We start from the raw sequence: 57,671 nt of genomic DNA on the forward strand, positions 1-57,671 counted from the left end.
TCTTCCAGTCGTTCCAGTTGCTCGACAGCCTCAATGCGCTGGAAAACGTCATGCTGCCGCTCGAGCTCGATGGCCGCAAAGATGCCCGCGAGCGCGCCACGCAATTGCTCCAGCGCGTCGGCCTCGGCCAGCGCCTGACCCACTCGCCGCGCCAGCTCTCTGGCGGTGAACAGCAACGTGTAGCCATCGCCCGCGCCTTCGCCGCCGAACCGGACGTGCTGTTCGCCGACGAGCCGACCGGTAACCTCGACAGCCACACCGGCGAGCGCATCAGCGACTTGCTGTTCGAGTTGAACAAGGAACGCGGCACCACGCTGGTGCTGGTCACCCACGACGAACGCCTGGCCCATCGCTGCCGGCGTCTGATCCGTCTTGAAGCCGGGCTGCTGGTCGCCCCTCTGGAGCCTTGATGGCACGTCTGCCGCTGTTGCGTCTGTTCAGCCTTGCCCTGCGCCAGCTCATGCGCGATGCCCGCGCCGGCGAGTTGCGTGTGTTGTTCTTTGCGCTGGTGGTGGCCGTCGCGGCGAGCACCGCGATCGGCTACTTCGGCGCCCGCCTCAATGGCGCGATGATGCTGCGCGCTACCGAGTTTCTTGGCGCCGATCTGGTGCTGGAAGGCAGCTCGCCGGCCCGCGAGGAGCAAATCCGCAGCGGCACCGAACTGCGCCTGAATCATGCACAAGTGGTGGAGTTTTCCAGCGTCATTGCCACCGACAACGGCATTCAGTTATCCAGCATCAAAGCCGTCGACCGCGCCTATCCCTTGCGTGGCGAGCTGAAAAGCGCGCCCGCACCCTTTGCCCAGGAAGAAGTCGGCGGCGAACCGCAACCCGGAGAAGCCTGGGTCGAGGCGCGTCTGTTGACCGCGCTGGATCTGCAGATCGGCGACAGCATCGACGTCGGCATGAAGACCCTGAAACTGACGCGCGTGCTGACCTATGAGCCGGATCGCGCCGGCAACTTCTACAGCCTGACGCCACGGGTGCTGATCAATCTTGACGACCTCGCTGCCACCGGCGTGGTGCAACCCGGCAGCCGGGTGAGTTATCGCGAACTCTGGCGCGGCGAACCGCAGGCGCTGGAAACCTATCGCGAGCTGATCAAACCGGGCCTCGCCGCAAACCAGCGAATCCAGGACGCCCGTGACGGTAACCGGCAGATTGGCGGCGCGCTGGGCAAGGCCGAGCGCTATCTGAACATGGCCAGTCTGGTCGCGGTGTTGCTGGCCGGGGTGGCGGTGGCTTTGTCGGCCAACCGTTTCGCCAGCCGGCGTTTCGATGCCAGTGCCTTGCTGCGCTGCCTCGGCTTATCGCGCCGGGAAACCATGGTGCTGTTCAGTCTGCAACTGACCGTGCTTGGGCTGGTTGCCGCCATCAGTGGTGCCCTGCTCGGCTGGCTGGCGCAACTGGGGCTGTTCGCGCTGCTGCATGATTTGTTGCCGAGTGACGTGCCGCCGGGTGGCCTGTTTCCGGCGATTGCCGGGATCGGCACCGGGCTGGTGGCGCTGGCCGGTTTTGCCTTGCCGCCGCTCGCAGCTCTGGGTCGCGTGCCACCGCTGCGGGTATTGCGTCGCGACATGCTGCCGATCCCGTCGAGCACATGGATGGTCTACGGCGCGGCGCTGGGTGCGCTGGGCCTGATCATGTGGCGCCTGAGTCTCGACCTGCTGTTGACCTTTGCCCTGCTCGGTGGTGGCGTGGTCGCCGCGCTGGTGCTGGGTGGCCTGCTGCTGCTGTTGCTGCAAAGCTTGCGCCGGATGCTCGCCCGCGCCTCGTTGCCGTGGCGGTTGGGCCTTGGCCAATTGTTGCGTCATCCGCTAGCCGCGGCTGGGCAGTCGCTGGCGTTCGGCCTGATCCTGCTGTCGATGGCGCTGATCGCGCTGCTGCGCGGTGAACTGCTCGATACCTGGCAAAACCAGTTGCCGAAAAACGCCCCGAACTACTTCGCGCTGAACATCCTGCCGGCTGACAAACAGGCTTTCGCCGATCATCTGATCAAGGTCTCCGCGCAAGCGGCACCGCTGTATCCGGTCGTGCCGGGACGACTGATCAGCATCAATGGCGAGGCGGTGCAGCAAATCGTCAGCAAGGACTCGGCGGGGGATCGCGCCATTCAACGCGACCTGAGCCTGACCTGGGCGGCTGATCTGCCTCCCGGCAACAAGCTCACCGCCGGCTCATGGTGGAGCGGTCAGCCGTCCGACGATGTGCCGGGGGTTTCGGTGGAAGGCAAGGTGGCCGAAAGCCTTAAACTCAAACTCGGCGATCACATGGTGTTCAGTGTCGGCGGGGTCAATCGCGAAGCGAAGGTCACCAGCCTGCGCGAGATCAATTGGGACAACTTCCAGCCGAACTTCTTCATGATCTTTCAGCCCGGTACCTTGAAGGATCTGCCCGCGACCTACCTGACCAGTTTCTATCTGGCGCCGGGGCATGATCAGCAGATCGTCGAGCTGTCGCGGACCTTCCCGGCGGTGACCATCCTGCAGGTCGAAGCGTTGCTTGAACAGCTGCGCAGCATCCTCGCCCAGGTCACTCTGGCGGTGGAATACGTGTTGTTGTTTGTTCTGGCTGCGGGAATGGCGGTGCTGTTTTCGGGGCTGCAAGCGACGCTGGATGAACGCATCCGCCAGGGCGCACTGTTGCGTGCGTTGGGCGCCGAGCGGCGGTTGTTGATCAAGGCGCGGCGAATCGAGTTCGGTTTGTTGGGTGCGGTCAGCGGTCTGCTCGCGGCGATCGGCTCGGAAGTGGTCAGCCTGGTGCTGTACCGCTTCGCCTTCGACCTGCCATGGCATCCGCATCCATGGCTGCTGGTGCTGCCGTTGATTGGCGCCGCGCTGATTGGTGGCGCTGGCGTGTTTGGCACTCGCCGGGCTCTGAACGCCAGCCCGCTGACAGTGTTGCGCGAGGGTTGATAGACTCGCCCCTTGAACATGCATGACTTATCCAAAGGAAGCCGTCTTGGCCACAAATATCATCACTCGCGGCGGCTACGACACCCTCAAGGCTGAGCTTGATCATTTGTGGCGGGTCTACCGGCCCGAGATCACTCAGAAAGTGGCGTGGGCGGCGTCACTTGGTGACCGTAGCGAAAACGCCGATTACCAGTACAACAAAAAGCTGCTACGAGAAATTGATCGACGGATCAGATATTTGCGCAAGCGCCTGGAGGACGTCCGGGTCGTCGATTATTCCCCCGAGCAGGAAGGAAAGGTATTTTTCGGCGCCTGGGTCGAGGTTGAAAATGACGAAGGAGAGCTGAAAAAATTCCGAGTGGTGGGTTACGACGAAATTTACGGACGCAACGATTACATTTCGATCGACTCGCCGATGGCCCGGGCGCTGCTCAAGAAGGGGCAAGGTGACGAAGCCGTCGTGCAGACCCCGACCGGCGAGGCGATCTGGTACATCAACCGGATTTCATACGACAACTCCCCAGACAGCGCGAACACCTCACCCTGACAAAGGGTGCGCGCGAAGGTGCACGACACCGTTTCCCGATAAACCGGAACACTTGGTGTATCAAATCGGCACGCAATCGCGATGTCCACCGATCACCTGATAATTTAAGCTGGCGCGCTTACAGGGAACACGGCGCAGCTATCAACCTCGTGTCATGCAGCCAGCCCCGCCGCCTGAAACCCCTGTCCTTTTTTGATCACATCAGGAGCAATGGATGCTGGCGTTGAACACCGAGCAGTTGCATTTGCGGACCATGGTCGAGTCCGATTGGCCGTTGTTTGTCAGGCTGCACACCGAACCCCTGACCATGCAATTCGTATTCGGCGAGCTGGCCGAGGAACAGATTCGCAAAGGTTTCGACCATCGCCTGCCCGCGTGGACGCCGCAGTCCGAGCACTGGCTATGTCTGGTGGTGATCGACAAGGCCAGCAAGCAGGAACTCGGCGTCAGCGGGATGCGCATTCTGTCGCCTGGCCATGCCGAGGTTGGCACGCTGCTGCTACCGGAGTTCCAAGGAAAGGGCTTCGGCACAGAGGCCCGCAAGGCGATCATCGACTACGCGGCGGCCATCGGCCTGGAGTCGCTGGAGTCGACCGTCACCGACGGCAATATCGCCTCGTGCAAGGTGTTGGAGAAATGCGGTTTCACATTTGAACGCCGCGTGCCCCAGGCCTATCGGATTGGTGATCAATGGTTTGACGACCTGATCTATCAGCTTCGGCTGGGCTGATGGACCAGCGCCCCGCCACCGGCACACTGGCCTCGTTACGCGCCCTGCCCGCTCCGACGCGCTGGCTGTTGCTGGGCATCGGCCTGGCTCGCGTCGCTTCGTTCATGATCTGGCCATTCATTGCGGTGGCGATGAACCAACGCTTCGGTACGCCGATCACTGAAATAGGCGCGCAACTGGCTCTCGGCGCGGTGATATCGATTGCCTTGTCGCCACTCAGTGGCCTGCTGGGGGACCGCTTCAATACGCGCAATCTGATGTTATTGGGGTGCGCACTGAGTGCCAGCTGTTACCTGGTTATGGGCCTGTTACCCGGGCAAACCAGCTATTTCGTGGCGATCATCGGCATGGCGGTGTCCCAGAGCATTCTCGAACCTCTGCTGCGCATGCTGTTGAGTGATACCGCGGTCGATGCCGCTCAGCGCACCTTCCTGTTCCACATCCGTTATTACGTGGTCAATTGCGCGGCGGCAATCGGCCCGCTGATCGGCCTGTGGTTTGCCAACCATCAAAGCGACGGCGTGTTCTGCATTGCCATAGGCGCCTGCGCCATGCTGGCCCTGACGATCATCCACGCGGATCGTGCACGGTTGCATAACCCGCACCTGACGCAAACCACTTCCCCCCCGCTGCGGCAGATCTTCGGAGCGATGCTGCGCAGCCAGTTGTTTTTATCAATCATCGTCGCCAACTTTTTCCTGGTGCTGCTCTACGCACAAATGGACGAACCTCTGACCTTCTACCTGCTGCAACTGAGCGTCGATGACATCAACCACATCATCGCCATGATGAGTTTCACCAACGCCGCCGTGGTGCTGGTGGTGCACTTGTTGCTGATGAACTGGTTGATTGCCCTGGCCGACAAAACCGCCTATCTGGTGGCGCTGGGCTGCCTGATGATTGCCCACGCCCTGATAGCACTGAACACCGAGGCGTGGTGGGCGGGTTGGCTGTTCGCCGTGGTCTTCGCAACCTTTGCCGAGATCATTGTGATGCCGCTGTTCGGTACCTTGATCGATCGCCTGGCGCCGCCGGGGATGCGCGGCAGTTTTATCGGGATTTCGATGTTGGCGGGGTTTGGTTCAGCGCTGGCGCCGTTACTCGGTGCGGTGGTGATAGCACAGTACGGTGGTGCGGTATTGTTCTGGGGATTGGCGCTGACCTGCATTCCGATCGGGTTGTTGGGGTATTGGGTATTGCGCGCCAGCCAGCCTGAGTTGGTGCAAGCGTCCCCCCCGGCTTGATGACTGTCCTTGGCGGAGCGATCCATCTCGCTGGCGCCAAGGACCATAGCGGGGTCACGCGCGGGGTTGTTTGCCAAGGATCGTCACACGTTCGCCATAGCGCGAATGCGGGAAGTAATCCCAGACCGCGTGGTGCTGGGTGCAGCGGTTGTCCCAGAACACCAGAGTGTTCGGCGCCCAGCGCACCCGGCAACTAAGGATCGGTTCCCGCGCAACCAGGTCGAACAGCATGCTCAACAGCGTCTGGCTCTCGCCGCCAGACAGCTGGACGATGTGCGAGGTGAAACCGGAGTTCACGAACAGTGACTTGCGGCCGGTTTCCGGGTGGCGAACCACCACCGGGTGTTCTGTCCTGGGCAGATTGGCAGGCGGCTGAAAGCCTTTCCATGGAATCGCGCCGTCGTGGATCGCAGTCAACTCCCCGAGGAACAGCTGCATGGCCGGCGACAGCATTTCCAGCGCCAGGTGCATATTGGCAAACAACGTATCGCCGCCCGTACCAATGGCCGGGGTTTCCTTGACGTAGAGCATCGAGCCCATGGACGGTTCCAGATCCGCCGTGCCGTCGGAGTGCCAGGTTTCCCCGGCGACGAACCGCGATTTCGCGCTGGCGCGGATGACGACCAGCTCAGGGTCATCGCCGTCGATGTCCTCCACCGGCAAGGCCCGCAATTGGCCAAACAGTCGGCCGAAAGCCTTGTGCTGTTCGACGGTCAGGTGCTGATCGCGAAAGACCAGCACGTGATTTTCCAGCAGGGCCCTGCGCACTTCCGTGAGTTGCTCTTCACTCAATGGTTGTGACAGATCGATCCCGCCTACTTCGGCGCCGATGATCGGCGTGAGACGGTCCAGGGTGATGCTGCGGTAAGGCGCGCGGGATTGCCCCGCGATGCCCTCGATAGCTTTCAATGCCAATTGATCCATGTTCCCTCACCTTTTTTATTTGGATGGCCAGGCACCAGACCCTGTGGGTCAACAGTGCTCAGTCCTGAAGCGAAAGCGGCCGCATGTCGGTCCAGTGTGCTGCGATGTAATCCAGGCAAGCCTGTCGTTCGCCGCGTTGCCCCACCTGCGTCCAGCCATTGGCGCTCGGCTTGCCCACCGGCCAGAGGGAATACTGGCCTTCGTCGTTGCGAACCACCTCGAATTGCGGATTGCTGTCACTCATGCTGATTGCCCTCTTCGGGTTGCGTATCGGTGCTGATAATGTCGGCAATCACCTGCGCCCATGGGCCTGCAACGATGCCGTAGTGATCGGTGTCCAGCCGCTGCCAGCTGAGCAACTGCGGGAGCAAGTCCTGCCAGGCCTGTTTCAGGTCTGCGGCGTTCCAGGCCTCGCCCACGCTGTAGGGGTTGGCTTGAGCGGCGCTGAAGATGCGCACGCAGGTGTTCGCCAACGCCGGTGGCTGAAAGGTCTGCATGCTGGCGATGTTGTGCTGGCAGCAACGGGTCAGGTGTTGCAAATAGGCTTGCCGGTCTTCGGGCAATGCCCGGTCGAGGGAATCGGGCCAGCGCTGGGCAAACTCGCGCTGGAAAACCTGCTCGATCGCCTGCGCACCGATGCTCGCCAGTTCCGCTCCGGCGTCCGGCGCGGGCGGGTCGATCAGGTACAGCAGCGGCTGCCTGAATCCGCAGGGCGCTACGAGACTGCACATCGCCTGCGCCACCCAGGCGCCAAACGACCACCCAGCCAGGCGCCAGGCACCGCGGTTGGCTTCCCGGGCCTCGATGGCCTTCAAGTACAGTGCCGCGCGCTCAGTCACGCCGATGTTCGGCAAATCCGGAAGACGCAACGCCGGGTCGGCAATCACACGCACGCCCAGATCAGGGTGCAGCGCCGACACCAGCGCTCGGTACGCCTGGACATCACCGCCCACCGGGTGAATCAGGTACAGCCACTCGCGCCCCGCACCGGCGTGCCATTGATCAATCTGCACCGCATCGGCCCAGGTTGCCGGCGCCCCCGACGTCAAACCGACTGCAGCCGCGTCCGCCAACGCCAGGATCTCTCGCAGGCTGACCTTGTGACTGAATTGCGACAGCTGGAACACCACGCCAGTGGCCGCTTGCAACTCATCGATCAGGTCCAGCAGTGTCAACGAATCCGCCCCCAGCTCGTACAGCGAATCGTCTTCATCGAGGCTGCTGACCCCTAGCCATCGGCACAGGCACTCGTGCAGATGGCTGGGCAGATCTGGCACCTTTGGTGCAGCCACCGGCGCAATGGCGGCGCCATGGCGAACCGGATAGAAACGCCGTGCAGCAACGATGCCGGTGGTCGAGATCAACAGTTGTGGCAGTTGCGTCGCCATGGCCAGATCGAATACCCGACAGCCCTCTTGCGCCGTCATGCCGACCGCCAGGTGCCCCTGATGCGCGGCATCGCCAGTGCCCGCGCCGGTGGCCACGCCGATGTCGCGCCAGACGTCCCAGTTGATGCTCAGCCGCACGCAGTCGCCGGCGGCGTTCGGACGGTAATGGGCGAAGCCGTCGAGCACGCCACTGGCGGCCGCGTAATCCAGGTGCCCCGCGCCGCCGAACAGCGCGGACATCGATGAGCAATACAGCACAAACCCGGGGCTCATCGCTTCGATCAGCGCCTCGACCGCGAGCATGCCGCGGGTCTTGGACGCCATGGCTTCACCCAACTGCCGGGCATCACGCTGGCGGATCAGGCTTCCCGCACCGACACCTGCAGCGTGAACCACTCCCGCCATGCGGCCGTAGCGACAGGTCAGTTGATCGAGCACCGCAGGCCAGCGCGTCAGGTCGGCGATGTCAGCCCGGACGTGCTCGACCCGGCCGCCATAGGCCGCCAGCGCCGCTGGCATTTCACCCCCGCGTGACAGCACGACGATGCGTCGTTGCGGCGCCTGCAGCAGGTGCTCAACCAACGTGCGACCGATACCGCCCGTGCCGCCCAATATCAGAAACGTGCCGTCCATGGGCAGCCTGTTCGCCAGCACAGCGCTGGCCGGTAACGGACTGGCAAGCAGCCGTGGTTGCCACAGGTAACCGTCGCGAATCGCCATGCGCCGTGGCAGGGACGCCGAAGCCGCGAGCAACGCCATCAGCTGCTGCGTATCCATGCGCGGCGTCGGCCAATCCAGCCAATGACAGCGTACCGGGTATTCCTGGGGTACCACTTCGGTGATGCCGGCCAGCGCCGCCAGTTCGGGACGCAGCACCTCACCCGCAACCGGGCAGGCCTGCCACGACATCAGCCACAGGCGCAACGCCGTGGTTCGCGAGGTCTGTCCCCAGGCCTGCATCAAGGCGCTGACGGTGTCCAGACCGGCCCATTGCGCTGCCACCAGGCTTTGCTCATTGACCGGCCCGGTCACCGACAGCGGTAACGCGTGCACCCAGTCGAGTTCGCCCAAGGCAGGCACGGCCAGCTCATCGAGCAGGCGAGTCAGCGTCGGGGTATCCAGCGGGTCGAGCTCGAAATGATCCGGCGTGTGCCGTTTGAAACCATTACCGGCGCGCACCTGAACCACTCGCTGATAGACGTTGTTCAGGTGCTCCAGCACGGCCGTGTCGAGCGCGTCGTTGCTGCAAATGACCAACGTTTCGCGTCGTTCCGTGACCGCCTCAGCGTGCAAACGCTGCACGCGGGACCACTGCCGTTGGTAGAACCAATCGGCCAAGGGCTTTCGCTCAACGGCTATTGCGTTTTCAGTTTCAACGGCGCTCTGGAAGCGGAAGGTCTCCAGATCGAAAGACGCTGGCGGCAGATCCCACGGCGGCGGCGCCGAGTGCTGCGGCCAGTCGATGGTTGCACCGTCATACCAGGCGTCGATCAGCGCCTGGGGCGATTGCCCGGTAGCGTTCAATCTGACACCGGATGCGCTCACTTGCTTGATCAAGGAGGTGTGCAGTTCTTCCCCCGGCCGATACACCATTGCCAAGCGCCAAGGCAGTTGCCGACGTCCGGATTGCAGGTGACGCAGCACCGCCTCGTGACGCTCGGGAAAGGCGTTCAGATACCCTGCAATCGCCGCGACATCGCACAGCAAAGCCGAACGGCTGTGAGCCGAGATCATCAGGCAGGGCAACACGCCCTCAGCCAGCACTCGCTCCTGCTGCGCGGCCCCCACGATCACATGCGCATTCGTGCCACCGATGCCAAAGCTGCTGACCCCCGCCAAACGCCGCCGCCCTGCTGGCCATGGCCGCGCTGCGGTCGGGATGTAAAACGGCGAATTGGCGAGGTCGATCTGCGGATTGATCCGGGCAAAACCAAGGTTCGGCGGCACCACGCCGTGGAATACCGCCAGGCTTGCGCGGATCAGCCCGACGACCCCGGCGGCCGCGCCCAAATGGCCGATCTGGCTTTTCACCGAGGCCAACGCGCAACTGCCGGCCGCATCACCGAACGCCTTGCTCAACGCCGCCACCTCGACCGGGTCGCCGAGTAACGTGCCGGTGCCGTGGGCTTCGATGTAACCGATATCGGCACCGGTCAGCCCGGCCCTGGCCAACGCTTCGCCAATTACCGCACTCTGCCCCGCTACCGAAGGCGCGGTGTAGCTCATCTTGTTGCGGCCGTCGTTGTTCAGTGCAGAGGCTTCGATCAGCGCATAAATACGGTCGCCATCGGCGCGGGCGCGGGCCAGCGGCTTGAGCACCACCACGCCATAACCACTGGCGCCGATGGTGCCGCTGGCATCGTCGCTGAACGGCCGACACAGGCCATCACTGGAAAAAATGTGCTGCGAACGATGGCGATAGCCGTCGGTCAGTGTCGGGTCGATCAGCACCCCGGCCGCGAGCATCACGTCACTGTCGCCCTGGCGCAGCAGCGCACTGGCCAGGTGCACGCCAATCAGCGAGCTGCCGCAGGCCGCCTGCACGCTCATGGCAGGGCCGGTGAGGTTGAGGTGGTAGGCGGCTTTGGTCGCCAGGAAGTCCTTGTCGTGGTGCAGCGCCATCTGGAAACCGTCCGGCAAATCCCCGTCGGCGGTCTCGCGCAGCATCTGTTGGAAGTAGGTGGTTTCGCCACAACTGGCAACCAGACCGATGCGCGGGCCTTCGGCAGACGGCGTGATCGCCGCGTGTTGCAACGCCTGCACACACGCCATCAACAGATGCCGCTGTTGCGGATCCATCAGCCGTGCTTCCTGACGGCTGATGCCGAAATACTCGGGGTCGAAATCAAGCATTCCGGCCAGTTGACTGCGGGCACCCACGCGCCCCTGAGCCGCCTCGAAATGCTCGATCCCCAACTCGGCGCCCAGCACCATCGCCCAGAACTCTTCGAGGTTCTGCGCCCCGGCCACATTGACCGCCATGCCGATGATCGCCATCGGTTGCTGGCCGACATCGGCATGGCGTATCCGCTCGGTCGGGTTCGATGGCGTGCTCGACAAGTGCGCCGCCAGGCTGCGCACCGTCACCTGTTCAAACAGATCGGCCATCGCCACCTTGTGCGTCAGTTCCTGGTTGTAACGGGCATGCAGGCGCATCAGGCCAAGGCTGGTGGCGCCCGCTTCGAAGAAGGTTTGATCGGGCTCGATGTCCCGGCCGATCTCGGCGCTGAACAGCGCACTCAATTGCTGCTCCAGCGGGCTCAACGCAGTGGCCGGTGTGACCGAACGACGGCGTTGCAGCGCCTCGCCCAACCCCGTCAACGCCTTGCGATCAATTTTGCCGCTGGGCGTACGTGGCCAGGCGTCGATCCGTCGATACTCGTCAATACGCACATGGGCCGGCAGCTGCTTGGCGACTTGACGATCCAGCGTCTGCGCCATCGCCGGCTCGCCGTCCAGTTGCAGATAAGCGATCAGGCCCGGTGGCTCAGCCTGAACCGTCACCACCGCGTTGATCACCGGCGGCAGCTGCATCAGCGCCGCTTCGATCTGCCCCAGTTCCAGGCGATGACCGCTGAGTTTGATTTGCTGGTCGTCGCGCCCCAGGTAGTGCAGGCAACCATCAGCGTCGGCCCAGGCAAGATCGCCGGTGCGATAGCACAAACGAGCATCGCCTTCAGCCTGCGGCAACACGACAAACCGCGTCGCGTTGAGCGCTGGGTCGCCGAGGTAGCAGCGTGACACCATCGGTCCGGCCACCAACAGGTAACCACGGCTACCGCTCGGTACCGGACGGTCGTGCTCGTCCACCAGCAGTAAACGGGCATTGCCGACGGCGTGGCCGATCGGTGCGCGCAGCGGCCAGTCAGCAGTAGTCGGCGGCAAGCGGTAAGCGCTGACCACGTGGGTTTCGGTGGGGCCGTAGTGGTTGAACAGCGTCGCCAGCGGCAGACCACCAAACCAGGTTTTCAACGCGTCGGTGCAGAGTAATTGCTCCCCCGCCGCGACCACTTCGCGCAACGCCGGCGGGTATGTTCCTTGAGCCATAGCGGTTTGCGCCAGATGCTGCAACGCAACGCAAGGCAGGTACAGGCGCTCGATCCTCGCCTCAATCAGATACGCCAGCAACGCCTGTGCATCCTGGCGCCAGCGCGGCGTGATCAGGTGATAGGTGCCGCCGCCGCACAAGGTTGCGAAAATCTCCTGAAACGACACGTCGAACGACAACATCGAAAACTGCAAGGTCACCGATCTGGCCGGCAATTGGCCCTCGGTGCGCTGCCAGTGCAGCAGGTTGCACAGGGTCCGATCCGACACTTGCACACCCTTCGGCGTACCCGTGGAGCCGGAGGTAAACAGCGTGTACAGCGCGCGCTCGCCGACATGATGGGCGCGTGCGAACGCTCGGCGTTCGCACTTCAGGTCTACCCGATACCGGGCAAAACGCTCGGCATCAAGGTGACCCAGTGCCGCTTCGGTCGCGGCGCTGAACAACAGGCAATGCGGGTTCGCCTGTTCCAGCACCTGACGCTGCACGGCCAGCGGATATCCGGGATCGAGCGGTACGGCGGTCAGATTGAGTTTTGCCAGGGCCAGCAAAGCAACGATGTGCTCGACCGAAGCCTCAAGAAACAGCACCACATGCAGCGGCGTGTTGTCTGGATTCGGCAGCGGATGGCGTTCGATCAAGGCCCCGGCCAGGGTGTTGGACAATTCATCCAGTTCGCCATAGCTCAACTGCTGCTGGCCAGCGACCAGCGCAATCGCGTGGGGTGTGCAATGCACTTGATGACCGAACCAGTCGGCCACGGTGTTGAACGGCGGTTCGTCGCGCGAACCTTCACTGGCCACCGGCAGGTGACGCCGATAAGGGGTGAGGAGATCATCCAGGGTGGCGGCCGGTGATTCCAGCAGCAGGTCGAGGCTGCGGCAAAGCAGTTCATGCACGGTGTGCATCTGCGCTTGATCAAAGTAGCTGCACTGATATTCCCACCAGCATTCGGCCCCCACGACCAGCAAGGTCAACGGACATTTGGCCTGCAAGTGCTCGCTGAACTCCAGGGTCGCTTGCAAACCGGACCGCGCCAGTACGGCGTAATCGGTGTTTTCCAGCACGAACATGAAATCGAACAACTGGCTGTCCGACGACAACCGCAGGTCTTCCACCACATCCGCCAACGCGACGTCCTGTAACGCCAGCACCTCGCGCACCGTGTCGGTCTGACGGCGCAATTGCTCGCTCAGCGCCAAGGTGTCATCGATGCTTGTCGGAATCAGCACGGTGTTGGCCAACATCCCCAGCATCGGTTCAAACTGCGCCAGCGGCCGGTTCGCCACTGGACTGGCGATACGTGGCCGCTCCCGCCCGGTCAGCGCGTAGAGGCTCCAGGCGAAGACACTGAGCAGCACTTCGAAACGGGTCAGGCGCTGCTGGCTGCAAAAACGGTCAAGGGCCGCGTTGCGCAGTTCGCCCAAGGGTGCGCGATGCAGTCTGGCTGGCGGGCTGACAGCCCGCATCGGCATCAGCGCGGATGACGGCGCCTCTTGCTGGCGGTGCAAACGTGCCAACGCTTCGCGCTGGCCGAGGTAATGCGGGTCGACGCTCCACTGCCGCTGCCATTGGCCGAATTCCAGCGTGGTCAGTTGTGGTGTCGGTTGAGGGCTGACGCGCCTACGCACGGCGTCTTCATACAGCTGCGTCAGGTCGTCGAACAACAGATTCATCGACCAGCCATCGACGATGATGTGGTGCAGGTTGAGCAGCAACCGGCAACTTCCATCGGCAAACGGCAGCAGCCAGGCCTGGAACAGCGTCGGCATCGCCAGATCGAAAGGCGTGCCGAACACCAATGCTGCAAAGGCTCGCCAGGTCTCTTCGGTGAAATGCCCTGTCTCGAAGGTGCGACACACCGGTCCTCGTTCGGCAATCACTTGATCGAGGCCATCGGCGCCAGACACGAATGCCGTGCGCAAGGCCGGATGGCGCTCCACCAGTTGCTCCACGGCACGCGCCAGCGACGACACATCAACACCGGTAGCCAGATGGAGAATCAGCGGCACGTTATAAGCGGTCGAAGTCGGCGTTCGTTGCTGCATCAGCCACAGGCGGCGTTGTTCGGCAGTGGCCGGCAGACGCAGTGCATGGCTGATGGCTGGCGCGGGAGGATAGATAACGTCCGCCTGTTGCCCGTTCAGCTGTTCGGCCAGTGCCACGAACGGCTCGCTCAACAGCGTTGCGACGGCAATCTCGCGCTGCCAGTGTGTACGGATTGCTGAACGCAGACGCATGGCCTTGAGTGAATCGCCGCCACTGCCGAGCCAGTCATCGTGCGCATTGAGCGCCGGTTGCCCGAGCAGCAAACGAACCTGTGCAAGCAACCAGTCCAGCGCCGGAGAACCCTCGACATCGCTCGGCTCGACGGGGGGCCGCCAAGGGCTCAACGGCTGTGCCAGCAAGGCGTCGCGGTCGATCTTGCCGTTAGCGGTCAACGGCAGTCGCTCGAGCAGAAACACCTGGTGCGCAAGCATGTAGAACGCCAGTCGGGCCTGCAGATGGGCCTCGAATTCACGGTACTGCAAACCCTCGCGAGGGACGATGAATGCCAGCAACTGATGGTCTTCGGCCTCCCGACGTCGGGTGCAGACATAGGCCTGCAGCACCTGCGGATGTTCCAGGATCTGTTGCTCCACCTCCCCCGGTTCGATGCGAAACCCACGAACCTTGACCTGCCGATCAGCGCGGCCAATGTATTCGACCAGCCCTTCGACATTGATCCGCACCCGATCACCGGTGCGGTAGTGAATCTGGGCGCCACCGTCCAGCTCGGCCAGGCGCACGAAGCTGCGAGCGGTGTCTTCGGCACGGTTGCGATAGCCACGGGCGACACCGCTGCCGCTGAGGTACAACTCGCCGACTTCACCGGCCGCCACCGGCCGTTGCTGCTCGTCCAGCACCTGCACGCCGGTGTCCGGCAATGGCCGGCCAATCGGCACCGACAAGCCGCCGAAGTCACGGGCAATCGGGTAGCACAAGGCAAACGTCGTGCATTCCGTAGGCCCGTAGACATTGAAGATCTGGCACTGACTGCGGGGATTCGCCGCGTACCAGGCGCGCACGGCGGCGGCACTGATCTGCTCGCCACCGATCAGCAACTGACGCAGGCCGGCAAAACACGCGGGCCAGTCCGCGCTCAAGGTGTTGAACAGCGAAACGGTCATGAACAGGTTGTCGATCCGCTCCTCTTCCAGAACCTGGGCCAGACGTTGCGCGTCCAGCACATCGTGATCGGCAATCATCACGCAGCAGCCACCGTTGAGCAGCGGCGCCCACAGTTCAAAACTGCACGCATCGAAGGCCGGATTGGACAGGCAGGCAAAGCGATCCGTCGGACGGATTTCGATATAGCCTGCGGTCTGCGTCAGGCGCAGCACGCCCTTTTCACCGACTTCCACGGCTTTCGGTGTGCCGGTGGTGCCCGAGGTGTAGAACAGGAAACTCACCTCGGCAAACGTGTCGGCCAAGGGTTGCAGCGGTTGCTGCGGGTAATCCAGCAGCGTGTCGACATTCGCCGTCCAACACGCGGTTGCTGGCGCCCACGACTCATCCGCGGCGATCAGCCCCACGCAGGCGGCATCGGCGAGGATCAAATCGCGGCGTTTGGCCGGGCTGGCCCTGTCCAGCGGCACCACCACGGCACCGACTTTCAGCGCGCCGAGGATCGCGGCCAGCCATTGCCAGCCCCGGGGCATGCACAGCGCCACGGACTCGCCGGGTTGCACGCCCCGTGCCTGCAAACCCCGGGCGATGCGCTCGCTGGCGCTGGCCAGTTCGCTGTAACTCAGGCGCACCTGCTGATCGACGACTGCCAGGGCTTGGGGATCGCGGCGTACTTGTGCGGCAAATTGTGCGAGCAATGTCAGCATCTGTGGATTCATGATTTCGCCTCCTGCGCGTCAAAGCGTTGCAGCTCCTGCTTGAGGGTCTGTGAGACCCGATGCACTTCAGCGGTTTCGAGCATGTCCCAGTGACCGCCATTCACCAGTTTCGCCAGGAAGTCGTCGGCACGCCGACGCCAGAAGCTGCGTAGCGGATGCAATTGCTGGCGACTGAAGCCTTCCCGGGCCTGGATCAACACCACGCGACCGGCACGCGGCTCGCACTCGTAGCCAGCCATGGCCAGGCGGTTGTGGTTGTAGAGGTTGAAATAACGTTCGACTTGCGCGTCTTCGATGCCGGGGTACATGCCATTGAACCGCACCAGTTTGTCGCGGAACTCGGCCATATCCACGGTGCCGATCTGCTGGCGGAAACCCGGATCATCCGAGCCTTGGGTATCGAGCAATACCACGGTTACCCGGCGATGGCCGGCGGCTGTCAGGCGCCGGGCCATTTCGTAAGCCACCAGGCCACCGAAGGACAACCCGGTGAGCACCAGCGGCTGCGTCGCCAAGGGTTCGATCAGGCGCAAATAGGCTTGGGCCATGGCTTCGACCGTCGGCTCGGTGGCCTCACCTGGGTTCAGCCCCGGTGACTGCACGCCGTATACGCCGACCTCTTCCGGTAGCACTTTGGCCAGGGACAAATAGCAAAACGCAGTGCCGCCCGCCGGATGAATGCACACCACATTGCGCTGACCTGCGCCGCGACGGAATTCGATCAGGTTGCTTTGCCCCGCTGCTGGACTGGCGCCGGCGCGCAACCAGCCGCCCAGGGCTTCGATGGTCGGGTAGCCGAGCACCACGCGCACCGGCACTTCGACGCCGAACGTCTGGCCGATCTGGTGGGCCATTTTGATCGCCGCGATGGACGTTCCGCCGACATTGAAGAAGTTGTCGCGAATGCCGATCTGGGTCGCCAGCAACAGACCTTTCCAGATTTGGTAGAGCGTCAATTCAATATGATCGCGCGGGCTGCTGAGGTTGACCTGACGGTTGGCCAGGTCTTGATCGGCGAGGGTCGTCAGGGCCACGCGATCGACTTTGCCATTGGCGGTCAGCGGCAGCGCGTCGAGCCACAGATAAGCGCTCGGCAACACGGCACGCGGCAGGGTCGCCGCCAAATGGGCGTGCAGCGCTGACTCATCCGGGGTTTCCATCACCGCACAACAGGCAACCAGCCGCTGGTTCTGCGCCGTATCGCCGACCATCAGCACCACGGCGGCCCGGATATCGGCGAAGGCCTCCAGCCGCGCTTCAATCTCGCCGAGCTCCAGGCGCACGCCACGCAGCTTGACCTGGAAATCATTGCGACCGAGAAATTCCAACTGGCCGTCCGGGCGATAACGCGCCAGATCGCCGCTGCGATACAACCGGTCTCCCGGCACAAACGGGTTGTCGATAAAGCGTTCGGCGGTGAGCTGCGCCAGGCCCAGATAACCGCGCGCGACACCCACGCCGCCGACGTGCAATTGACCGGTCACCCCGACCGGCACCGGCGCATCGCGCTCATCCAGCACGTAAAAACGGTTGTTGGGGATCGGCCGTCCGATCGGCACTTGCAGAGCCGGGACTTCGCCGCCGGGCTCCAGGGTCCAGACACTGTTGATCACCGTGGTTTCGGTCGGGCCATAGACGTTGTGCAAACGGGCATGGGGCAGTCGCTGCTGAAAACGCCGGGCCAGGGCTGGCGACAGCTCACCGCCGCCGCTGAAGACATCGGTCAGTTCGGTGCACAGGCTGACTTCATCGACTTCGAGGAACAGCTGCAGCATTGCCGGCACGAACACCAGCGCCGTGACCCGCTGCTCGCGCACCGTTTTCGCCATGTAACCGGGCTCCAGATGGCCGCCAGGACGCGCGATAACCAAGCGTCCGCCGGTGGCCAGCGGCCAGAAAGTCTCCCAGGCCGAGGCGTCGAAACCGAACGGAATCTTGTGCAGCATGACCCCGCGTTCGCCGCAGATCTGCGAGCACCACAACAGCAGATTGGCGAGGCCGCGATGCGCGACCATCGCGCCTTTGGGCAGCCCGGTGGTGCCTGAGGTGTAAATCACATAGGCGAGGTGATCCGGCGTGACACCAACGCTGCGCGGGTCGGGGTTTGCCGGCGACAAATCGGCCCAGAGCGCGGTCTGCGCCTGGAGGTCGAGCACCGGCGCTTCCCAGCTTGAACCTTGCTGCGCCTGACGCAATATCGCGTGCGCCGAGCCGAGCGTCAGCAGCACTGCCGGGGTGCTGTCACTGAGCATGTGGCTCAGGCGTCCGACCGGATAATCAGGGTCCAGCGGTACATACGCGCCGCCGGCCTTGAGCACCGCGAGCAAGGCCACCGGCAGCTCCAGCGAACGCTCGACGCACACTGCCACGCGCACGTCCGGGCCGACACCGAGGCTGCGCAAATACGCCGCCAGACGATTGGCCCGGGTGTTCAACTCGTCGTAGCTCAGGGTTTGCGCTTCGAAGGTCACCGCACAGGCTTGCGGGTTGCGCGCAACCTGGGCTTCAAACAATCGGTGCACGCAGTCCACCGGTTGTGCCAGCGGTGCGCAACGGTTCCAGTCCACGAGGATCTGTTCGCGCTCGGCTTCAGCCAGCAGCGACAAGGCGCCAATCGGCTGCTTGGGGTCTTCGACGATGTGCTGGAGCAACTGTCGGTAATGCCCGCTCAAGCGTTCGATCGTCGCCGCGTCGAACAGGTCGGTGTTGTACTCCACCAACAGGTTCAGCCGCCCTTCCCGTTCAACCCATTCGAACGCCAGATCGAACTTGGCCGTGGCGCTGCTGGTGCTGTACGGCGACAGGCTCAAACCGGGCATGTCCAGATCGCCCCCGGGCGTGTTCTGCAGTACCAGCATGACCTGGAACAACGGCGAATGAGCGGTATCGCGTTGCGGGTTGACGGCCTCGACCACCTGATCGAACGGCACGTCCTGATGAGCGTGCACGTCGAGCATTTGCCCGCGCACGTCCCGCAGCAATTCGGCGAAAGTGTGCTGAGGATCAAGGCGCTGGCGAACGACGACAGTGTTGACGAAGTGCCCGATCAGCGGCTCGATTTCCGGGCGGCTGCGGTTGGCGAATGGCGTACCGATGCACACATCCCGCTGACCGCTGTGCCGCCACAGCAGCACGGCCAATGCGCCCATCAACACGTTGAACAACGTGCCCTGGGTTTGTCGGGCCAGCCCCTGGAGTTCGCGCAGGGTGTTGGCGTCGAGCGATGAGCTGAACGTAGCGCCAGCGTAACGCTGCACCAGTGGCCGTGGCCGGTCGGTGGGAACAGTCGACAGTGCCGGCGCGTCAGCCAGGGTGCGCCGCCAGTAATCGAGTTGCGCAGTCAATGCATCCCCACCCAGGCGTCGTTGCTGCCAACGGGCGTAGTCGGCGTACTGCACGGGCAATGGCGCCAGACTCGACGCATCGCCGCGCAGATAATCGCCGTACAGGGTCGCGACTTCGTGCAGGATCACGCCCATCGACCAGCCGTCGGCGATGATGTGGTGCACGCTGTACAGCCACAGATATTCATCCTCAGCCAGGCGCAGCAACGAGGCGCGCAACAGTGGGCCGGCGGCCAGATCGAATGGCGCGCGGGCGTCTTGATCGACTGCCGCCCGCACGTGCTGCTCGCGTTCGGTGCCCGGCAGGTTGCTCAGATCGGTCACCTGCAAGGCCAGCGGCATCGCGCGATGGACAATTTGCCGGGGTTCGCCATCGACCATGCAAAACGTCGTGCGCAGCATTTCGTGGCGCTGGATCAGCGCGTTCAGCGCCCGCTCCAGCAGTTGCACGCGCAGCGGCCCTTTGAGCGTCACCGCTGTGGGCACGTTGTAGAACGCGTTGCCCGGTTCCAGTTGATCGAGAAACCACAGTTGGCGCTGCGAAAAAGACAGCGGCCAGTCCACTTCATCGCCCGCCCTGGAGGGAATCACCGCGCCATCATGGCCGCCGAGTAACGCGATCAGTTCAGACTTGTGCAGCTTGAGCGCTTGCATCATCTCGTCTGTAAGAAACCCGCGAGGCGCCTTGCAGCGCAGCTTGTCGCCGTCCACTTCAAGGGCTACGCCATGACGCGTGAACAGCTCCAGCAATTGATAGGCGTTCATACCTCAAATTCCTCCATGTCGCTGTCATCACTGGGCCGGTCGGGCGCAAAGGCCTCAACCGCGGCGCGGTGTTGCTCATCCGTGGTACGCAGGCCACCGACCATCGAGTAGATCAATTGATGGCTCGGCCCGAGGTTGAACAGCGCCGGTAATTGCTGTTCATCAATCGAGCCCATGCCGCAAAGGCCCAACCCTTGCTCGATGGACGTCATGCTCAGCAATTGCGCGATGGCGCCGGTTTCGATGTGGCAGAAGTCGCGACTGCGCTCGCCGTACAGCGGACGGATTGCAGCCATGTCGGCGATGAAAAACAGCGAAAACGCGGCGTTTTCGAAGACCGGCCGATTGACGAAGTAGTCGTAGGTGTCCGGGTCGAGCACGCCACTGTCGAGCGCCACCAAGCGGTGTTCGCACGGGTCGTAGTAATACGCGCCACCGGGGATGCCGAGCACCCGTTCCGGCTTGACGTACAGGTACGCCTGGATCGGGTACAAACCGCCGGCCGACGGAAACTGGTATTTGACCTCGCCGTCGAGTTGTCCCTGGGCAAGTGCAGCCAACAGCTCGGCAAAGGCGCGGGTCTGGATCGGTTGCGTGGCGTATTGGCGCACCGAGCGGTAATCGCTGAATCGCTTGGCGAATGCCGGGGTCTGCGGCAATGTCAGCGCCACACTCGGCGACGTCTGGGCAAAGGTGCGACGCCCGCGCTGATCTGCCTTGAACTGCGCGCGCAGTTGCGGATCCTCGATCACGTCCTCGGTGCTGCTCACACGCTGCTGCGCATTGCTGACCAATGCCTGGTGCTGCAGGCTTTGGCGGTACATGCCGATCAGGTGCAGCAACGTCGGTTGCGCCAACAGTTGCGCCACGTGCGGGCGAAAATGCAGTTCGCTGGACAGCGCATTACTGATGCGCACGATGTCGATCGATGTTGCGCCGAGGTTCAACAGGTTGGCGTTGCCAGCGATGGCATCACGCTTGAGCACGCCTTGCACAATCTCCACCAGCCGCTGTTCCTGCGCACCGTCGACTTCCAGCGCTGCGCCGGACGGCTCTTGCTGCGACGGCTCCGGGAGGCGCTTCTTGTCGACCTTGCCGTTGGACGACAGCGGCCAGGCGTCGACGAACGTGAACGACGACGGCACCATGTACGCCGGCAGTTTGTCCGCCAGGTACTGGGCGAAGTCGCTGGCTTGCAACGCCGGATCGGCCTTGAGCACATAGCAGGCCAGACGTTTTTCTCCGAGCGTGCTGCCAAGGATTTGCACCACCGCACCTTGCACGCCCGGGTGACGATTGAGCGCGGCTTCGATTTCGCCCAACTCGATGCGATAACCTTGGACCTTGACCTGATTGTCCTCGCGGCCAAGGAATTCGATGTTGCCATCCGGCAGCCAACGCCCGAGATCGCCGGTCCGGTACAGGCGCTCGCCGGTCAGCGGGTGCGGGAAGAAGCTGGCGGAGCTGAGCGTTTCATCGCGCCAGTAACCCTGGGCAAGGCCGATCCCGCCGATGTAGAGCTGCCCGGCGACCCAGGTCGGGCGCACTTGCAGCGCTTCGTCCAGCACGTAGAAGCGCTGGTGATCGAGGGCTTTGCCGTAAGGGATGCTGCGCCATGCCGGGTCGACGTGCTGCACCGGATAGCAGATCGACCAGATCGAAGCTTCGGTCGCGCCGCCGAGACTGAACAGTTGCGCCGCCGGCTGCAACGCCCACAGCCGTTGCGGCAGGGTCAGGGGAATCCAGTCGCCAGAAAGCATCGCCACCCGCAGGCTGGCGGGCAGTGTGCCGCGCTCGCCCTCGACGTATTCAAGCAACATGCCGAGCAACGCCGGCACCGAGTTCCACAAACTTACCTGGTGACGTTCGATCAAGTCCCGCCAGTGCGCCGGATCGAGGGCCAGTTGCGGTTCAAGCACCACCACCGCCGCGCCGGCGGCCAGGGTGCCGAAGAAGTCATAGACCGAAAGGTCGAAACTCAGCGACGAAATCGCCAGCACCCGATCCGTCGGGCCAACGGCAAAGCGTCGGTTGATGTCGAGCAAGGTGTTGACCGCGCCGCGATGATCGATGACTACGCCTTTGGGCATGCCGGTGGAACCGGAGGTGTAGATCACGTAGGCCAGATCGGTGGGTGCAACGTTGACCGGTTGCAACGGCGCGCGTTCGACCATGACCTCATCGGTCACGGCGATGGCGCTGACCTGCCCAGGCCACTCGATCACGCCAAGCAGTGCCGGTTGGGTCAGCACCAGGCTGACTTCGGCGCGCTCAAGGATATGCCGCACGCGTTCTGCCGGCAGGGTCGGGTCAATCGGCAGATAAGCGCCACCGGCGTACTGAATCGCCAGGGTCGCCACCACTTGTTCCCAGCCGCGCTCCATCATCACGGCGACCAGGCGATTGGGCACCACGCCCTCGGCCTGAAGCTGCGCCCCCAGAGACCGCGCCGCCGTGCGCAATTGCCCGTAGGTGAATTGCCGTTGCGCAGCAATCACGGCCACAGCGGCCGGCGTCATGAGAGCCTGACGCTCGAACAACTCGTTCATCAACGGCAACGTGCCTTGAGTGTCGGGCGGTGCCGGCAAACGCGCCACTGGCAACAGTTGTGGCGTACTCGCCGCCCAGGCCGCCGGCTCCAGCAGGCAATCGAGCAGTGTGTTATAGGCGACGAACATGTCCTCAATCATGCCCGCCGGAAACAGCTCATCGATGCTGTCCCAGTTGAACAGCAGACGTCCGTCGAGCTCCAGCAACGTGTGGTCGAGCCAGACTTGCGGCGTCTGAGTGATGCTGTGCATGGGTTGAGCGTTCAACGCGTCCGCGAGGTTGAATTCCGCCAGTTCCGGTGCGGCCTCAGAGAGCGTGCTGTTGAACACGATCGGCATTGCCGTCTGCTGCACGCCATGCGCCTGGGACAATTCGCGCAATACCCGCACGCCGCTGACCACCGAGTGATCAATGTCTTGCCACAATTGCGCCTGCAACGCCCGAGCCTTGTCGGTGAAGCTCATGCCCCCCTCGACGTGAACTTCCAGCAGTACCAGGGAAGTGAAGTCGCCGATGATTTCATCGACGTCCGGGTGCAACGGCAAACGGTTGAACAGCGGCAGGCTCAGGGTGAATCGCGGCTGGCGGCTCCACAGCGCCAGCACTTCGCTGAACGCCGTGAGGAGCATCACCGACGGCGTCACCGCGAACTGTTTGGCCACGGCTTTGAGCTGCGACCACTGCGCCGCCGGCATATCGCGGTCGCGTCGCGTGAAGTGCGGATTGCCGATGCTGTCCGGCTGGCGAACCAGCGGCAGGTCTGGCGCCGGTGCCAGGCGGGTGACCCGTTCGCGCCAGTAGCTCAGCGCTTGTTCATAACGAATGCCGCTGCGCAGTTGATGTTCGGCCAGCACGTAATCACGAAAGGTCAGCCCCGGCTCGGGCAGGCTCAGGTGAGGGTCAGCATAAAACGCCATGAGCTCGCGGGCGAGAATCTGTGTGCTCGCGGCATCGACGATCAACGCATCCAGGCTGATGTGCAAATGGGTGATGCCATCATCGAGCAACGACAGGCCGAACTCGAACAGTGGCCAGCGACTGGCGTCCAGCACCTGGTGCGACTGGCGCTCGCGGGTCGCTTGCAGCGCCTGTTGCGCGACCTCCGCAGGCAAACCGCGCAAATCGCTGCGAGGCATGCAATAGGTCGGCACCTGCTCCAGCACCTGTTGCGTACCGTCGGTGAGAAACACCACGCGCAGCATGTCGTGGCGCTGAATCATGCGATTGAGCGCCTGCTCGAAACGTGCGGCGTCGAAGTCCGGGATGCGCAGTTCTTCGTAGCCGTGAGCACTGACCCCGCCGAGACTGACCGTGGCTTCGCGACCGAACCAGTAGGCTTGCTGGATATCGGTGAGCGGGAACGGCGCATGCCGCGCGACACGATCTGCCTCGATCTCAAGGAAGGCCGGGACGATTTGAGCATCATTGCTGCGCCCGGCCTGCACCTGCGCCGCCAGATCCATCAGCACCGGCGTCTTGAACAGATTGCTCAAGGACAGCTGCGCGCCCATGCGCTGGTTGATCGCGTAGATCATCCGGGTCGCCAGCAGCGAGTGGCCGCCCAATTCAAAGAAGTTGTCGTGAACCCCGACTCGTTCGCACTTGAGCACCTCGGCCCAGATCTCGGCCATTTGCTCTTCAATGTCGTCGCGCGGCGCCACGTAAGCAGCCCCGGCGGTGCGCTCCGGCGCCGGTAATGCCAGACGGTCGAGCTTGCCATTGCGGGTCAACGGCAACTGCGCCAGCGAGACCCATGCAGTGGGAATCATGTGCTCAGGCAAGTGCCGTTGAAGTGCGGCACGCAGGGTTTCGCTGGACGCCGGGCCGACCACGTAGGCCACCAGACGCTTGTCACCTGCCATATCTTCACGCAGCAACACCGCCGCTTCCTGCACGCCGGGCTGCTGTTGCAGCAAGCTCTCGATCTCGCCGAGTTCGACCCGGAAACCGCGCAACTTGACCTGCTGATCGATGCGTCCCAAGTACAGCACGTTGCCGTCGGCCTGGAATTTCGCCAAGTCACCGCTGCGGTACATGCGCGCGCCGGGTTCGCCACTGAACGGGTCCGGCACGAAGCGTTCGGCGGTCAGGTCGGGGCGGTTCAGGTAACCGCGCGCCACGCAGGCGCCGGCGATGTACAACTCCCCTGCCACGCCAACCGCCACCGGGTTCATATCGTCATCGAGCACGTACAGCCGCGCGTTGGCGATCGGTCGGCCAATCGGCGGCGCGTCCGGCCAGTCGGCGGCGGCGCTGCACGACAGGCTGAACTGGCTGACCACATGGGTTTCGGTCGGGCCGTACTGGTTGTGCAAGTGCGCACCGCCGAGGTCGCGCACAAAGCGGCGCAGTTCATCGTTGATTTGCAGGGCTTCGCCGGCCGTGACGATTTCGCAGCCGCCGGCCGGCATCGGCGCATCGGCCTCGGTCAGCCCGGCGAGTTGTTGCAACACGGCAAACGGCAGGAACGCCCGCTGCACGCCCTCGGCCACCAGGGTCGGACGCAGCGCGGCGAGGTCTTTGCGACTGTCTTCGGTCATCAGCAACAGGCTGCCTCCCGAGCACAACGTGCTGCAGATCTCCTGGAACGACACGTCGAAATTCAGTGAAGCGAATTGCAGGACCCGGCCCGGTGCCGGTACTTGATCAAGCTGCCAGGCAATCAGGTTATCCAGCGCGCGGCGATTGTGCGCCACGCCTTTCGGGCGGCCGGTGGAGCCGGATGTGTAGAGCACGTAGCCGAGATTATCCGGGCTGACCTTCACCTGCGGATCGGTGTCCGGACAATGCGCCCAGCGCTGCATATCTGTATCCAGGCAGCAGGTGTCGATGTCGGTCGGCAGCGCATTTGGCAAGGCGCTCTGAGTCAGCAGCAAGGCTGGCGCCGCGTCGCTGAACATGAACGCCAGACGCTCCATCGGGTAAGCCGGATCGAAAGGCACATACGCCGCGCCCGCCTTGAGGATTGCCAGCAAACCGATGACCATTTCCGGCGAGCGTTCCAGGCACAGACCGACCCGGTGCTCGGGCCGCACGCCTTGCTCGATCAGGTAATGCGCGAGGCGATTGGCGGCCTGATTGAGTGCGCGATAACTCAGTTGCCGGTCATTTGCGATCAACGCCACTGCCTCTGGCGTGCACCGGGCCACGGCTTCAAAGCGCGCGACCGTGTCAGGCATGGCCGAGGTGTCGCGCTCGGTACGGTTCCAGTCGTGGACGATCTGTTGATGTTGTTCCGTGCTCAGCAGGCTGACGCTCGATAACGCTTGTTCCGGCTGCTCGACCATCTGCGTCAGTACCCGGCGCAGGTATTCGGCAAACTGCGCCACCGTGCCCGGCTCGAACAACCCGCAAGCGTATTCCAGACCGCCGACGATCTGCCCGTCACGCTCATGCAGCGCCAATTGCAGATCGAACTTGGCCACATGATGGCTGCTCTGCACCGGGCTGACCTCAAGGCCGGACAACAGCAGATCCGAGTCTTGATCCTGTTCCCAGGCAAACAGCACCTGGAACAGCGGGCTGTGCGCCAGGCTGCGAGGCGGGTTGAGCAACTCGACGACCTGTTCGAACGGCAGGTCCTGATGTTCCTGGGCACCCAGCGAAACGCGGCGCGCTTGCTGCAGCCATTGCGCGACCGTCGGCGAACCCGCGCGGGTCATGCGCAGCGCCAAGGTGTTGACGAAGAAGCCGATCAGACCTTCCAGTTCCTGCTGCGTACGGTTGGCCGACGGCACGCCGATCACCACATCGGCTTGCCCGGACAGTCGCGACAGCACCAGCGACCAGGCCGCGAGCAATATCATGAACAGCGTGGTGCCCTGCTGCCGGCACAAGGCTTTCAACCGGTCAGTCAGGGCCCGATCCAATACCAACGGCACGAAACCGCCGAGATAGTCCTGCACCGCTGGGCGTTTGTGATCGGCCGGCAATTCCAGCAATACCGGCGCGCCGCTGAGGGTGTCGCGCCAATAGCGGCACTGCTCGGCCAGCACATCGCCGGTCAGCCATTGGCGTTGCCATACGGCGTAATCGACATACTGCACAGGCAGCGGGGGCAAGGAATTGTCGCGCTCATGAATCGCCGCTTCGTACAGCAGGCCCAGTTCACGGGTGAGCACGCCCATCGACCAGCCATCGGAGATGATGTGGTGCTGGGTCAGCAGCATCACGTGGTCATCCTCAGCCAGGCGCAACAGGCTGACGCGCATCAGCGGTCCGCGGCTCAGGTCAAAAGGCTTTGCGCCTTCTTCGTCGATCAATTGCGCCAGACGCGCCTCGGGTTGACCTTGCAAGTCAGTTATCGCCAGCTTGATGAAAGCCCCCACCTCACCGATCAGTTGCTGCCCTTCCCCCTCGACGGTGATGAAGGTGGTGCGCAACGCGGCATGTCGTTCCACCAGTTGATTGAGGCTGCGTTCAAGGGCTGCGATGTGCAACGGACCGCGCAAGCGCAGGTTCAACGGCATGTGATACGCCGCGTTGCCACCCTCCATTTGTGCGAGGAACCACAGGCGCTGCTGCGCAGACGACAACGTTTGCGCGCCCGAGCGCTCAACAGCCGCTATCGCCACGCGAGCCGTGTCCTGGTTGCGTTTGAGCCGTTCGGCAAATTGTTCCAGCACCGGCGCAGCAAACAGCGCCGAGGGGGCCACTTCCAGGCCGAGTTGCTGGCGCACTTGAGCCAGTACGCGCATCACCAGCAGCGAGTGGCCACCGAGCGCAAAAAACTGATCCTGGCGGCCAACCTGCTCGACGCCGAGCACGTCGGCCCAGATTTGAGCCAGCGCGATTTCCAGTGGACCTTGCGCCGGCTGATAGTCGCGCTGATCGAAGGCCTGAGCGTCCGGCGCTGGCAATTGCGTGCGATCGAGTTTGCCGTTGGCCGTCAGCGGCAGCGCATCCAGGCGCACGAACGCTGTGGGCACCATGTAATCCGGCAGGCTGAGGTTGAGTTGCTTACGCAGCGAACGCGGCTTGAGCGCCGCGCCTCGGCTTTCGCAGTAGTAAGCGACCAGTCGCGATTCGCCAGCCGTGTCCTGGCGCAACAGCACCACGCTTTCACGCACGCCGGCAATGTCCGCCAGACGCGCTTCGATTTCTCCCAGCTCCAGGCGCAGGCCACGCAGCTTGGCCTGAAAGTCATTGCGTCCTAAAAACTCCAACTCGCCGTCCGCCCGATAACGTGCCAGGTCACCACTGCGATACAGGCGCTCGCCTGCCACGAAGGGACTGTCGATGAAACGTTCGGCGGTCAGTTGCGGCAGATTCAGATAACCCCGGGCGACACCGATGCCTGCGATGTGCAAGTGCCCGGCGACACCCGCCGGCACCGGGGCGCCCAAGGCATCGAGCAGATAAATCCGCGTATTGGCCAGCGCACGCCCGATAGGCAACACGCCGTCGGCCACGCTGCCTTTGTGCAATTCAAAACACGTGCTGTCGATGCTCGCTTCGGTCACGCCGTACGCCTGGACGATCTGCACGTGGTCGCCAGCCAGTCGGCGCAATTGTCGGGCGCTGTGGGCAGTCCAGACGTCCGACCCACAGACCACGGTGCGCATGAACGACAGGTCGTGGCCGCTTTCTTCAACCCAGGCCAGCAACGGATTGAGCACAGCCGGCACGAAGTCGGCGAAACCGATCTCAGCATCGCTCAGCAGACGATACAGCGCGGGCGGGTCCATCAACGATTCACGCGGGCACAGCACCAGCGTGCCCCCAAAACCGAGGGCGCGGATCAGATCGGCGCTGAACACGTCGAAAGAAAAACCAGCCATTTGCAGGTGATTGAGGGACGCGTCGAGGTTGTAGAGTTTTTCCCAGGCTGCACTCACGGCGATCAGCCCACGGTGCTCGACCATGACGCCTTTCGGGACGCCGGTGGAGCCGGATGTGTAGATCACGTAGGCCAGGTGCCGAGGCGTCAGCCCAACTTCATTGGGGTCGGGGTTGTCCTCCGGTTGCGCGTCCCATGGGCGAGTGTCGGCGATGTCCAGCACGGTGGAATGTGCAAGGCTGGCAGCGACAGAACCGTGGCTCAGCACCACGGCGGGGGCACTGTCGGCGAGCATATGCGCCAGCCGCGCGGCAGGATAAGCCGGATCCAGCGGCACATACGCACCGCCTGCCTTCAGCACCGCCAGCAGGCCGACCAGCATGTCCAGCGAGCGCTCCAGGCACAGCCCGACGCGCACGTCCGGCCCGACACCCAGGCTGCGCAGGTGATGGGCCAGGCGGTTCGAACGAGTGTTCAGTGCGCCATAACTCAGCGCCTCGTCGTGCCAGCGGGCGGCGATGGCGTCCGGGTTGCGCCGCACCTGGGCTTCGAACAAACCGTGTACGACTTGGGTGGTGTCGAAGGATTGCTCGGCGCTGTTGCAGTCGTGGAGCAGGTACTGGCGTTCGGCTGCGCCAAGCATTTGCAGCGCCATCACCGAAGCCGAGGGTTGCGCCACCATCTGCTGCAGCACCGTGTTCAGGTAACCGGCAAAACGCTCGATGGTCGCGGCGTCGAACAGCGCTGGGGCGTAATGCAAATGGCCGCTGATGCGCCCATGCGATTCAGCCAGCACCAGGCTCAGGTCGAACCCGGCAGGCAGCGGTTGCGAATTTTCCCAGGCGAATAACACCTGCATCAGCGGATGGTAGGCGGGGCTTTGTTCGTGGTTGAGGCACGCGAGCAGTTGCTCGAACGCCACGTCTTGATGCTGCTCGGCACCGTGCAGCGCAGCGCGGATGCGCATCAGTAGCTGGCTTGTGGAAGTGGCCTCTGCAAGTGACACGCGCATTGGCAGAATGCTGCCCGACTTACCCGTGCATGCGCCGATGATCACCTCGTGCTGACCCGACAACCGCGCCAGCACCACCGCCCACCCGGCGAGCAGCGTCATGCACAAAGCGTTGGCGTCACGTTGGCTCAAACTTTTCAGGCCTGCGGTCAGCGAGGCATCCAGTTCCACCCCGTACGCAGCAGTTTGCAGATTCTGCACCGCCGGTCGTGGCCGGTCGGTGGGCAATTCCAGCAACGCCGGGGCACCGTCCAGCCGCTCGCGCCAGTAGGCGAGTGACGCAGTGTCGGATGGATTTTCGGATGTAGTGCTGGGCTGCGCGGGGGTCGCCCCGCGCAAGGAGGATTTGTCGAACATCAGGCTACCGTCCATGACTGGATTATTTTTGTGTGTGCTTGGCTGGGACGTTCATAGCCCGCCGGTCAGGCCCGACACGTTGTGCCGGATCGGTGATGCGCAATTCAGGGGGATGGTGCGGCGCGTGCCTGCGGACCAGCGTCATGAGCGGGCGCAATGGCGTACACGAATTTGCGGGGGAATTGGCTGGCGAACAGCGCAAGGAATGAGTGACGAACAGCGAGGAAACTGGTGGGAGCGATGGCGACTCGTGTCGTTTTTCCCACCACACCAACCCATGCAGACCATTTGACCAATTAACACCTCACCTTTCCTTTGAGGGTCAGCGACGGGCATCGGCCTGCGCAGGGGTGTCAGCGCCAGGTTGGACCCGTTCGGATGAGATTGCCGGGCTTATAACCCATCGACAATCCTTTGACGCCGGGATATTGACCCTTGGCGTTGCCGAATAATAACCACGATTGCCCGGGATGAGGTAAACAAAAAGTTTTAAACATGTTACTAGTCATTCCTCCGCGTTATTACGGGGAGAACGCTCGCATTCGTCGACGCTGTACGGGGCAAATTCTGTCTGTTCGCCAGTGGCCGCCATAAGAGATTTTCAACCAGCGGCCACTGGCAAGGGGCGGGCGATTGCGGGCTGACCCTGCCCCGTCGCCTCAGCGCCGAGTGATCAGACCCTGCCGCGCGACGCGGATCAGTTGCTTGATCATTTGCGGCGCATCTTCTGCGCTCGGCGCCTGAATCACGGCCAGATCAAAACTGTCAGTGGCGAAACGCGCCAGCGACTCGCCGTCGTCGACGAACTGAATCAGGAACGCGGCAGGACCGCCGCTGCGACGCGGCCAGCCATCGAGATAACGCAAGAGCGTCGGCTGATGTTTGCCGCCAAGAAGGATTTTCGGGTTGCGCTGGGTGACGTGAGCCGTGATCGGCGCGGGACGTGCAGGAGGGCGTAGTGCGTTCATCGTGTCGTGTCTCTGCCTCAAAAGTCTGCATGGCAGGTGAGAGGCAACACCGAACCAGCGCTTTAGCGGTATTTCGAAGCCCTGTTCCGGCTTCTGACGGTAACTGTAGAAGTCACCTGGCGCCCCGCAAGTAGCTGTTTAAATCGGCGCATGAGCAACATCCTAGAGAACGTGACCAACCAGTGTCAAGAATCAACCGCAACAAAAAAGGCCCGCACAATGCGGGCCTTTCCCTTGAGCCAGAGCCTTCAACCGGCGATGGCGCGATCCGCCGAAAGCTTGCCGGCACCTTCGATCAGTACCGCGATGCTACCGGCCAGCAGCGCCAGGGCGAATTCATAACCGTTGTTGGCCATGAACAGACCGTTGCCGATGTGCACCGAGAAGATTGCCACCAGCGAGAGGAACGCCAGACCGAGTGCCGCCGGGCGTACCAGCAGGCCGATAATCAGTGCCAGACCGGCGAAGAATTCCGTACCGCCGGCCAGCGAGGCCATCAGATAACCCGGGGTCAGGCCGATGCTTTCCATCCATTGCGCAGTGCCGGCCAGGCCGTAGCCACCGAACAGACCAAAGAGTTTCTGCGAACCGTGGGCGGCGAAGATCACGCCGACAGCAATGCGCAGGACAGTCAGGCCGTAACCGGCGCGGGTGAACAGAACCTTGTTGATCAGAGAGCTCATGGGGCATTCCTTGTTGTGCAGAAGTGTTTGTGTGTTTGGGTTGGTCGCTATATTAATCAGTTTATTTCATGTTTAAAGCGCAAAAAATGCGCCATAACAATCGGATTATTAGATTATTTCCGAGTGACCACTTTCTGCTGCCGGGGCTCGAGCGACTCGCGCTCCCGATCGAATGCCAAGTAATACTTGTTCACGCTATTAACATAGCTGACGGCGCCCATTCCCACCTGCTCCATGGCAATGCGTTCAACCTGGAAAAACCACTGATTGGGATTCAAGCCTCGGCGTCGGGCTTCGGCGCGCATGCCCTGCACGCGCTCGGGGCCGATGTTATAAGCGGCGAGGGTGAAAGCCATGCGCTCACGCTCGTTGAGTTTCGGGCTGCTGAAAAACTTGCGGCGGATCATCGCCAGGTACTTGGCGCCGGCCTGAACATTCGCATCGAGATTCTGGATATTGCTCACGCCGACCCGTTGCGCGGCAGACGGGGTGATCTGCATCAGGCCGGTCGGGCCGCTGCCACTGCGGGCGTTGGGCTGCAGGCGCGACTCCTTGAACGCCAGCGCCGCCAGGTTGAGCCAGTCCATGTTCTGCGCGTCGGCGTGCTTTTGCAGGGTCGGACGAAGTTTTTCCAGTCGCTGGCGATCACCTTTGGCCAGCGGATTGTGCACTTGATAGAGACGGCGATAGATGCGCAGGAACGCGGCGTCTTCGTCCGACGGCTTCTTGTAGCCGGTAAGAAAGCGATCGATGCTCGCGCGCAACATCGACGCATCGCGGCGCACGAACCAATGCTCCTCGCCCGGCTCGCCCAGGCTCAATTGCCGATCAAGGCGCAGCTTCGGCAGGATCTTGCCCCAGCGCTCGGCAATCGGTTGCTCGACGATGGTCAGGTGGAAAATCCCGCCCTGGACCATTTCCAGCACGTCCTCGACGGCCAGCGTCGGATCAACCCATTCGATGTTGATCGGCGCAAGTTTGTGCAACGCCAGTTTCTGGTTGAGCTGGCTGACCACCTCCCCCGCCGCACTGCCGGTGGGCAGCGCCAGGGTTTTGCCGGAGAGTTGCTCAACCTTGGTATAGCGGCGCTGGCCCTTGATGCCGACCAGCACCAGCGGCACGTTGCTGGCAATCGGTTCACTGCTGGCGACCGCATAGCCCGAGGGCAGATCGAGCAATTCGCCGGGCGCGACCATATCGCCTTCGCCACGCTGCAAGGCGCCGAGCAGTTGATCCTTGGCTTTGGGAATGATTTTGAGGGTGACTTCCTGGCCGTCGCGGGCATGGCCGTTAAGGTATTGCTCGAAGGCGCGCAGGCGATGGTATTCGACACCAATCGCCTGGCCCTGGACTTCGCCGGAGCTGTTACGGCTCTGATTGACCAGCACCCGCAACACGCGGCTGCCGCGAATTTCGGAGAGATCGCGGACCTTGCTTGCCGGCACGGCTTGCAGCGGCCCGGGCAGGCGCGCGACCGCCGTCATCGGCAGCAGCAACGCAGCACACAACAGCAGCAGAACCGAGGGACGATGCATCCACTCTCCGAAAAGAATACGGGGCGATTGCGTCGCAAAGAGACGACATCACCGACGAAAACAGAGCGCTTTGTGCGCTGGTAAAGTGCGAGAGACTGGCACAGTGATGGCATTGTCGCCACCCCGGAGTCTTTCGCGGCCTCAACAGACAGCCTTAAGTCGTTGTAGTTCTTGGCTTTTCTTATAAATCTACAGCTCTGATATGCTTTCCGGCCTTCGGCCCGAGGTAGCACCATGCAACTCATCGATATCGGCGTCAACCTGACCAACCCCAGTTTCGCTGACAAACACCAGGCCGTGCTCGACCGCGCTTACGCCGCCGGCGTCTGCCAACTGGTGCTGACCGGCACCAGCGTCGAGGGCAGCGAGCAGGCGCTGGAACTGTGCCGGCAACTGGATGGAAGCGGCAAACAGCTGTTCGCCACCGCCGGTATTCACCCCCATTCGGCCAGCGACTGGAACGCCGACAGCGCGCGCCGCCTGCGTAGTCTGTTGAACGAATCCAACGTTGTCGCGGTAGGTGAATGCGGTCTGGATTTCAACCGCGATTTCTCCCCGCGCCCGCAACAGGAAAAGGTCCTCGAAGAACATCTGGCGCTGGCCGTCGAGCTGCAATTGCCGGTGTTCCTGCACGAGCGCGATGCCAGCCAGCGCCTGCTGGAGATCCTCAAGGACTTCCGCGATCAACTGCCGGCCGCAGTGGTGCACTGCTTCACTGGCGAGCAGAAAGCCTTGTTCAGCTACCTCGATCTGGATCTGCACATCGGTATAACCGGGTGGATCTGCGACGAACGCCGGGGCACGCATCTGCATCCGCTGGTGAAAGAGATCAAGCCGGGACGGCTGATGCTGGAAAGCGACGCGCCGTATCTGTTGCCGCGCACGCTGCGGCCGAAGCCGAAAAACGGCCGTAACGAGCCGGCGTACCTGACCGAAGTGCTGCGCGAGGTGGCGGTGCATCGCGGCGAGACCGAGGAAGCGCTGGCCGCGCATACCACCGCGTGTGCCCGGGCGTTTTTTAATCTTCCGATGTTGGTGTAACCGCAAAAGATCGCAGCCTTCGGCAGCTCCTACAGAATGTACGCCGTGCCAATGCAAGAGCTGCCGAAGGCTGCGATCTGTTGATCTTTGATCTGTTGATCCGCATCAAAAAATGGTTTTCTGAATAGCGGCACAATAATGGCACCTTGCCAAAACTGTTTCCGCTATCAGAGAAGACCTCCATGGGTGCCTGGCTTAGCAATATCTCGCTGAAATACAAATTCTGGGCGGTCAACGCGGTCGCCTTTGTCACCACCCTGCTGTTGGTTTTGTACGCCGTACACCTCGAACAACAGGCCCGCAGCCACGCCGCGCAGGCATCCGCCCAGGCGCAGGCGCAGTTGCTCAAGGCCTGGCCGTCCGGGCAACCGTTGCCCAAGTCCGCTCAGGTGCTGACCTTCAAGCGCGGTGAAGCGCCGCGTCTGAACGATCAACCGCTGCTGGAAATCAGCGGCAGCATCGGCTGGAACACCATCAATCCTCTGCCACTGCTCGGCGAAAATCCGTTGATCGGCGCCGAGGTATTCAGCCGTGCCGATGGCGAACAAGTGGCGGTCATTGCCTATGCGCCGAGCCTGAGCCAAGTATTCAGCGAACGCTTCGCCAACTATGCGCTGGCGGTCTTGATTCTGATGCTGGCAATGCTCGGCGCTTCGCAACTGTTGATCCGCTTTCTGCTCAGCCAGCTCAACACCTTGAAAGACGTGATGCTGCACGTTGAAAAAACCGGCGATCTGTCAGCTCGCGTACCACTGGTGGGCAAAGATGAAGTCGGGCAGATGGCCAATGCCTTCAATGCCATGCAGGCCGGTTATCAACGCGTCGTGAACACTGTTGCCAACACCGCGAGGCAACTGGATGTCGGTGCCGCGCGGCTGGCCTCAAGCATGAACGATGTGCGTCACGGCATGCTCGGTCAGCAAAGCGAAACCGATCAGGCTGCCACCGCGATCAACGAAATGACCGCCACCGTTTATCACATCGCTCAACATGCGGGCGCCACGCGCGATCTGTCGAAAACCGCCGACGGCCTCGCCGGCAGTGGTCAGCAGGTGGTGGCGCGGGTACAGCAATCGATTGCCGGGTTGTCCAGCGGCGTGCAGCAAACGGCGGAAATGATTCAACGCCTGGCCGAGGACAGCCAGAAGATCAGCGGCGTGGTCAGCGTGATTCACAGCATCGCCGAACAGACCAATCTGCTCGCGCTCAATGCGGCGATCGAAGCCGCCCGCGCCGGGGAGATGGGTCGCGGCTTTGCCGTGGTCGCCGATGAGGTGCGCAACCTCGCCAAGCGCGTGCAGGCGTCCACTGACGAGATCACCGGCATGATCGCCGCGTTGCAGGCCGGCACCCGCGATGCGGTGGATTTCATGCAGGAGAGCTCGTACAAGGCAGATGATTGCGTACAGCAAGCGCAGGAAGCTGGCGCGGCGCTGGCGCAAATCACCGGCGCAGTCGCGCAGATGCGCGAAAGCAATACGCAGATTGCCGTCGCGGCGGAACAGCAGAGCCAGGTTGCCGAGGAGATGAACCGGGCGGTGGTGAGTATTCGTGATGTGACCGAAAACACCGTGCAGCAGACAGTGGAGTCGGCGACGACCAGTAATGAGTTGGCGACGATGGCCGGGGAATTGAACAAGGCGATAGGCCAGTTGAAGCTTTAAGATCAAAAATCAAGATCAAAAGATCGCAGCCTTCGGCAGCTCCTACAGGGGGAACGCATTTCAAAATGTAGGAGCTGCCGAAGGCTGCGATCTTTTTTGTCCATCGTGGCTATGATGCCAATAGCCAACCTTGATTCGCCGCCCTCCGCGCCCGGGCCTATTCTTCAACCATGCAGTTCAACATGGATCGAGGAGTAGTAAACATGGGCAAACGTCACCCCAACCTTCCCGCGTGGCAATGGCGCGCCTACCCGGGCAATCATCAGCACCCGACCAATCTGGTCCTGCACCTGATTGCCGTGCCGCTGTTCATCGTGGCGTTTCTGCTGATCGTGTCGGGGGTGTTCAGCCTGAGTCTGGCCAGCGTCGCCATCGGTGTGATCGGGATTGTCGCGGCGCTGGGGCTGCAGCGCCACGGCCATAGCCTGGAGGCGCAAGCCTCCGAGCCGTTCAGTGATCGCCAGGATGCAGTTTCACGTTTGCTGGTCGAACAATTCCTGACCTTTCCGCGGTTCTTTCTCAGCGGCGGCTGGTGGCGCGCCTGGCGTGAGCGCCATCGTCGGCATTGATTCAGGCAAAGATCGTCACAGTCTGGCGACTCATCGCAATCAACTCTCCCTTCGCGCTCCACAGTTTGGCGGCCACATGACCGTAACCGTCGGCCGCGTATTCGATATCGGCCAGATATTGGCACCAATCCAGCGTGCTCAAGTCGTGTAACGGCTGCACGAATTCGATGGTCCAGGTCAGCGTGCTACCCGGTGCAGGCTTTTTCAGATACGGCAACAGCGCCGGCGGCCAGGCATCCACCAGCGCCAGCAGATGCGCCTCGTTGGCCGGCTCCTCTTTGACATCCCCACGCAACCGCACCCAACCGCCCATCAAGCGCGATGCCGTGCCGGAGAATGGAATGCCGCCGACGCTCCAGCGCATGGCCAGATGGCGCATGAATTCCGGGGTCACGCCTTTGATGTACGGCAGCTCCTGGCACTCGTCCCAGTGTTTCATGGTGGGCGCTGGATAGGCCTGGACGGCGACTTCCGAGGGCCGCGAGGCACCGAAGCTGCCCTGAATGATCGTCACCACTTGGCCATTTTGCATGGCACGGCCCAACACCTGGCTGACCGCTTTGCCTTCGCGCAACACGTCGACTTCGAAACTCACCGGCACTCCCGGCTCGACCGGGCCGACAAACGTGATCGCCAGCGAACGCACCGGGCGCTCCGTCGGCACTCTGGCACGCATGGCTTCAAATTGCAGCGCGGCCACCAGCCCGCCAAAACTGGCCCGCCCCTGACCCCATTCGGCGGGGATGGTCACTTCAGGTTGTTGGCGGACAGCATCGAGCAAATCGCAAAAGCGCATGGCAACCTCGGAAAGCGAGAAAGGGATGCGCGGATCTTACCCAGCCCGCAGCCGCGGCGCAGCGTCTATTCCGGTCAAATGGGCTGACAGATAGGCCTTGGCACTTTTCAGATGGATCTGGGGAATCCCTGTAGGAGCTGCCGAAGGCTGCGATCTTTTGATTCAAAAACAAGATCAAAAGATCGCAGCCTTCGGCAGCTCCTACAGGGGATGCGCAAGCTTCAGGATTTGAAACACGTAGCGCTGAGTTTTTCCAGCACTTGATCGGCCTTCAGCTCTGCCTTGATCAGCCCGGCCTGCCAGGTTGCCACACACGGTTGCAGGTCGGCCTCCTGCTCGGCGCGCGCCAGCCATTGCCAGCAATCGTGCCAGTCGCCCAATGCGCCTTGCGCCGATTTCAGGCGTTTGTATGCCGGTTTCGGCAGGCGATCCAGCTCGGGATAAGCTTCGATGCCATAGCGTACGCGCTTGATCAACAAACGCAGACGATGGCGGTCATGGGCGGGATCGTACAGCGCCGCATAGAGTTTCTGCCATTGTTTGCCCAGACGTTTTTCGATGCGTTTATCCAGATTCTTGAGCAGCCCCTGACGCTCGGACGCGCGCAGAAACCGTGGAAAGGCGTCGAGAATCATCAGCAACGACGCCACTTGCGCACTCGCCGCCAGTGCCGGATACGCCTCGGCCATTTGCGCCAGACGCCGCTGCGCAGCCTCGGGTTGACCATGCTCGAGCAGATACGCCGCCAGCACTTCGCGATCACGCCACGGCGTGGTCAGCTCGCCCACTGCCGAAGCCGCCGCCTCCAGTTGCTCGACACCCGGCAAGCCGCGCAACGGCCGCAACAGACTGCGCAAGCGTCGCACCGTGGTGCGCAAATCATGCAACGCCTCGGGATCGGTACGTGCAGTCAAACGCGCCTGACACGCCAGCAGCCGCACATCCAGGCTCAACACATGAGCCACCAAGCGATCGATCATGGGGGTCTACTCCGTAGACAGCTGCAAGTTGCAAGCTACAAGCTTCAAGTTGAATGCGTTTGCTTCAAAGCTTGCCGCCTGCCGCTTGAAACTTGCAGCTGCTTTTTATCTTCCTGCGCGGGATTCGCGAATGTAGAAGCGAGCTTTCTCGGCTTTCTTGCTGCAGCCTTCGAAGCCTTCAAATTGCTGCTGGGTCTTGGCGGCGGTCAGCAACGACAGTGCTTTGGAATAGCTGACGGTGCCGGCGAAGCCTTCAGCCTTGGCCAGGTCCAGTTCGTGCCAGGCCGCGTCGAGTTGGCTGCCGCAGCTGTCGCGGTAGGCGGTTTTGCCGGCGCAACCGGCCAGAACCAACGCCATCAACGGTACACAGATCCAGGCTTTCATCACTCACACCTCAAGGTAGGTCAACAGTCGTGCAGGTAAGACGGTCAAGCGGCGAAAAAGTGCCTCGCACGCCAACGAAACCAGCGTGGCGCAGAGCATAGCGCGCAAGCTTGAAGCGCGAGTGAAAAACGACGTCACAGCTTCGCGCAACGACCTTGGCGATTGAGCCGCCTGGCCGATGCGTGCATTGTGCAGGCTTGTCCGGAGGAAGTTTGATGAAAAAGCGTGTCGCACTGGTGCTGGGCTCCGGTGGCGCCCGGGGTTATGCCCATATCGGCGTCATTGAAGAAATTGAGAAACGCGGTTATGAAATCGCCTGCATCGCCGGCTGTTCGATGGGTGCAGTGGTCGGCGGGATCTATGCCGCCGGCAAACTGGATGACTACCGGCGCTGGATCGAAAGCCTTGATTACCTCGACGTGCTGCGCCTGGTCGATGTGAGTTTCCGTCTCGGTGCGATCCGCGGTGAAAAAGTCTTCGGACAGATCCGCAAGATCGTTGGCGAGATCAACATCGAAGACTTGCGCATTCCCTACACCGCCGTCGCCGCCGACCTGACCAATCAGCAAGAAATCTGGTTTCAGGAAGGCTGCCTGCATCAGGCCATGCGCGCCTCGGCGGCGATTCCCAGCCTCTTTACCCCGGTGATGCAGGGCAACCGCATGCTGGTGGACGGCGGCATTCTCAATCCGCTGCCGATCGTTCCGGTGGTGTCCAGCCATTGCGACCTGATCATCGCGGTCAACCTTAATGCGACCAACCAGCGTCAGTACAAATTGCCGGTCATCGAACGTCCGCCAGCGTTCCGCTCGCGTTTTGACAGCCTGATCAATTCGCTGGGTTCGAAGTTGCCATTCCGGCGCAAACAGGCCGAGCAGTTGTTGAAACTGGAGCAGGAAGCGCTGCGCGCCGAAGCGGCAGAGATCAATCCGTGGCTCGAAGGCGTCGAACCGGAAAGCCAGCAACCGGCGGCCGCGCCCGAGCGCGAAGGCGCGCCGAAATCCGCCACCGGGTCGTTCATCATCGATAACGTCGGGCCGGCGTCGCTGCTGGATCTGATCAACCAGAGTTTCGAGGTGATGCAGACCTCATTGGCGCAGTACAAGATCGCCGGGTATCCGCCGGATATCCTGATCAACGTGCCGAAGCGGGTGTGCCGTTTTTTCGAGTTCTACAAGGCGCCGGAACTGATCGCGCTGGGGCGGGAGATTGCCAGTGATACGCTGGATCGGTATGAGCAGGAGCAGGGTTGAGCTGATCCGGATTTTTCAGAGTGATTGCTGACCTCTTCGCGAGCAAGCCCGCTCCCACGGGGTATGGGGGTGAATGGGATCTGTGCCATACACACCTCACTGTGCCGGCCCCCACAGGTTTTCAGGGTTGAAGGATATCTGTGTCATACACAGTTCACTGTGGGAGCGGGCTTGCTCGCGAAGGGGCCAGACCAGACAACACAATACTTACAGACCACCCTCCCCCAACAACCGATACCCAACCCCCGCCTCCGTCACGATAAACCGTGGCCGGGTCGGATCGTCCGCCAGTTTCTGGCGCAGATGCCCGACCACGATCCGCAGGTAATGACTGTCCTCGGTGTGCGTCGGCCCCCAGATATCCTTGAGCAATTGCTGCTGGGTGATCACCCGCCCCGGATGCCGCGCCAGTTGCGCCAGCACCGCGTATTCCTTGCGGGTCAGGGCGACTTCGGCGCCGTCGAGCAGTACCCGTCGATAGGCCAGATCCACAGTCAACGGGCCGAAATTCAGCGCCGCCGGTTGCGCCTGCCCCGCCGGGGCCTGGCGCAGCAACGCGCGGACCCGGGCGAGAAACTCCTGAATGCCGAACGGTTTGGTCACATAGTCATTCGCGCCGCCATCCAGCGCTTCGACTTTCTGTCCTTCACTGGCGCGCACCGACAGCACCAGCACTGGCGTGCTCGCCCACTCGCGCAACTCGCGCAGCACTTGCTGACCGTCCATGTCCGGCAGGCCGAGGTCGAGCACCACCAGGTCCGGTTTGCTCAGCGCGGCTTGCGCCAGGCCTTCGGCACCGGTGCCCGCTTCGAGCACTTTATAGCCCTGTGAAGCGAGGCTGATGCGCAGGAATTTGCGAATCTGCGGTTCGTCGTCGATGACCAAAATGGTCGCGGTCTGGCTCATGGATTCACATCAACACAAAAGAGTGGCAAGAGAGTAGCGCAGTCGACTTCAAGCTTCACTGTCCATCCCCGGTTGCGCCTGCAACGGCAGATGCAAGGTGATGCAGGTGCCACGCCCGTCGATGCCGTCAGCCACGGAGATACGCCCGCCGTGCGCGCCGACCATGCCCTGACAGATCGCCAGGCCCAACCCGGTGCCCTGCCCGCCGCGATCACCGCGCGCGGCGGTGTAGAACATGTCGAAAATCTTCGCTCGATCCTCTTCGGGAATCCCCGGGCCTTCATCGCTGACCGCGAAAAAAATCTCCTGCTCATCGGCGCCGGCGCGCAGCTGCAAACGACCGTGGCTCGGCGAAAAACGGGCGGCGTTTTCCAGCACGTTGACCAGCGCCTGTTCGATCAGCGCAGCGTGCACGTAAAGCAGCGGCAACTCGGCCGGCACCTCGGTGCTGACCTGCAACGGCGCCAACACGGCGCGCAGGCGATTGAGCGAACTGCCGACGATGTCGGCCGGTGACACCCAGTCCCGCGCCAGCTTCAGGGCGCCGTGGCCGAGGCGGGTCATGTCGAGCAGGTTCTGGATGTAACGGTCGAGGCGTTCGGCCTCATCGCGGGTGCCTTCAAGCAACTCGCGGCGGTCCTCCAGCGGGATCGCTTCGCCGAGGGCCAACAGGCTGTCGATGCTGCCGCGCATGGCGGTCAGCGGCGTGCGCAAATCGTGCGACACCGAGGCCAGCAAGGCGCTGCGCAATTGCTCGGTTTCGCCATGCAGGCGCGCCGCCTCCAGATCATCGGCCAACTGGGCGCGGGCCAGGGCCTGCGCCAGCGGCTGGCTCAGCGCAGTGAGCAAGCGACGGCGTTGACCGCTCAAGCTCTGGCCTTCCCGGGCGCACACACCGAGCAGCGCCAGCGGCCCGTCCTCGACCGATAACGGCCACCACCACCAACGCCCGAGCGGCAACGTGCCGGTGCCCTTGCCCGCCGGTTGATCGTGTTGCCAGGCCCAATCGGCAGCGGCGCGTTCGGCCTCGGTGAATTGCAGCGGCCCACCGGTTTCGACTTTCCAGCCGCCCTGCCCGTCGCGGTTGAGCAGGCACAATTGCAGGTCGCTCCAGCCTTCGAGGTGCTGCGCGGCGGCGCTGACTACGGCTTGGCGGTCGGTCGCAGCGGTGAGTTTGCGCGACAGGTCGAGCAGCTCGCTGGTCTCTTCCTGGGTATCGCGCAAGGCCTGCAATTGTCGGCGCTGTCGCGCTGCAAGGTTGCCGGTGAGCGCCGCCATCAGCAGAAAGAACAACAGCGTCAGCACGTCTTCTTCGCGCTGGATGCTGAACGAGAAATTCGGCGGGATGAACAGAAAATCGTAGGTCAGAAACGACAGCGCCGCACAGGCCAGCGCCGGGCCCAGGCTGCTGCGCACCGCTACCAGCAACACCGCCGCGAGAAACACCAGCGAGATGTTCGGCAGCGGCAACACGCTCGACACCGCCCAGGCCAAGGCACTGGCCAACAACGTGGCGACCAGCGCCAGCGCGTAGTCGAACCACACCAGCGTGGCTGGATTGCGCGGGCGCGGTTGGTGCTGTTCGTGGTCACTGTCGAGAACGTTGATTTCCAGACCGTGCGCCTGCCGCAGCAGGCGCGCCGCCAGGCCCCCGCCGAACAATCGCCGGCGCAAGCGCGGCCGCGACTGGCCGACCAAGAGCAGACTGGCGCGGCGCTCGGCGGCGTGTTGAATCAGGGTTTTCGCCACTTCGCCGGCGCGCAACAGCACCACTTCACCACCGAGGCGTTCGGCCAGTTGCTGCGCGCTTTGCAGGCGCAACCGCGATTGCTCGTCACGGGCGCTGCCGTTGTCGACATGCACCAGACTCCACGGCAGATGCCGGCGCTGGGCGACGCGGCTGGCGTGTCGCACCAGACGCTCGGCCTGCGCATCGCCATCGACGCCGACCAGCAAACGCCCGCGCACCGCCGGCGCGGCCTGCCCCAACTGACGATAGCCTTGGGCAAGATCGTTATCGATTTGCGCGGCGGCAGTCTGCATCGCCAGTTCGCGCAGCGCGGTGAGGTTGGTCTGGGTGAAAAATGCATCGATAGCGGCGCGCGCCTGCTCGGGCACGTAGACCTTGCCTTCACGCAGACGCTCGAGCAATTCCCGGGGCGGCAGGTCGATCAGCAGCAGCTCGAAGGCTTCCTGCAGGACCCAGTCCGGCAAGGTTTCGCGCACTTGTACGCCGGTGATGCCGCGCACTTGGTCGTTAAGGCTTTCCAGGTGCTGGACGTTGACCGTGGTGAACACGTCAATGCCGGCGGCGAGCAGTTCCTGAATGTCTTGCCAGCGCTTGGCATGACGACTGCCGGGGGCGTTGCTATGGGCCAGTTCATCGACCAGCACCAGTTTCGGTCTGGCGGCAAGAATGCCGTCGAGGTCCATTTCCTCAAGCAGCACGCCACGGTATTCGCTGCGCACCAGCGGTTGCTGCGGCAGGCCGCCGAGCAACGCTTCGGTTTCGGCGCGGCCGTGGGTTTCAACCACGCCAGCGAGGACTTTCACGCCCTGGCGCAGTTGCGTGTGCGCGGCCTGGAGCATGGCGTAGGTCTTGCCGACACCGGGGGCGGCGCCGAGGAAAACCTTGAGCCGGCCACGGCCATCGCGGGGCAGGTCTGCTAACAGTGCGTCGGCGCGGCCGGAGTCGCTCATGCTTAGTGTTCTCTCTTCAGAATGATCGTTCCCACGCTCTGCGTGGGAATGCAGCCCGGGACGCTCTGCGTCCCATAAAAGCAGACGCAGAGCGTCTATTGATGCATTCCCACGAAGAGCGTGGGAACGATCGGTATCAACTGAATTACAGGCTTTGCAGTGCCAGATTCAGCTCCAGCACATTGACTACCGGCGGCCCTACCAGCGGTTGTTCGATGTGCGTATCGAGCAATTGCTGCAAGGTCGACACCGGCAGATGGCGCGCCGCCGCGACACGCGCCAGTTGATAGGCAATTGCCGCTGGTGGCAAGTGCGGATCGAGGCCGCTGGCGGAGGTGGTCAGCAGTGCCAGCGGCACCGGGCCTTGCCCGGAGACTTGGAGTTTGTGAGCGTCTTCAATCACTCGGGTAGCGAGGGCTGGATTGCTCGGCGCGAGGTTGCTGGCGCCACTGGCCACCGTGGCAAAAGCCCCGGCGGACGGGCGTGGATGAAACCAGTTGTCGCCGCTGAAATCCTGAGCGATCAGCGACGAGCCACGGACTTTGCCGTCGGCATCGCGGATCAGGCTGCCGTTGGCCTGAGCCGGAAAAGCGACCTGGGCGATGCCGGTGACTACCAATGGATAGGCGACGCCGGTAATCAGGGTCATCAGCGCCAACAGGGTCAGGGCCGGGCGTAGGGTTGTGGACATTGCAGAATCCTCGATTCAGAAATCAGTACTTGAGTCAGTTAAACCGTGGCGCATTCTTCGCGAGCAGGCTCGCTCCCACAGGGAAATTCAGTTTCAGGCGGGAGCGAGCCTGCTCGCGAAAGCATCACACCAGATGCAACGCCGTCAGCAGCATGTCGATCGCCTTGATCCCCACGAACGGCACAACAATCCCGCCCACGCCATAGATCAGCAGATTGCGCCGCAGTAACGCCGCCGCACTCGCCGCCTGCACCCGTACGCCGCGCAGCGCCAATGGAATCAGCACAACGATGATCAGCGCGTTGAACACGATCGCCGACAGAATCGCGCTCTGCGGACTGCTCAAGTGCATGATGTTCAGCACACCCAGCTGCGGATAAATCGAAGCAAACAGTGCCGGCAGAATCGCGAAGTATTTGGCGATGTCGTTGGCGATCGAAAAGGTCGTCAGCGCGCCGCGTGTCACCAGCAATTCCTTGCCGATCTGCACCACGTCGAGCAGCTTGGTCGGGTCGCTGTCGAGATCGACCATGTTCGCCGCCTCGCGCGCCGCTTGCGTGCCATCGTTCATGGCCATGCCGACGTCGGCCTGGGCCAGCGCCGGGGCGTCGTTGGCGCCGTCGCCGCACATCGCGACCAGGCGGCCGTCGTTCTGCTCGTGACGGATGCGCGCGAGTTTTTTCTCCGGCGTGGCTTCAGCGAGCACGTCATCGACACCCGCTTCAGCGGCGATGGCTGCGGCGGTCAGGGGGTTGTCGCCGGTGACCATCACCGTGCGAATCCCCAACTTGCGCAGCTCGGCGAAGCGTTCACGGATCCCGGGTTTTACCACGTCCTTGAGATGGATCGCGCCAAGCAATTTGCCGTCAGCGCAAACCAGCAATGGCGTGCCGCCGCTCTGCGCAATCTTGTCGATTTCCCGCGCCAGCGCCGGGGCCAGATCGCTACGTTGCTGACCGAGAAATGCCAGCAGCGAATCCACCGCGCCTTTGCGATACACACGGCCCTGATAATCAACACCGGACAAGCGGGTTTCGGCACTGAACGGCACGGCAGTCAGGGTTTCCGGGGCCGGCTCCGGTTGTGGATGCAGGCCACGGAGGAACTCGACGATCGATTTGCCTTCAGCGGTTTCGTCGGCCAGCGAAGCGAACAGCGCGCCTTCGGCCAGCTCACGGCCGGTCACACCCGGCGCGGCATACACCGCGCTGCAACGACGGTTGCCGAAGGTGATGGTGCCGGTCTTGTCGAGCAACAGCACGTGCACATCCCCCGCTGCTTCCACCGCACGGCCGGACTTGGCGATCACGTTCAGGCGTACCAGCCGATCCATCCCGGCAATACCGATGGCCGACAGCAGGCCGCCGATGGTGGTCGGGATCAGCGTGACCAATAACGCCACGAGGAACACCAGCGGCAGGCTGCCATTGGCAAAGTGCGCGAACGGTTGCAGGGTGACGACCACCAGCAGAAAGATCAGGGTCAGGCCGATCAGGAGGATGTCCAGCGCCACTTCGTTCGGGGTCTTCTGGCGTTTGGCGCCTTCGACCAGGGCGATCATGCGATCGAGGGTCGACTCACCGGGGTTGGCGGTGATCTTCACCAGCAGCCAGTCGGACACCAGCCGCGTGTTGCCGGTGACAGCGGAACGGTCGCCGCCGGACTCGCGGATCACCGGTGCCGACTCGCCAGTGATCGCCGCTTCGTTGACCGCCGCGATGCCTTCGATGACTTCGCCGTCACCGGGGATCATTTCCCCGGCCTCGACGCGCACCACATCGCCCTTGCGCAGATTGGCGGCCGGGACAATCTTGAAACTCGCATCCGGCTGGCGGCAGCGTGCGCTGAGGCCTTCGCTGCCAGCCTTGAGGCTGTCGGCGCGAGCCTTGCCGCGACCTTCGGCCAAGGCCTCGGCAAAGTTGGCGAACAGCACGGTGAACCACAGCCACAGAGCGATCTGTGCGGCGACGAAGGTCGGCACGTCAGCGTCCGGAATGAAGCACAGCACGGTGGTGAAAATCGCCGTGAGTTCGACCACCAGCATCACGGGCGAACGCGCCAGTTGCCGTGGGTCGAGCTTGACGAAGGCTTGCACCAGCGCCGGACGCCACAGGGCGGAGATCGCGGTTTTCGCTTGTTCCGGCGCTTTGGCAGCCACAGGTTTTATTGCGGGCATATTCATCGTCAGCTCCTTAGAAGCCCAGGCTCAGATGTTCAGCAATCGGGCCCAGCGCCAGCGTCGGCAGAAAGGTCAGGCCGCCCACCAACAGAATGGTCACGGTCAACAAGGTCACGAACAGCGGGCCGTGAGTCGGAAAGCTGTTCTGGCCGACCGGTGCGCTTTTCTTCATCGCCAGGCTGCCGGCCAGTGCCAGCACCGGCAAGATGTAGCCGAAGCGACCGATCAACATGCCCAGGCCGAGCATCAGGTTGTGGAACGGTGTGTTCGCGCTCAGGCCACCGAACGCCGAACCGTTGTTGGCACTCGCCGAGGTATAGGCGTACAGCAACTGGCTGAAACCGTGCGGGCCGGGGTTGCTGATGGTTGCCGCAGCGCTGGGAATCGTGGCGGCAATCGCACCGAGCACCAGCACGCCGACCGGCATCACCAGCAGCGTGACGACCAGCAATTGCACTTCACGGGCCTGGAGCTTCTTGCCGAGGTATTCCGGTGTACGCCCGATCATCAGGCCGGCAAGGAACACCGCGATCAACACGTTGAGCAGCATGCCGTAGAGCCCGGCGCCGACGCCGCCGAAGATCACTTCACCGACCATCATGTTGACCAGCGCAACCATGCCGCTCAGCGGGTTGAGGCTGTCGTGCATGCCGTTGACCGAGCCGTTCGAGGCTGCCGTCGTGGTCACCGACCACAGCACCGTAGCGGTGGTGCCGAAGCGCGCTTCCTTGCCTTCCAGCGGCGCAGTCTGCTCGACGGCGGCGTTGTTCAGGGTCGGATTCGGCTGATACTCGGCCCACAACGACGTCGCTCCGCCGATCAGAAACAGCGCCAGCATGCAGGCGATGATTGCGCGGCTCTGACGCAGGTCTTTCACGTAGTGGCCGAAGGTGAACACCAGTGCCACCGGGATCAGAATGATCGAGGCGACTTCGAACAGGTTGCTCCACGCGGTCGGGTTCTCGAACGGATGCGCCGAGTTGACGCCGAAGAAACCACCACCGTTGGTGCCCAGTTGCTTGATCGCAATCTGACTGGCGGCCGGGCCCAGCGGAATGACTTGATCAACACCCTGCAGCGTCACGGCATTTACATACTGCGCGAAGGTTTGCGGCACGCCCTGCCAGACCAGATACAGCGCCAGCAGCAGGCACAGCGGCAGCAGGCCATAAAGGGTGGCGCGGGTCATGTCGACCCAGAAGTTGCCGAGGGTCTGCGCCGATTTGCGCCCGATGCCTCGGCACAGCGCGACCAGCACGGCGAGGCCGGTGGCGGCGCTGACGAAGTTCTGCACGGTGAGGCCGGCCATCTGGCTGAGGTAGCTGAGCGTCGCCTCGCCGCTGTAGGACTGCCAGTTGGTGTTGGTCATGAAACTGACCGCGGTATTGAATGCCTGGGTCCATTCCTGGCCCGGCAGGTTTTGCGGGTTCAGTGGCAGGTGATCCTGAAACAGCAAAATTGAGAACAGCAGCAGGAAACCCGCCAGGTTGAACGCCAGCAGCGCCAGCGTGTACTTCTGCCAGCTCTGCTCCGCCTGCGCATCGACCCCGGCGAGTCGATAGCAACCGCGCTCGACCGGACCGAGGATTGGCGTCAGCCAGGTGCGCTGACCTTCCATCACCTTGTAATAGAAACGCCCGAGGAACGGCGCCGGCAGCAGGACCAGCGCAAAAAACCCGAGGATCAGCCAATAGTCGTAACTGTGCATAGCCGCTCCTAGTTCCGGTCCGCGCGCAACAGCGCAACCAACAGATAAATGAACAGCCCCACTGCCAACAGCAGTGACACCCCATCCAGAACGCTCATGGAAAATCTCCGTGTTACGGCGTATTGCCGTGTGTGCGCTGATTGTCGGGAAGGAGGCTGTAAAGGAACGAGAGCGAGGCGCGGCGTAGGGCATAAAGAAAGCGTAAATAGTGGGTTTATGCAGGTTTTACGGCTGATTTATGCGGTGTTTTGACTGGCCCCTTCGCGAGCAAGCCCGGCCCCCACTTTGAAATGCGCTGTCCTGTGGGAGCGAGCTTGCTCGCGAAGGCGGCATCGCAGTCAACATCGCACCCGGCCGAGCCGATTTTTGTGCTGTTCGCACGGGCCGCTTCGCGAGCAAGCCCGGCTCCCACTTTGGAATGCGTTCTTCTGTGGGAGCGAGCTTGCTCATGAAGGCGGCATCGCAGTCAACATCGCACCGGCCCGAGCTGATTTTTTTGCTGTTCGCACGGGCCGCTTCGCGAGCAAGCCCGGCCCCCACTTTGAAATGCGCTGTCCTGTGGGAGCGGGCTTGCTCGCGAAGGCGGCAGAATCGGCGACATCGCACCCAACTGGCGCACTTTTCCTGCACATTCAGCGTGAATCATTCCCTCTGCGACACCTTTCAACCTATTACGACTTGTTTCACGGTAATGGCACGCCCACTGCACACGGCCTTCCCGAGCTTTCCAACCATTGCGGGAGCAAGCGCATGAACACACAACTCAAACCCACGCTGGGCACTCTGCACTTGTGGGGCATTGCCGTAGGGCTGGTTATTTCCGGGGAATACTTCGGCTGGAGTTACGGCTGGGGCGTCGCCGGCACGCTGGGTTTTCTGGTGACTTCATTCATGGTCGCGACCATGTACACCTGCTTCATCTTCAGTTTCACCGAACTGACCACCGCGATTCCCCACGCCGGCGGGCCATTCGCCTACAGCCGCCGCGCGTTTGGCGAAAAAGGCGGATTGATCGCCGGACTGGCCACGCTGATCGAATTCGTCTTCGCCCCGCCAGCGATTGCCTTGGCGATCGGCGCCTACCTGAATGTGCAATTTCCGGCACTCGACCCGAAACACGCGGCGGTTGGCGCCTACATCGTGTTCATGGGCCTGAATATCCTCGGGGTGAAACTGGCCGCGACGTTCGAATTGATCGTCTGCGTGCTGGCGGTGGCTGAGTTGCTGGTGTTCATGGGCGTGGTCGCGCCGGCGTTCAGCTTCAGCAACTTTGCGCTTAATGGCTGGGCCGGTTCTGACGTCTTCGGCGCGCCGGCAATTGCCGGGATGTTCGCGGCGATCCCCTTCGCCATCTGGTTCTTCCTCGCCATCGAAGGCGCCGCCATGGCCGCCGAAGAAGCCAAGGATCCGAAACGCACGATCCCGAAAGCCTATATCAGCGGCATTCTGACCCTGGTGCTGCTGGCCATGGGCGTGATGTTCTTCGCTGGCGGCGTCGGCGACTGGCGCACTTTGTCCAACATCAACGACCCATTGCCGCAAGCGATGAAAACCGTGGTTGGCGACAACTCCGGCTGGCTGCACATGCTGGTCTGGATCGGCCTGTTCGGCCTGGTCGCCAGTTTTCACGGCATCATCCTCGGCTACTCGCGACAATTCTTCGCCCTGGCCCGCGCCGGTTACTTGCCAGCCTCACTGGCGAAACTGTCGCGCTTCCAGACTCCGCACCGCGCAATCATCGCCGGCGGCCTCATCGGCATCGCGGCGATCTACAGCGACGGCCTGATCAACCTCGGCGGCATGACGCTCACCGCAGCGATGATCACCATGGCCGTGTTCGGCGCCATCGTGATGTACATCATGAGCATGCTCAGCCTGTTCAAACTGCGTAAATCGGAACCGAATCTGGAACGCACTTTCCGCGCGCCGTGCTATCCGCTGGTGCCAATGATTGCGCTGGTGCTGGCGGTGGTGTGCCTGGTGGCGATGGCATGGTTCAACACGTTGATCGGGCTTATTTTCCTCGGCTTCATGGCGGTGGGGTTCTGCTACTTCATGCTCACCGGGCAACTGCGCGCCGATGCGCCAGCGGATGCGATGTTGACTGGTCTGTAACACGGTTCGGGTGTGCCGGGCATAAGCGGCCTAGAATGGAACCACTGCGAAGTCGTTTCGCTCAAAGGTGGTAAGCAGCATCGCACGGCGAAGTCCTCGCCCGTCGAGCTGCCATTAAGGAGAGCCGTTATGCCCTGGTATGCCTGGTTGATTCTGGTCGTTGCGATCGGCTCGATTGTCGGCGGATTGATGATGTTGCGCGACACCGCCAACAAGGTCGAACTGACCGATGAAGAACGCAAGCGCGTCGCACAGCGCAATGCCGAAGCGGATGCCAAGGATGCACAAGACCGCTGACATAAACCCCGCCGCCATGGCGGGGTTTGTTTTTTGCGATCAACCTTCCCAGCGCTTGAACAGCACGCTCGCATTGACCCCGCCAAAACCGAAACCATTGGACAAGGCATATTCGATCGCCATCGCGCGCGCCTCGCCATGGACGATGTCCACCCCTTCGCTGGCCGGATCCGGGTTTTCAAAGTTGAGTGTCGGCGGCACCACCTGATCACGGATTGCCAGCAACGTGAAAATCGCCTCCAGTCCACCCGCCGCGCCGAGCAAATGCCCTGTTGCAGACTTGGTCGACGTTACAGCGATTTTGTTCTGCGAACCGAACACAGCCTTGATTGCCGCCAACTCGCCCAGATCGCCGACCGGTGTTGAAGTGGCATGAGCGTTGAGGTGCTGCACCTGCTCCGGCATCACGCCACCCTGAGCCAATGCGAGCTGCATTGCCCGACGCGCGCCACTGCCGTCTTTGGGCCCGGCGGTCAGGTGGTAGGCATCGGCCGTGGTGCCGTAGCCTACCAACTCGGCCAACGGCTTCGCACCGCGTGCAAGCGCATGCTCCAGTGACTCGATCACCAGCAGACCGGCGCCCTCGCCCATCACAAAACCATCGCGCCCGCTGTCGAACGGACGTGAGGCACGTTCAGGGGTGTCGTTGTAGCCGCTGGACAACGCCCGCGCTGCCGCGAAACCGGCCAGGCTGACGCGATCGATCGACGCCTCCGCCCCGCCGCATACCGCGATGTCTGCCTCACCTGCGCGAATCAACCGCGCCGCATCACCGATCGCCTGAACCCCGGCGGCACAAGCAGTAACTGGTGCGCCCAATGGTCCCTTGAGGCCATGCTGTATCGACACATGACCAGCCGCGAGATTGACCAGAAACGATGGAATGGTGAACGGCGACAAACGCCGAGGGCCGCGGCTGTCGGTGGTACGCACCGCATCGGCAATGGCACCAAAACCGCCGACACCTGAGCCGATGATTGTCGCGGTACGCTCTTGGCTTCCAGTATCCGCTGGATGCCAACCGGCCTGCTCCAGCGCCTGCCGCGCCGCTTCCATGGCAAACATGATGAAGCGATCCATCTTTTTCTGTTCTTTGGGCGGCGTCGCACGATCCGGATCAAATCCGGCCTCGGCATCCTCCTCCACCGTCGGCACACTGCCGCCAACCCGTGTCGGCAGATCAGCTACCACAGCGTCGGGCAGATTGCGCAACCCGGAACGACCGGCGAGCAAACGCTGCCAGACAACTTCAAGATCACTGCCCAAAGGTGAAACCAGGCCCATGCCCGTGACGACGACTCGACGTTGGTTCATACCGTGGTTCCCCTTATCAATTCAAATACAAGCGTGTAGCGGAGTGCCGCGATTCGGATGCTAAACCAGACCCGAACGGAATTTATTATAGGCATAATCGCAGCGCAATATGATACCCATAATTTGTTGTCTTCAGGACTTCACCCAATCGCGCCCAATAAAAAGGCCGGTCAATGACCGGCCTCTCGGCGTTGAACTGTCAGCTTAGTTCACATCCAGCTTTTCACGGTTGCGATCCAGAATCGCCTTGCCAATCCCCTTCACTTCCAGCAACTCATCCACCGACGCGAACGGCCCATTTGTATCCCGATACGCAACAATTGCCTGCGCCTTAGCCTCCCCTACACCCGCCAACTCCTTCTGCAACGTTGCCGCATCCGCGCCGTTGAGATCGACTTTCGCACTCTGCGAAGGAACTGCCGCAGCATCCATCATCAAAGGCGCCTTCGTTGTCTCCGAAGTTGCTACAGGCGCAGCGATCGCAGCAATCGAGGCGCTGGTGAGGAAAGCAAAGATCAGCGAGTAGAAATAACCGGTACGCATAAGTGACGCTCCATCATCGTTTTAGAAAGCAGCTTTTCCCAAGCTGCTCTCCAAACGTAGGTCATGACGGAGGGAAGTCAAAAATGCGAGCGTTACAGAATGTGAAACAATCAGGGCTCGAGACGGCGCTGCTGGTAAATCCAGTCGACGATCTCGCCATCGGGGGTGTAGCCGGAGACGGTTTCGCGCAGGAGCTGGCGGACGCGGGTGTAGTCGTCGGCTTCGACGGCTTTCAGCAGTTCATCCAAGCGGGTTTTCAGAACGTCCCAAGGAAGGTGATCCTCGTTGGCGCTCATGATCATCGGATGCGACGTGGCCGCGACGTTGTCACCGATGAGCAATTCCTCGTAAAGTTTTTCCCCGGGGCGCAAACCAGTGAACTCGATCGAGATATCGCCCTGCGGATTTCGCTCGGAACGGATGCTTAAGCCGGACAGATGGATCATTTTTTCCGCCAGCTCGACGATCCGCACCGGCTCGCCCATATCCAGCACGAACACATCCCCGCCCTGCCCCATTGAGCCAGCCTGGATCACCAACTGCGCGGCCTCGGGGATGGTCATGAAGTAGCGGGTTATTTTCGGGTGAGTGACCGTCAGCGGGCCACCGGCTTTGATTTGGCTATGGAACAGCGGGATGACAGAGCCGGAAGAGCCGAGCACGTTGCCGAAACGGACCATGGTGAACCGGGTTTTGTTAACTCTGGAAACGTTGGCCTTATCACCAAACAAGACAGGCGCGAGCTCACGGCTCAAGGCCTGAAGAGTCAATTCCGCCAGACGCTTGGTGCTTCCCATGACATTGGTCGGCCGAACCGCTTTGTCAGTGGAGATCAGCACAAAGTTAGCCACGCCACACTTCAGTGCGGCCTGAGCGGTATTGAGCGTACCGATCACATTGTTCAGCACACCTTCGGCAATGTTGTGTTCGACCATGGGCACATGTTTGTAGGCAGCCGCGTGGTAAACGGTATCCACATCCCAAGTTTTCATGACATCCAACAGCTTGTGTTGATGCCGGATGGAACCAAGGATGGGTAACAGTCTGATCGATAAAGACTCGCGAACGGCTCTCTGCTCAAGTTCCGACAAGATGCTGTAGAGGTTGAATTCACTATGTTCAAACAGCAGCAGAGTCTTGGGCTCAAGAGAAAATATTTGCCGACAAAGCTCTGACCCGATGGATCCGCCTGCGCCGGTCACCATTACCGTCTTTCCCTTGATGCAGCGCTCCAGTAGATCAGACTGGGCGGGAACTGCATCACGTCCCAGCAAATCGGCAATGTCAACCTCCTGAATATCCTCAACCTTTACTCTGCCACTTGCGAGGTCGGTGAAATTAGGAACACTTCGTATATGAAGCGGATAACGTTCAAGAAAGTTCAAAATCTCTCTGCGCCGGGCGCGTGTCGAAGAAGGCAGGGCCAGAAGAATCTCCTGCGCTCCCGTAACGTCGATCATCTGTTGAATATGTTTAGGTTTGTATACTTGAAGTCCAGAAATTGAGCGATCAGCAATACTTGCATCGTCGTCGATAAAAGCAACTGGCCGCATCACGCGCCCCATTCTCAGGGCTGCAACCAATTGGTTACCCGCGACACCTGCACCATAAATAGCAACCTTGATCAATCCGTCGTCTCGATTGGCAAAAGGTACATGTTGAGCGGCATTGAACCAGTCGCCCATGAAGTACTGGCGCATAAATAGTCGCAAGCCGCCAATAATGACGAGGCTAAGCCACCAGTAGTTGAATATTATAGAACGCGGAACGACTGCTTCGTGGTTGCTGTACAAGTAAACAACCAACGCCAGAATAAGCGAGGAGAGGCTCACCGCCTTAATGATCGCAATGAGCGCATCGTTGCCAAAATAACGCATTACGGCACGGTACATACCGAATCGGATGAAAAGCGGAATAGCAATGACTGGTGCGCATGCGAAGAGCCAGAAATGCACGCGCAAGGGGTTGTACATATCGTCCAGGCCAAGACGGACGATAAAAGCTAACCAGAGCGATGTCCAGACCAGCAGAGAGTCAGTGGTTATCTGAATCAGCCGCTTCTGGCGGCGAGGCAGATTCAACAGAAAATCGCGTATTTTATCCATAAGTCTCTACCGACGAGGCTTGGCCGCGTTCATAGGTTGCTTCGTGTAGAAAGCGGCTGAATCGTTCCACGAAGCGTAGCTTAACACTCAACAGATTGCTTCGGTGCCTGATTTCGTGGGCCCCAGCAACTCGGCTCGGTGCCCGCGCAATGACAGCCTCCTGAGCAGCTCGCGTTAGGCCATTGTAGTCATATCAATGCCATGGCATCCTTTGCTGCTGGCAAAAGGATGAAAAAACGCGCGCAAGACAAATTGATTCACTGACATCATTGCGGTTCTTCGCTGCCGCACTCGTCGTAATATTCCATTCAAAGCATAGCTTCGGCGGCTTCACGTTCGTCGATGATTTTTCGCTCACCCAAGCTGTATCGATGTTCTATGTGCTCTCGGGCTTTATTCTGGCCCATACTCACAAGACCATCACATCGGGGCGTGAACTGGGAATGTTTTACGCCAGTCGTTTCGCGAGAATTTGGCCGTTGCACTTGATCACTGCTGTTGCCGTGATTTTGATAATGAAACACTACAACTACAACATACCGCTTCAAGATAGCTTCCTTAACTTTACTCTACTACAGTCTTGGATCCCTAACCAAGATACCTATTTCTCATTGAACGGCGTTTCATGGAGTCTTTCCAATGAGATATTTTTCTATGCGATTTTTCCGCTTCTAATATTAAACATTAAAAACACTTGGAAAATAAAGCTTGCAACCACCATCGCCATCACAGGGCTGATGCTTTTTGCTTTCAAAGACAGCGATGCGGCCTTAATGACATGGTCCACTTATATATCTCCATTGACTAGGTTGAGCGAATTTATGCTTGGCATCGCCGCCTACCAGATCTATTTGAAAATATTTAAAGCGACCGACACTCCGAGTGCTGGCTATAGCGGAGTCGAATTAATCGCGATAATTATTGCAGCCTTTGCCATGTGGTCGCCCAATCTACACTTATTCTCTAACCTACCCGCAAAGCTCAATACCCCAGTGACCATTTGGTTTATCAACTGTGGCGGAGCCTTGGCATTCGCATTTCTAATCGTAATATTGGCGCAGCAACGCGGACTCATCTCCAAGGCGCTACAGGCCCGACCTCTGGTTTACCTGGGAGAAATCAGCTTTGCTCTGTACATGGTTCATCAGGTCGTGATCCGACTGTTTGATATGTATCCCTTCCTGACGGCCGGCTTGAGTTCCGCTAGTGCTTTTGCCGCTTACTACGCAGCTTCCCTACTGGCCGCTGCCATTGCCCACGGACTGATCGAAAAACCAGCACAGAAAGTGGTTCTTCGAGCGCTTGGAAAGTTTAGAAGCATGCCAGCCAATACAAAAAAACTGCACGCACAGCAAAGGGACATATAGGTCACGAGTCCAAGACATTAAAGTCAAAGCACATTAGTAACCTTTGTAAAACCTTATTTGGTGATACTGCTGTACATTGTCCTCAAGAATAGCCGGCACAGCGGTGTATTCTTGAGGCGATGTTATTTTACGGGGAATCAGAAACTGCCCTGACCGAACCATCTACAGCGGAATGCCCGTGCTATCGAACCTCGCCGACCACGTATTCTCGACAATAAAATCGAGACGACTATCGCTAGCATCCTGAAAATCCGTAGCAACAACAAGCAAGCGATCTATATCCCTCACCGACCGACTAATGTAAGTCCCAGTAGCGCCCTCGCGGAATCCCATCTCTCCAAAATCAGTCGATACTACTGGCAACCCTAACGCTCGATATTCATAGTATTTGATAGGATCAACAGAAACTGTCAGCTCACTTCGTTTGAACGGAATGAGGCCTACGTCAAACTCACACATTGCTAGCAACGCTTCGGCATGAGAACAAGGAGGCAACAACTCGACATTTGAAGGCAATTCAAAGGGGGCAGGAGAAAATATCGGCCCGATCAAGCGCACAACATCGCCGGAACGTAGTTTTGCGAGCGCTAGAATCCAATCCCAGTCGAACCACGCGCCGATAGTCCCTACGTAGCCCAAAACCTTGCGTCGGTGTTCGGTTTTAACTTGACGTGCTACAGGCAATAGAGCCTCGTCAAGAGCATTGGGAACAAAGCAGATACGCGCTTTTTGCCGCTCCCAACGAATCTTCAGAGCCGTGCTTGAAACCCATACGCTCTCGACGGCTTGTACTATACGGACTTCTCGCCGAGACATCGCCTGGCGGGACAAACCGGAATAAAACGCGGGGAAATCATCCATCGCATCGTAGATTGAGTGTTCCGGACTGAAAAAATCTAACAGCTTCAATGCTAAAACGGAGGGCTTCCCGACAACAATCAGTGGCTCTTCATTGCCGAGTTGAGATTTCAGATCTCTGATCAAGGTCGACCAGAAACGACCATTCAGCCATCCTGAACCGGGTAAAGGCTCAATGGGGAGGGCACGGGGAGTTAACAGTCGCAACCATTGAGGTGTCGATTGATTCGCGGCTTTTCCCGACCCTTTGCCTCTTCTCAGATCACTTAAATTTGGAAAACGCGTGGGATACGGCTCTATCCAGATTACTTGTCGCCCGGTGCGCCGGTGAAACCACTCAACAAACTTGTGAGGCCGCTGAGAAAAACTTGCCCAAGGAACAGGCGACAAATAAATCAAACACATCAGCTGAAGTACTCTCGCAACGAATTGACGATGCGCTCTGCCCCGTGCCCATCTCCATAAGGTGAAACACCACGGGCCATCTCGCGATAGGCAGCTTCGTCGTCCAACAAGCGTTGAGCTTCATTGACAATTGCGTCGTAGTTGGAACCGACCAGTTTTACAACCCCGTGCTCCACAGCCTCTGGACGTTCAGTTTCTTCGCGCAAGACGAGAACCGGCTTGCCCAAGGCAGGCGCTTCTTCCTGAACACCGCCCGAGTCAGTAAGAATCAGATAGGCACGCTTCATAGCTGCTACGAACGGCGCATAATCCAAGGGGTCGCACAGCACGAAATTAGCTACCGGGCCAAGCAACTCGTGGGCAACGTCCTTTACGTTAGGGTTTGGATGCACCGGGTAAAGGAACTGCACATCCGGGTTATTCTCAGCCAAGGTGCGCAATGCGCGGCAGATGTTGAGAAACGGTTCACCGAAGTTTTCACGGCGGTGCGAGGTCACGAGCACCAGTCGCTTGCCCGGATCAAGTTCGATGCCCAGATCCAAGTCCTTTGCAGCTGTCATCAATAGTGCATCGATCACAGTGTTGCCGGTGACGATGATATCAGCATCGGGAACACCTTCACGCAGCAGGTTCTGGCGCGAGCCTTCAGTAGGCGCAAAATGCCAGCGAGCCAGCTTGCCGGCGATGACGCGGTTGGCTTCTTCCGGGAACGGGTTCTGCATATCCCAGGTGCGGAGCCCGGCCTCTACGTGACCAATAGGGATTCTGTGGTAGAAACAGGCAAGAGCAACGGTCATTACAGTTGTTGTATCACCCTGAACCAAAACGATCTCCGGCTTCTCGGCGCTCAGGACATCATCCATTTCCAGCAGGAGACGAGCAGTCAACGTGGTCAGGGCCTGGTTTGGACGCATGATGTTCAGGTCGATATCTTGCTCTATACCGAAAAAGCTCATGACCTGATCAAGCATATGGCGATGCTGGGCGGTAGCGAGAACCCGCACATCGGCCCAAGGCTCGTTTTTCAACGCCAGAATGACCGGGGCCATTTTGATCGCTTCCGGACGGGTCCCAACAACGCAAAGTATTTTTCGTTTCACAAGAGTATTCCCACAAATCAG

General features: G+C 61.4%; 34 protein-coding genes (1 of these 34 cut by a window edge). 12 read left to right on the forward strand and 22 right to left on the reverse strand.

The window, feature by feature from the left end; all coding sequences use genetic code 11:
• The 5 genes from ACP7D9_RS21830 to ACP7D9_RS21850 all read left to right on the forward strand — a co-directional run.
• Positions 1–410 carry the 3' portion of an ABC transporter ATP-binding protein gene (locus ACP7D9_RS21830; RefSeq protein WP_016770883.1) on the forward strand. 274 nt of this gene lie to the left of the window's left edge, so only the last 410 of its 684 coding nucleotides appear in the window; its start codon lies beyond the left edge, outside the window; its stop codon occupies positions 408–410.
• The gene (locus tag ACP7D9_RS21835) at positions 410–2,914 is read left to right on the forward strand and encodes an ABC transporter permease (RefSeq protein WP_426159585.1); all 2,505 of its coding nucleotides are present in this window, start codon (positions 410–412) and stop codon (positions 2,912–2,914) included. Before ACP7D9_RS21830 ends, ACP7D9_RS21835 begins: the two co-directional genes overlap by 1 nt.
• 46 nt (positions 2,915–2,960) lie before the next feature.
• Positions 2,961–3,461 (forward strand): transcription elongation factor GreB, encoded by a 501-nt coding sequence (greB, locus tag ACP7D9_RS21840; protein WP_101155661.1) that lies wholly within the window; start codon positions 2,961–2,963, stop codon positions 3,459–3,461.
• Positions 3,462–3,675: 214 nt separating this feature from the next.
• Positions 3,676–4,191 carry a GNAT family N-acetyltransferase gene (locus ACP7D9_RS21845; protein WP_101155480.1) on the forward strand — a complete coding sequence of 172 codons (516 nt, stop codon included), beginning with the start codon at positions 3,676–3,678 and terminating at the stop codon, positions 4,189–4,191.
• The gene (locus ACP7D9_RS21850) at positions 4,191–5,435 is read left to right on the forward strand and encodes an MFS transporter (RefSeq protein WP_426159586.1); all 1,245 of its coding nucleotides are present in this window, start codon (positions 4,191–4,193) and stop codon (positions 5,433–5,435) included. Before ACP7D9_RS21845 ends, ACP7D9_RS21850 begins: the two co-directional genes overlap by 1 nt.
• A gap of 54 nt (positions 5,436–5,489) precedes the next feature.
• Here ACP7D9_RS21850 and ACP7D9_RS21855 read toward each other — a convergent pair whose 3' ends face one another.
• The 8 genes from ACP7D9_RS21855 to ACP7D9_RS21890 all read right to left on the reverse strand — a co-directional run bounded on the left by ACP7D9_RS21855 (position 5,490) and on the right by ACP7D9_RS21890 (position 32,675).
• Positions 5,490–6,359 (reverse strand): TauD/TfdA dioxygenase family protein, encoded by an 870-nt coding sequence (locus ACP7D9_RS21855; protein ID WP_426159587.1) that lies wholly within the window; start codon positions 6,357–6,359, stop codon positions 5,490–5,492.
• Between the two features lie 58 nt (positions 6,360–6,417).
• Positions 6,418–6,603, reverse strand: coding sequence for an MbtH family protein (locus tag ACP7D9_RS21860; protein WP_426159588.1), 186 nt, complete (start codon positions 6,601–6,603; stop codon positions 6,418–6,420).
• The gene (locus ACP7D9_RS21865; RefSeq protein ID WP_426159589.1) at positions 6,596–15,682 is read right to left on the reverse strand and encodes an amino acid adenylation domain-containing protein; all 9,087 of its coding nucleotides are present in this window, start codon (positions 15,680–15,682) and stop codon (positions 6,596–6,598) included. The genes ACP7D9_RS21860 and ACP7D9_RS21865 overlap by 8 nt, the downstream gene beginning before the upstream one ends.
• Entirely contained in the window at positions 15,679–19,791 is a 4,113-nt protein-coding gene (locus ACP7D9_RS21870) for an amino acid adenylation domain-containing protein (protein ID WP_426159590.1), read from the reverse strand. The genes ACP7D9_RS21865 and ACP7D9_RS21870 overlap by 4 nt, the downstream gene beginning before the upstream one ends.
• Positions 19,788–29,489 carry an amino acid adenylation domain-containing protein gene (locus tag ACP7D9_RS21875; protein ID WP_426159591.1) on the reverse strand — a complete coding sequence of 3,234 codons (9,702 nt, stop codon included), beginning with the start codon at positions 29,487–29,489 and terminating at the stop codon, positions 19,788–19,790. The genes ACP7D9_RS21870 and ACP7D9_RS21875 overlap by 4 nt, the downstream gene beginning before the upstream one ends.
• 659 nt (positions 29,490–30,148) lie before the next feature.
• Positions 30,149–30,457 carry a class I SAM-dependent methyltransferase gene (locus ACP7D9_RS21880; protein ID WP_426159592.1) on the reverse strand — a complete coding sequence of 103 codons (309 nt, stop codon included), beginning with the start codon at positions 30,455–30,457 and terminating at the stop codon, positions 30,149–30,151.
• A 248-nt stretch (positions 30,458–30,705) separates the two neighbouring features.
• Positions 30,706–31,140, reverse strand: coding sequence for a DoxX family protein (locus ACP7D9_RS21885; RefSeq protein ID WP_039759946.1), 435 nt, complete (start codon positions 31,138–31,140; stop codon positions 30,706–30,708).
• 113 nt (positions 31,141–31,253) lie between these two features.
• Positions 31,254–32,675, reverse strand: coding sequence for a transglycosylase SLT domain-containing protein (locus ACP7D9_RS21890; protein WP_426159593.1), 1,422 nt, complete (start codon positions 32,673–32,675; stop codon positions 31,254–31,256).
• A 234-nt stretch (positions 32,676–32,909) separates the two neighbouring features.
• Here ACP7D9_RS21890 and ACP7D9_RS21895 point away from each other — a divergent pair, with 234 nt between their 5' ends.
• The 3 genes from ACP7D9_RS21895 (at position 32,910) to ACP7D9_RS21905 (ending at position 35,949) form a co-directional block, all read left to right on the forward strand.
• Complete coding sequence (locus ACP7D9_RS21895) at positions 32,910–33,716, forward strand: TatD family hydrolase (RefSeq protein ID WP_426159594.1); 807 nt, start codon at positions 32,910–32,912, stop codon at positions 33,714–33,716.
• Between the two features lie 182 nt (positions 33,717–33,898).
• On the forward strand, positions 33,899–35,380 hold the full coding sequence (locus tag ACP7D9_RS21900) for a methyl-accepting chemotaxis protein (RefSeq protein WP_426159595.1): 1,482 nt from the start codon (positions 33,899–33,901) through the stop codon (positions 35,378–35,380).
• Between the two features lie 203 nt (positions 35,381–35,583).
• Positions 35,584–35,949: an Mpo1-like protein gene (locus ACP7D9_RS21905; RefSeq protein ID WP_042607903.1), complete on the forward strand. Its 366-nt coding sequence runs from the start codon at positions 35,584–35,586 to the stop codon at positions 35,947–35,949.
• A gap of 1 nt (position 35,950) precedes the next feature.
• Here the strand turns inward: ACP7D9_RS21905 and ACP7D9_RS21910 are convergent, their stop codons facing one another.
• The 3 genes from ACP7D9_RS21910 to ACP7D9_RS21920 form a co-directional block, all read right to left on the reverse strand.
• Complete coding sequence (locus ACP7D9_RS21910; RefSeq protein ID WP_426159596.1) at positions 35,951–36,745, reverse strand: acyl-CoA thioesterase; 795 nt, start codon at positions 36,743–36,745, stop codon at positions 35,951–35,953.
• Between the two features lie 221 nt (positions 36,746–36,966).
• Complete coding sequence (locus ACP7D9_RS21915; RefSeq protein ID WP_426159597.1) at positions 36,967–37,725, reverse strand: CHAD domain-containing protein; 759 nt, start codon at positions 37,723–37,725, stop codon at positions 36,967–36,969.
• A gap of 105 nt (positions 37,726–37,830) precedes the next feature.
• Entirely contained in the window at positions 37,831–38,109 is a 279-nt protein-coding gene (locus ACP7D9_RS21920; protein WP_016770894.1) for a hypothetical protein, read from the reverse strand.
• Between the two features lie 215 nt (positions 38,110–38,324).
• On the opposite strand from ACP7D9_RS21920, the gene ACP7D9_RS21925 reads away from it, so the two are divergent.
• A complete protein-coding gene (locus ACP7D9_RS21925) occupies positions 38,325–39,362 on the forward strand; it encodes a patatin-like phospholipase family protein (RefSeq protein ID WP_101155456.1) in 1,038 nt (345 codons plus the stop codon).
• Positions 39,363–39,569: 207 nt separating this feature from the next.
• Here the strand turns inward: ACP7D9_RS21925 and ACP7D9_RS21930 are convergent, their stop codons facing one another.
• The 6 genes from ACP7D9_RS21930 to kdpF all read right to left on the reverse strand — a co-directional run bounded on the left by ACP7D9_RS21930 (position 39,570) and on the right by kdpF (position 47,644).
• Positions 39,570–40,268: a response regulator gene (locus ACP7D9_RS21930; RefSeq protein WP_426159598.1), complete on the reverse strand. Its 699-nt coding sequence runs from the start codon at positions 40,266–40,268 to the stop codon at positions 39,570–39,572.
• 48 nt (positions 40,269–40,316) lie between these two features.
• Positions 40,317–42,968: a DUF4118 domain-containing protein gene (locus tag ACP7D9_RS21935; RefSeq protein ID WP_426159599.1), complete on the reverse strand. Its 2,652-nt coding sequence runs from the start codon at positions 42,966–42,968 to the stop codon at positions 40,317–40,319.
• Between the two features lie 145 nt (positions 42,969–43,113).
• Positions 43,114–43,659, reverse strand: a complete 546-nt coding sequence (kdpC, locus tag ACP7D9_RS21940; RefSeq protein ID WP_426159600.1) for a potassium-transporting ATPase subunit KdpC — start codon at positions 43,657–43,659, stop codon at positions 43,114–43,116.
• Positions 43,660–43,783: 124 nt separating this feature from the next.
• Entirely contained in the window at positions 43,784–45,841 is a 2,058-nt protein-coding gene (gene kdpB / locus ACP7D9_RS21945; RefSeq protein ID WP_397479196.1) for a potassium-transporting ATPase subunit KdpB, read from the reverse strand.
• A 10-nt stretch (positions 45,842–45,851) separates the two neighbouring features.
• Positions 45,852–47,546 (reverse strand): potassium-transporting ATPase subunit KdpA, encoded by a 1,695-nt coding sequence (gene kdpA, locus ACP7D9_RS21950; RefSeq protein ID WP_426159601.1) that lies wholly within the window; start codon positions 47,544–47,546, stop codon positions 45,852–45,854.
• An 8-nt stretch (positions 47,547–47,554) separates the two neighbouring features.
• Entirely contained in the window at positions 47,555–47,644 is a 90-nt protein-coding gene (kdpF, locus tag ACP7D9_RS21955) for a K(+)-transporting ATPase subunit F (RefSeq protein ID WP_007899818.1), read from the reverse strand.
• A gap of 652 nt (positions 47,645–48,296) precedes the next feature.
• Between kdpF and eat the strand changes: the two genes are divergently transcribed.
• Both eat and ACP7D9_RS21965 read left to right on the forward strand, forming a co-directional pair.
• Positions 48,297–49,661, forward strand: coding sequence for an ethanolamine permease (eat, locus tag ACP7D9_RS21960; protein WP_101155443.1), 1,365 nt, complete (start codon positions 48,297–48,299; stop codon positions 49,659–49,661).
• Positions 49,662–49,790: 129 nt separating this feature from the next.
• Entirely contained in the window at positions 49,791–49,958 is a 168-nt protein-coding gene (locus tag ACP7D9_RS21965; protein ID WP_016770901.1) for a DUF2897 family protein, read from the forward strand.
• Between the two features lie 39 nt (positions 49,959–49,997).
• On the opposite strand, the gene fabF is transcribed toward ACP7D9_RS21965, so the two are convergent.
• From fabF to ACP7D9_RS21980, 3 genes are all read right to left on the reverse strand, one after another.
• A complete protein-coding gene (gene fabF, locus ACP7D9_RS21970) occupies positions 49,998–51,272 on the reverse strand; it encodes a beta-ketoacyl-ACP synthase II (protein WP_426159602.1) in 1,275 nt (424 codons plus the stop codon).
• Between the two features lie 204 nt (positions 51,273–51,476).
• Positions 51,477–51,815, reverse strand: coding sequence for a ComEA family DNA-binding protein (locus ACP7D9_RS21975; RefSeq protein ID WP_101155428.1), 339 nt, complete (start codon positions 51,813–51,815; stop codon positions 51,477–51,479).
• 110 nt (positions 51,816–51,925) lie between these two features.
• Entirely contained in the window at positions 51,926–53,920 is a 1,995-nt protein-coding gene (locus tag ACP7D9_RS21980) for a polysaccharide biosynthesis protein (protein WP_426159603.1), read from the reverse strand.
• Positions 53,921–54,180: 260 nt separating this feature from the next.
• Here ACP7D9_RS21980 and ACP7D9_RS21985 point away from each other — a divergent pair, with 260 nt between their 5' ends.
• Positions 54,181–55,287, forward strand: coding sequence for an acyltransferase family protein (locus tag ACP7D9_RS21985; protein WP_426159653.1), 1,107 nt, complete (start codon positions 54,181–54,183; stop codon positions 55,285–55,287).
• Positions 55,288–55,449: 162 nt separating this feature from the next.
• On the opposite strand, the gene ACP7D9_RS21990 is transcribed toward ACP7D9_RS21985, so the two are convergent.
• A complete protein-coding gene (locus ACP7D9_RS21990) occupies positions 55,450–56,550 on the reverse strand; it encodes a glycosyl transferase (protein WP_426159604.1) in 1,101 nt (366 codons plus the stop codon).
• Positions 56,550–57,650: a non-hydrolyzing UDP-N-acetylglucosamine 2-epimerase gene (gene wecB, locus ACP7D9_RS21995; RefSeq protein ID WP_101155419.1), complete on the reverse strand. Its 1,101-nt coding sequence runs from the start codon at positions 57,648–57,650 to the stop codon at positions 56,550–56,552. Before wecB ends, ACP7D9_RS21990 begins: the two co-directional genes overlap by 1 nt.
• Between the last annotated feature and the right edge of the window lie 21 nt (positions 57,651–57,671).

It is taken from the genome of Pseudomonas sp. TSRC2-2, assembly GCF_049897785.1.
Lineage (GTDB): Bacteria > Pseudomonadota > Gammaproteobacteria > Pseudomonadales > Pseudomonadaceae > Aquipseudomonas.

Coding starts and splice junctions, on each gene's coding strand:
- eat (WP_101155443.1), top strand. CDS start 48,297: ATGAACACACAACTCAAACCCACGCTGGGCACTCTGCACTTGTGGGGC.
- ACP7D9_RS21905 (WP_042607903.1), top strand. CDS start 35,584: ATGGGCAAACGTCACCCCAACCTTCCCGCGTGGCAATGGCGCGCCTAC.
- ACP7D9_RS21880 (WP_426159592.1), bottom strand. CDS start 30,457: ATGAACGCACTACGCCCTCCTGCACGTCCCGCGCCGATCACGGCTCAC.
- ACP7D9_RS21965 (WP_016770901.1), top strand. CDS start 49,791: ATGCCCTGGTATGCCTGGTTGATTCTGGTCGTTGCGATCGGCTCGATT.
- ACP7D9_RS21900 (WP_426159595.1), top strand. CDS start 33,899: ATGGGTGCCTGGCTTAGCAATATCTCGCTGAAATACAAATTCTGGGCG.
- ACP7D9_RS21860 (WP_426159588.1), bottom strand. CDS start 6,603: ATGAGTGACAGCAATCCGCAATTCGAGGTGGTTCGCAACGACGAAGGC.
- ACP7D9_RS21915 (WP_426159597.1), bottom strand. CDS start 37,725: ATGATCGATCGCTTGGTGGCTCATGTGTTGAGCCTGGATGTGCGGCTG.
- ACP7D9_RS21975 (WP_101155428.1), bottom strand. CDS start 51,815: ATGCGTACCGGTTATTTCTACTCGCTGATCTTTGCTTTCCTCACCAGC.
- ACP7D9_RS21885 (WP_039759946.1), bottom strand. CDS start 31,140: ATGAGCTCTCTGATCAACAAGGTTCTGTTCACCCGCGCCGGTTACGGC.
- ACP7D9_RS21920 (WP_016770894.1), bottom strand. CDS start 38,109: ATGAAAGCCTGGATCTGTGTACCGTTGATGGCGTTGGTTCTGGCCGGT.
- ACP7D9_RS21895 (WP_426159594.1), top strand. CDS start 32,910: ATGCAACTCATCGATATCGGCGTCAACCTGACCAACCCCAGTTTCGCT.
- ACP7D9_RS21980 (WP_426159603.1), bottom strand. CDS start 53,920: ATGGATAAAATACGCGATTTTCTGTTGAATCTGCCTCGCCGCCAGAAG.
- kdpB (WP_397479196.1), bottom strand. CDS start 45,841: ATGAATATGCCCGCAATAAAACCTGTGGCTGCCAAAGCGCCGGAACAA.
- kdpA (WP_426159601.1), bottom strand. CDS start 47,546: ATGCACAGTTACGACTATTGGCTGATCCTCGGGTTTTTTGCGCTGGTC.
- ACP7D9_RS21845 (WP_101155480.1), top strand. CDS start 3,676: ATGCTGGCGTTGAACACCGAGCAGTTGCATTTGCGGACCATGGTCGAG.
- kdpC (WP_426159600.1), bottom strand. CDS start 43,659: ATGTCCACAACCCTACGCCCGGCCCTGACCCTGTTGGCGCTGATGACC.
- ACP7D9_RS21865 (WP_426159589.1), bottom strand. CDS start 15,682: ATGAATCCACAGATGCTGACATTGCTCGCACAATTTGCCGCACAAGTA.
- ACP7D9_RS21935 (WP_426159599.1), bottom strand. CDS start 42,968: ATGAGCGACTCCGGCCGCGCCGACGCACTGTTAGCAGACCTGCCCCGC.
- fabF (WP_426159602.1), bottom strand. CDS start 51,272: ATGAACCAACGTCGAGTCGTCGTCACGGGCATGGGCCTGGTTTCACCT.
- kdpF (WP_007899818.1), bottom strand. CDS start 47,644: ATGAGCGTTCTGGATGGGGTGTCACTGCTGTTGGCAGTGGGGCTGTTC.
- ACP7D9_RS21835 (WP_426159585.1), top strand. CDS start 410: ATGGCACGTCTGCCGCTGTTGCGTCTGTTCAGCCTTGCCCTGCGCCAG.
- ACP7D9_RS21855 (WP_426159587.1), bottom strand. CDS start 6,359: ATGGATCAATTGGCATTGAAAGCTATCGAGGGCATCGCGGGGCAATCC.
- ACP7D9_RS21850 (WP_426159586.1), top strand. CDS start 4,191: ATGGACCAGCGCCCCGCCACCGGCACACTGGCCTCGTTACGCGCCCTG.
- ACP7D9_RS21870 (WP_426159590.1), bottom strand. CDS start 19,791: ATGAACGCCTATCAATTGCTGGAGCTGTTCACGCGTCATGGCGTAGCC.
- ACP7D9_RS21930 (WP_426159598.1), bottom strand. CDS start 40,268: ATGAGCCAGACCGCGACCATTTTGGTCATCGACGACGAACCGCAGATT.
- ACP7D9_RS21910 (WP_426159596.1), bottom strand. CDS start 36,745: ATGCGCTTTTGCGATTTGCTCGATGCTGTCCGCCAACAACCTGAAGTG.
- ACP7D9_RS21990 (WP_426159604.1), bottom strand. CDS start 56,550: ATGTGTTTGATTTATTTGTCGCCTGTTCCTTGGGCAAGTTTTTCTCAG.
- ACP7D9_RS21890 (WP_426159593.1), bottom strand. CDS start 32,675: ATGCATCGTCCCTCGGTTCTGCTGCTGTTGTGTGCTGCGTTGCTGCTG.
- ACP7D9_RS21925 (WP_101155456.1), top strand. CDS start 38,325: ATGAAAAAGCGTGTCGCACTGGTGCTGGGCTCCGGTGGCGCCCGGGGT.
- ACP7D9_RS21875 (WP_426159591.1), bottom strand. CDS start 29,489: ATGTTCGACAAATCCTCCTTGCGCGGGGCGACCCCCGCGCAGCCCAGC.